We start from the raw sequence: 57,671 nt of genomic DNA on the forward strand, positions 1-57,671 counted from the left end.
TGCAACTACGATGACAACTACTACGGGGATCAGATTTGTCAGGAGGACCAACCGGTTCCGCCAACGTCATCCTGAGTTCTCTCCTACCATACTGTGGTCTCCCCGAGTCATTCTGAGGCCTCACCCAGTCATTCTGAGGAGCCCTGGCGACGAAGGATCTCCCGAAGCGACCGCCAAGATCAGAGATTCTTCGCCGCTGCGCGACTCAGAATGACAAGGGTGGCAGAATTTTCGTCCCCTGCTTGTCCCCAATCAAGCTTTCTTATTTATTAATCCACTCTTCGGATATATTCTTGAGATTGATTGTCATTAACATACATCATTGATTCAGACAGGTAGCTCCCCCACCATGAATTCCCTTTGGTCCCTCAAGGCTGGCGACACCGCCAAAATCGTAAATTTTAGTGACGAGTTGCCCGCAAGCTACCAATCCAGATTGACCGAGCTGGGCTTTCACCCAGGCAATGAAGTCAACTGCCACCACTCACCGGGCATGGGCGCTCCCAAGGTCTACCGGGTAAGCAACACCTTCTACTCACTGGATGACAAAATCGCCGGGCAAATCGCCATCGAACGGTCAGAATAACCCCCTGAGCCCCTCTGAAGTCTAAGCATTATGAGCAAAATCATTCTCGTCGGCAGCCCCAACTCCGGCAAAAGCCTGCTGTTTAACCGCCTCACCGGGTTGCAACACAAAGTGGGCAACTTCCCCGGCATCACGGTGGATGTCAGCTCCGGCAACCTCTCAACCAATCCGGAAATCAATCTGGTGGATTTCCCTGGAACCTATTCGCTGCAATCCATTTCCGGTGAAGAGCAGGTTGCGGTCGACCAGTTCTATCGCGCCCTGACCGACCCCGATGTTGCCGGCGTGGCCTGTGTACTGGATATCACCCGTCTGGAAAAGAGCCTGTTTCTGGCTTCACAAATGGTGCGCGAATGCGCCCGGCATCAGAAACCGCTGGTGATTCTGGCCAATATGTACGACGTCCTGCAGAAACACGGCATGCAGATTGATCTGGATGGTTTATCAGACGAACTGGGCGCTCCGGTTATTGCCCTCTCAGCCCGCTCCGGTCTGGGCATCAACAAACTGCATGAATGGATGGCCAGCGCCAAAGAGCGGCTTTGTGAAGCGATCGAATTCGATCACGCCCAGGCTCCCAACCCCAAATACGCCGACACCCCGGATGAAATCCTGCGCGGCAACAGCTACCAGCTGAGCACCAAGTACAGCCCCAAAGGCGATCTGCTGGTGAAATCACAGGCCCGCCTCGACAGCTTCTTTTTACACTCGGTGACCGGCGGCATTTCGTTTTTTGTGATCATGTACCTGCTGTTCCAATCCATTTTTACCTGGTCCGGCCCGGCCATGGATGCGGTGGAGGGGGCACTGGCCGCAGCGGCGGGGTGGATCGTCCCCCTGATCCCCAATCAAATTGCCGCGGATTTTGTGGCCGACGCCCTGTTCAGTGGCGTCGGTGCGTTTCTGGTGTTTGTACCTCAGATTTTTATTCTGACCTTTATTATCGGCCTGCTGGAAGACTCCGGTTATATGGCCCGCGCCGCGCTGATCTGCCACAAACCGCTGCGTCTGTTCGGTCTGACCGGCAAGAGCTTTATTCCACTGTTGTCCGGCGTGGCCTGCGCCATTCCCGGCATCTACGCATCGCGCGCGGTCGACTCGCCCAAGAAGCGCCGCCTGACCTATATGGCCGTACCGTTGATGCCCTGTTCGGCGCGCCTGCCGGTGTATCTGGTGTTGATTGCCGCGTTTCTGCCACAGACCACCGCACTGGGCGGCCTCATTGGCTGGCAGGGGCTGGCCATGACGCTGGTGTATCTGTTCGGCCTGATGTTTGCCCTGCTGGTGACGGGTCTTATCTCCCGCTTCAGCAAGGAAAAGTTTGACGACCTGCCGTTTATTCTGGAGATGCCACCCTACCGATTGCCGGGTCTGAAACCGCTGCTGCGTCACTCCTGGAACCGCAGCAAGCACTTTGTCACCAAGGCCGGTGGCGTGATCTTTATGGTCACCGCGGCGGTCTGGTTTCTGGGCTACTTTCCCAATCAAGGCGAAGACCTGACCAGTTCCTGGCTGGCGCAGATCGGCCAGTTTATGGAGCCGGTGTTCGAACCTCTGGGGCTCGACTGGCGCTACGGCGTAGCCATTATTTCGTCGTTGCTGGCGAGGGAAGTGTTTGTCGGGGTACTGGGCACCATGTTCGGCATTGAAGGCGCCGAAGAAAACATGGTGTCGCTGGTGGACACCATTCAGGCCAGCAACCTGCCATTGGGTTCGGGACTGGCCCTGCTGGTATTCTTCTCCATCGCCCTGATGTGCATTTCCACCATGGCGATTCTGCGCAAAGAGAGCAATTCCAACAGTCTGGTGGTAAAGATGTTTATTGGCTACGGTCTCGCCGCTTATGCCATCGCCCTCGGGGTTTTCCAGCTGGCACAACTGCTGAGCTAAACCCGGCTGACTGCTGCTAACCGGGGGCAATCAATGGTAGGATTGCCCCTCAACCAGCAGGAAGTAAATCATGTCTCAAAGCTTTGAAGTCCAGGGAGAAATCCACTCCATTGGCGACACCACCGAATACGGCAGCAACGGTTTTACCAAGCGTGAATTTGTTATTAAAGCCACTGGCGAAGGGGAAAACCCCGCCTACCCCAACTATCTGGCTTTCGAGCTGATCAAGGACAAGTGCGGCATCATGGACGCCTACAATCTGGGCGACGAAATCAAGGTGCACTTCAATTTGTCCGGTCGCCTCTGGTCACCCCCGGGCAAACCGGAAAAATGCTTTAACAGCCTGCAGGCCTGGCGCATTGAATCGGCCAGTCAGGCCCCGGCTTACGATCAGGGCATGCCGGATTTTAATCAGGCGCCACCATCGTCCATGTACGAAGATGACGACGTGCCTTTTTGATTTAACGAATCAAAGCCCGACCAGGCGCTCCTGTGAGCGCCTGGATTGATCCTGCACAACCACTAATTTTCTGCCCCCATCAACAACGCACCATCGTAATCCAGCGCATCCACCAGCAACAGTTGCGACTCATTCAGCGGCAGCGCCAGCGTCCGACAGAACGATTGGCTGGTGCGATCGCGGTACAACTCGGAACACACCATCACATCTTCGCTGCCGGCATTCTGCGTCAGCAGCTCCACAAAGAAAGGCCGGTGCGACCAGCTGTAGCCCACATAGGCATGATCGATGTGCAACTGATCCGCACCCACTTCAAAGTTCGGGCTGGTCTGTTGCCCGAAGCGGTCGCACAGATAAAACCGGATCACACCGGATTCGGATAATGCTGCGGCATCGACCTGTACGTCCGAATCACTGCCTATGGTCTCAGCCAGCTGGCGTGTCAGGCCTTGCAGACTTTCAAAGCGCTTTTGCTTGAGCTCACTGACACGGAGCTTGCGCGTCAGATAGGATTGATTCAGCTGGCGACACAGATCAACGGAGTCCTCTGCGGCAATGGTTTGTTCCATGGCCTGATAAAACAACCAGCCCTGACAGAACTCGGCGCCGCACTCCAGGGCAAAGTGATACTCCTCCTCGGTTTCAATGCCTTCACAGACAATCATACAGCCACTGCGCTGCGCCATATTGGCAAACGACAACAGAAAATCCGACGTCAGCACATCGCCATTGGCGCGCTTGAACAAATGCATATCCAATTTAATGATATCGGGATTGATCGCCAGCAGGCGCTCGATTTGCGAGGCGCCATTGCCAAAATCATCAATGGCAACGCGCACACCGGCGGCCTGATATCGGGCCACCACGGTTTTCAATTTATCGAGATTGCCACTGAGCTCATTGATTTCAATCACGACCCGCGCCGGATCAATCCCCACCTGCTCAATCATATCCAGAGTGGGTATCACATCCTCAATACCAAGCTGATCGATCCAACTCGGGGAAACATTGAACGACAGAATACCGGCTTCAGGGTTGCTGGCGAAATATTGCAGAGCCTGCAAACGCACATGGCGATCCCAACACAAGCGATCGCTGGCGGAATAATCGGCGCAATCAAAAATATGACCCGCCGATACCATCTTTTCACCCTGCCTGATTCGAGCCAGCGCTTCATAGCCCGCAATTTTCCCGGAGGGCGCGTGGACAATGGGCTGAAAATAAGGAACCAGACAATCGGGATCGATCATTCCAGAGCTTTGCTCGCTGAGCGAAACCAGAGCGCTCTGAACCAGATCAAAATTCCAATCATTGTTAAACATTGGGGGCTCCCCCCCAGACATCTTTGGTCGCCCGCAGCATCACCACTGGCACTGACAAACGGTGGGCGCTATCACCCATGACTTCACACACAACAAAACCTCTGTGACAGCAGAGGCATTTACCCCTGCAAAACATACAACCCGCCCATATAGGCAAAGTCCGCGCCAGCCATACCAAAACCTTAGTTTTCACCCTGAGAAGGCGCTTCAGCCCCTTAAACCATCAATCCGCGCACCAAAACGGGCACACAAAAACAACCATGCACCAAAAAGATGCATCAATCTGTTGGCGCGATTTTCCATAGCGAAAGTCTCGCTGGGGCAATGCGCCGCCCCCGCCTCACAGCTACGATAGTTACAATGACAATAACTACGGATACGTTGAATGCGCTTTTATCTGCTGGCCGCTGCGGCCATTTTCTCCCACGCCACCCTTGCTGATACCCTGCAAGCCGGCGAACTGATGTTTACCGATCAGCAAGGCAAGCCTCTGGCCCAGGTAATGGTCACCCAGACCCCAACCCAGATCCCCGAGGCCGACCTGTCCGATGACGGCTATGCCCCACACGGTGTCACCAATCGATCCGCTACGACCCTGACCCGTTTCAGCGATGCCGAGGGTAAAATCCATTTTGAGCACACCGAGGGACAGTTCAGCTATCGCGCCCGGGCCCAGGGCTTTCGCGATATCTATTTCGACAGCCCGGAAGGTGAGAAGACTCTGATCCCTATGAGTGAACAGGAATACATCGCCAGCTACCCCTCCAATGTCTGGTTATCGCAGCTGCAGTTCGGTGGCGACGAAACCCTGAAAAAATCTTTCCAGCTGAACTGCGCTTTCTGCCACCAGCAGGCGTCACCCTTTATGCGCAACGAGCGCACCCCGGAGCAGTGGGTCAGTGTGATCGAGCGCATGAACACCTACGGCGCTCGCCTGCCCAACGACGAGCATCAACGCGTGGCCGAACTGCTGCAACAGGAATACCGCGAGTTGCGCGACAACCCTCAGACCGTGCCCGAGCCGAAGCGCTGGCAAGCCCACTTGTCTGACATCGAAATGACCGAGTGGCCCATCGGCGATGGCTTTTCTCAAATGCATGACTTCCTGCTGCACCCCAACGGTTACGTCTACGTCGGCGACAATCTGTTTGATCGCATCTACGAGATAGATCCGGACACTGGGGATTACACCGTCTATAAAGTGCCCCATTACGAAGACGCCAAAGTCGGCGGCATTCTCGGCAACCGTTTTCAGGTATTCCCGAAAATGTACAACTACATGGGTGTGCACTCGTTTGCCTACTCCAAAAAAGACGGCAATATTTTTATTACCCCGTCCATGCAGCAGGCACTGCTTGAGTTCGACGTCAGCAAAAAAGAATTCATCATTCACGACATGCCCAGAGGCTTTTACCCACACACCATCCGCACCGATGACAACGACGACGTCTGGTTCACCATGGCCCTGTCGTCTCAGGTGGCCCGGTTTAATCGCAGCAGCGGCGAATTCAAAATGTACGACCTGCCGGCGCGCAGCCTGAAAGAGTGGGCCATCCTGAAAATGCTGCCGGCGATCTTCAGCATGGATCCGGAGAATCGACCTACCCCGTCACCGGATAACGAGTCCTCCGGTTTGCCCATGCCTTACGGTATTGATGTTGCGCCGGATGGCGGTGTCTGGGTGGCGCGACTCTACGCCAATGACATTGCCCATATTGATCCCGATACCGACGAGATCACCATGATCAAATTCCCTTACAACGGTCCGCGTCGCTTGCGCACCGACGCCGACGGCAATGTCTGGATTGTGGCGTTTCAGGATTCTCTGCTGGTGAAGTACGACCCGGCCGCCAAACAATTTACCGACTACGAATTGCCCGTGGTCAATGAACTGCCCTATGCCCTTAACGTCGATCGCCAGCGTGGCACAGTGTGGGTTAACGGCAACCAGTCCGACACCATTCTGGGTTTTGATATCGCCAGCGAAAGCTGGAAGGTTTACCCCATGCCACGGCAGCGCTTCTTTACCCGCGACATTGAAATTGCCGAAGAAGATGGGGCCATTTACACCAGTAACTCGCACTTCCCGACCTGGCAAACCGAAGGTGGCACCCCGACACTGTTAAGGATTACACCGCGTGATTAAATTACGAATGGCTGTGGTCATGATCGCAGCAGCCGTCATGCAAACCGGGTGCGCTGAGCCGTCTCATATGGCTGCCGGACAAATTGCCCCAGAGCCGGCTTCAGGCTGGCAACATTATGGCGGCGATGAGGGCGGCAAGCATTATTCCAGCGCCGGACAAATCACCCGGGCCAATGTCGATCAACTGGAAGTGGCCTGGGAGTTTCGCAGTGGCGACCAGGAAACCCACGCCGATTTGATGCACCAAACTTCGGCACAAGCCACGCCGCTACTGTTACCTGAAGCGGCGGGTGAATCACTGGTTTATTGCACGCCCTTTAATCGCATCATCGCGCTTGATCCGGGCAGCGGTGAACAACGCTGGAGCTTTGATCCTAAAATCGATACTGGGGGCGACCGCACCTTTCGCTGCCGCGGATTGTCCTACTACGAAGAAACGCGTGTACCGGCAGGTGAAGCGTGCCGCCATCGCCTGTTTACCAGCACCCACGATCGCCAGCTGATTGCCGTGGATGCCCTCACCGGCAATACCTGCTCCGGCTTTGGCAACAACGGCCGAATTGCGCTCTATGGTTCGGAAGAACCCGCCGGCCATGTCGCCAACTCTTCTGCGCCGGTCGCCGCCAATGGCGTGGTCGTCACCGGCTCCACCATCATTGATTTTGCCTACAGCAAAACCCCGCGCGGCACCGTACTCGCCTTTGACACCCTCGATGGCTCAGCGGTCTGGCAATGGGACCCTCTGGGCGACCCTGAAACAGAAGCCGGCCATAAAGAAAGTGGCAGCGCCAATGTCTGGGCGCCCATTTCTGTGGATACCGATAACAATCTGGTGTTTTTACCCACCAGCGCGCCCTCGCCGGATTACTACGGTGGCAACCGCGATGGCAACAATAATCACGCCAACAGTGTGGTCGCCCTTAATTTAACCAGCGGCGAACTGGTCTGGTCGTTTCAGCATGTGCGCCACGATCTCTGGGATTACGACACGCCAGCGCAACCCATTTTATTTGACTGGAATAAAGACGGTGAAACCATTCCCGCGCTGGCCCAGCTGACCAAGCAAAGCTATGTGTTTATTCTCAACCGTCTGACCGGAGAATCCCTGTGGGAAATTACCGAGCACCCGGTACCCCCATCACAAATTCCGGGCGAACAGGCCGCGGCAACCCAGCCCAAGCCCATCGCACCACCGCAGTTACTGGATCCTTTTTTGATGCCGCAACACGCCTGGGGATTAACGCCATGGGATCGCAACCACTGCGCCAAACAACTGGCCGCACTGGATAATCTGGGTGTGTTTACTCCCTTGAGTGAAAAACTCACACTGCTGTTTCCCGGCAGCCTCGGTGGCCCCAACTGGGGCGGCGGCGCCTTGCTGGCCGATCAGGACACGCTGCTGGTCAACGTCAATAACATGCCCTTTACCGCACGTTTGATTGCCACCGGCGACAGCGAACAGGGCGGCGAGCGGGATCATCCCACCGCCGGTGAACGCATGCGTTTGAAAATGAACGGCACCCCTTATGACGTCGATCTGGGTGCCCTGGTGTCACCGCTGGGCATTCCCTGCAACGAACCGCCCTGGGGCAAACTGGTGGCCGTCAGTCTGACCGGCGGCAAGATTCTGTGGGAAAAACCGCTGGGCTCGGTGCATGAAATGGGTCCCATCAAAGCGCCCTTCCACATTGATTGGGGCACCCCCAATCTGGGCGGTGGCATAGCCACAGCCGGCGGCCTGTTTTTTATCGGTGCCACCATGGATCGACAGATTCGCGCCTTTGATGTCACCACCGGCGATGTGCTGTGGCGCCACACCCTGCCCATTGACGCCACCGCCACCCCCATGACCTATGTATACAAAGGCAAGCAATACGTGGTGATCAACGCTGGCGGGCACGCCATGTTTAACCGCGGCCAAAGTGATTACCTGATGGCGTTCGCCCTGCCAGAACAATAACGACGAGACGTTTGATGAAATTTTTAAAAATAGTTTGTGCGGCTATCGCAATACTGTTGATAGCGGCCGGCGGTTGGCTGGCACTGCAGGACAAACCCCTGAAAAAAATTGAAACCCTGGCACTGCAACACGCCGACACCCTGCACCTTGGAGTACTCGGCGAAAAGCTGTTTGACCAGCACTGCGCCGGTTGCCATGACAACCCACAGATGCACGCCCCCAGTCGTGAAGCCCTGTCGGGGTTTTCTCTCGACACCGTGGCAGTCGCCATGAAATTCGGCAAGATGCAGCCCATGGCCTCACACCTGAGTGATATCGAACAGGGGCTGATTGCCATTTACCTGTCCGGCTCGGAATCCGCCGAATTCGACTGGATGGATAACAACGCCTGCCAACACCCGGATGCCGTCGCGGGTGAAAGCTTTGTCAGTAACTGGGGACTGGGTGAAGGCAATCGTCGTCATCTGCCGCCCGATCTGACCCGCATCAATCGCGACAATGTGGGCTCATTGGAACTCGCCTGGGCACTGGCCTTCCCCAAGGTCACCGACATGCGCTCCCAGCCAGTGGTGCTCGGTAACACCCTCTATTTTGGTGATAAAAGCGGCCGTCTGTATGCGATCGATCGAACCGCAGGTTGTGTCCATCGCCACACCAAAGTCGCCAGTGGCATTCGCTCGGCCATCACTCTGGCAGAGGACGCCGCCGGGAAACCGCTGTTGGTTTTTGCCGATTCCATGGCTGTGGTGTACGCCGTCAATCCGAGCAACTTCGAGATTGAATGGCGCGCCGATATGCGTCTGTTCAGCACCTCCACCATCACCGGCTCCATCAGCTTCCACCAGGATAAATTGTTTGTTCCCATCTCGTCCTATGAAGTAGCCGCTGCCGGCAACCCGCAACACGTTTGCTGTAAATCCCATGGCGGTGTCATAGCACTGGACATTGAAAACGGTGAGCGCCTGTGGGAATGGCACGCCACCCAGGATGCTGTCGAGCAGGGCATCACCACCGATGGCAAAACCCTGTTTGGCCCTTCTGGCGCGTCGGTGTGGAGCACACCCACCATCGACGCCGAGCGCAACCGTCTCTATATCGGTACCGGAGAAAATCTGACCCACCCGGCCACCGAGACCTCCGATGCGGTAGTGGCACTGGATCTGGACAGCGGCAAACAACTCTGGGTCTTTCAGGCCACCGCCAACGATGTCTGGAACGCCGCCTGCCTCAATGGCGGCAGCAACTGCCCGGAAAACGCCGGCGGTGATTTCGATATTGGCGCCTCCATTATTCACGCCCAGTTGAACGATGGCACCGAGCTGTTACTGGCAGGACAAAAATCCGGCGATGCCATGGCACTGGACATGGACGGCAAGCTGCTGTGGAAAACCCGCGTCAGCAACGCCGCCATCGGCCCCAATCAACATCAGACCACCACTAATGGCGGCATTCACTGGGGCATGGCACTGTCGGGGGAATACCTGCTGGTACCGGCCGCCGATCCCGAGCGTCAGCGCCCCGAGTACACGCCCCGCCCCGGCATTCACGCACTCAATGTGCGCACCGGTGAGCCCATCTGGTTTCAGGGGGTAGAGCGCGGTTGCTATCTGGCCGACGAAGACAAGCCCTTGGTGGGTCTGCAAAATATGCGGTCCGGAAAAAACCGGCCACTGGCAGAGCAATACCAGTGCTCCTTCTATTACGGCTTATCGGCTTCAGCCACCGCCACCGACGAGGTGGTGTTCAGCGGTGGTCTCAATGGCGTACTGCGCGCCTACGATATTCAAAGCGGCAAGATTTTATGGCAAACCGAAACCGCCGTACCCTTTGATACCGTCAATGGCATCGACGGCCACGGTGGCGCCATTGATGTGGATGGTCAGGTATTGGCCGGCGACTGGCTCTATGTGCAATCGGGCTATGCCATGTTTGGGCAGTTGCCCGGCAATGTGCTGCTGGGATATCGGTTGTCAGACCAATAACACGGATACATATTATTTCTACAGGTGGCCGGCACTGACGCCGCCACCTGTTATCCCGCCTCCCGCTTGACGTATCCGCGCTTCTTTACCGCTTCATCACCTTCCTCTTAATCCTCGCCCCCATTTACCGCAGGGTCCAAAACCCACTCTGCACCCTCGCCCCCAAATAACTACGAATTCATTTGATAATCATTATCAGTTGCATTACTATCCGCGCCCTAACGATTAAAACCTCGGCCCCACAATAAAGTCCACCGCCACAGAGCAAGCGCCGAATCCAAACACCATAAGGAGAGCATTTCATGTTCAAGCAACGTACTCTGGCTGCAGCCATCGCTCTGGCAACTTCCGCCTTCGCTCTGGCTGACAATCACATCGAAGAAGTGACCATCATTGGCTCACCTGAAGATGCCCGTCAGGTTGCCGGCTCAGGCGCCGTGGTAGGCAGTGAACAAATCAATATCGAGTCACTGGTTGATATCAACCAGGCTCTTAAAACCGTTCCCGGTATTTACATTCGCGAAGAAGACGGTGCCGGCCTGCGCCCTAACATTGGCATCCGCGGCGCCACCTCCGAGCGCAGCAGCAAGGTAACCCTGATGGAAGACGGCGTTATGATTGCACCGGCTCCCTACACCGCACCCGATGCTTACTACTTCCCGACAGCCATGCGCATGTCCAACATCGAAGTGCTGAAAGGTGCCCCACTGCTTCGCTATGGCCCGCAAACCACCGGCGGCGTCATCAACATGGTTACCACCCCGATCCCCGCTGAAAATGGCGGTGAAGTTGAGCTGATCGTCGATGAGCGTGGTTCCACCGACATCCATGCTCACTACGGTGCCAACTCCGGCCAGTGGAGCTGGCTGGTTGAAACCGTCCAGCGCGACGCGGAAGGTTTCAAAGACATTGACCGCAGCAGCCAAGATACCGGCTTTGATATCGAAGATTACATGGTCAAGGTGGGCTGGCAGTCTGCCGGCGAAGGTCCGAAACAAAACCTGTTGTTGAAACTGCAATACTCCGAAGAAACCTCTGACGAAACCTATCTGGGCCTGACCGACGCCGACTTTAAAGCCGACGAAGATCGCCGTTACGGTCTGTCCGAGCTGGATCAGATGAACAACCGTCACGAGCACCTCTCCCTGACGCACAACATTGAACTGAGCGATACGGTTTCCATGCAAACCATTGCCTACTTCAACGAGTACAAGCGCGACTGGTTCAAACTCAGTGGTGGCGGTTCCTACGTTGATGCGGCCAATGCCGGTGATGCCAATGCCCAGGGCATTCTGGACGGCACCATTGACGAAGCCGGTCTGGACTACAAGCACAACAACCGTGTGTACAAATCCCGCGGTCTGGATGTCAACTTTGATATCGACTTGGGCAATCACCAAGTCGCGGTTGGCGGCCGCCTGCACGACGATGAAATGGATCGCTACCAGCCCGTTGAAGTCTATGATCAGGTTAATGGCGAGCTGGTATACGTCAGCACCACCGCACCGACTGGCAGCAACAACCGCGAAGAAGAAACCGAGGCTTACACCCTGTGGCTGACCGACAGCTGGCAAGCCACCGAAACCCTGAATGTGAACATGGCCCTGCGCTATGAACGCGTTGACAGCAGTCGTGTACAGTGGGACAACCCGGAGCGCACCGTGGTGGATTCCACTCGCTCCAGCAAAACCGAAGAACTGCTGCCCGGCGTGTCCTTCACCTACGACCTGAATAACCAGTGGCAGCTTCTGGCCGGCGTTCATAAAGGTTTCTCACCACTGGGTGGCGGCGCCAAAGAAACCGAAGACCCTGAGACCAGCATCAATTACGAAGCCGGAGCCCGCTTCAGTCAGGACGCCTGGTTTGTGGAAGCCATCGCTTTCTACAGCGACTTCTCCGACAAAGCCGAGAATTGTTCCGTAGGCAGCCCCTGTAGTAATGGCGACACCTCCGGCAGCTTCACCACCGGTGAGGCGGTTATTCAGGGTGTAGAACTGCAAGCCAGCACCTCTTTCATGGCCGGCGACTTTACCGTACCCGTGGATTTGGCCTACACCTACACCGACGCCGAAGCCACTCAGAACAGCGCCGACAACACCACCGTACTGGATGGCGACACGCTGAAAGATGTACCTGAGCACACGGCAAGCCTGCGCGTTGGTCTGGAGCACGGCAATGGCTGGAACAATTACGCTGTAGCAAAATACATCAGCGAAACCTGTGTTGAAGCCGGCTGCAACCGCACCAACGACCCGTTCGGCGAAACCGACTCCCTTTTCGTCGTAGACTTTATCAGTCGCTACACGTTGAACAGCGATGCAACCGTTTTCCTGAAAGTGGAAAACCTGCTGGACCAACAGGAAATTGTTTCCCGTACCCCAGACGGTGCTCGCCCCAACAAAGCACGCACTGCGTCTGTTGGTATCAACTACAAGTTCTAAGAGATCTTACCAACCAGTCGCCTGATACCAGGCGCTGGTTGTGCCTCAACGGACAAAAAAATACCCGCAATCTGCGGGTATTTTTTTATGAGTCTTAAAATTTTGGCCGTCAAATCAGGCAAAGGTTATGCGGCAAAATCATCACCACCACTTCATCGCCTTCCACCAAACGCTGATCCACCGTCTTCACCGCTATCAACGACAGCCCTCCCAGAGAACAGCGCACATAGGTGTGATCACCGGTCATAATCAGCTCCTCGACAACCGCGGCGGCACCGGCACTTTTTTCCACCTGTACGTATTGTGGACGAACCAACAGCTCCTGCCCCGTTGCCACCACCATGGATTCGTCCATCAACACAGCGCCGTTATCGCGCTGCACCAGCAACCACTCGCAGGAGAACTGATTAAGCTCACCGAGTAACTTGCCCACGGTGCCATTAACGGGGTTCAGATAAACGTTCTCGACCCGATCAAACTGTGCCACCGCACCGTCGGCCATCACCGCAATTTTATCGGCAAAGGCAAAGGCCTCGGTTTTGTTGTGGGTGACAAAAATGGTGGAGATTTTTTTCTGCTTTAAAATCTGGCGAATATCGCGCATCAACTCAAAGCGAATCTGATGATCGATATTGGAGAAGGGTTCGTCCATCAACAACACCTGGGGTTTCGCGGCCAGAGTACGGGCAATGGCCACGCGCTGTTGCTGGCCACCGGAGAGCTCATGGGGGTAGCTGCCCAGTTTGTCCTCAAGCCCCACCAGTTGCAGCAACTCGCGCGCCTCAGCCACAGCAGACTTGGGCAGCGAAAAGGCGACGTTGTCCAGCACGGTCAGATGGGGAAACAGGGCGTAATCCTGAAAGATCATACCCACCTGACGCTTCTCCGGCGGCCAGAAAACCTTTGGGCTGTTTACCACCGAGCCATTAACCCGGATAAACCCGGAATCAATCGGCAGCAAGCCGGCCACGGCTTTTAACAACGTGCTCTTGCCGCAGCCACTTTTGCCAAACAGGCAAACGATTTCACCGTCGTTGTCACCGTCACCCACGTTCAGATTAAAGTCTTTCAACACCGACTCAGAGCGATAGGAGCAATAGAGGTTTTCAATTTTCAAGCGCATACAATCAATATCCCATCACAACTACGAACGGTTGCGAGCCATAACCATTACCGGCAACAAACCCATTAACACAATAAAAATTGCCCCCAGAGACGCCAACTCCAACTGCTCATCCGACACATACTGATACACATAGGTTGCCAGAGTATCGTAATTAAACGGGCGCAAAATCAAAGACGCGGGCAACTCCTTCATGCACTCAATCAACACCAGCAGAGCCGCTGTCAGCATGGGCATTTTCAACAGAGGCAGGTGCACGCGATAAAAAGTTTGCCAGGCATTCTGCCCCAACAGGCGGCTGGATAAATCCAGCGATTCGGGCAATCTGGAAAAACCCGCTTCTATGGCGCCGTTGGCAATGGCCATAAACCGGATGATAAAGGCAAAGCCAATAGCAAACACGGTACCGCTGAAAATCAGACCGGGTCGCTCCAGCGAAAACGACTGCGCCCAACGGTTAACCCCGTGATCCAGCGCCGTCAGAGCGATCAGCACACCGATGGCCAACACCGTTCCCGGAATCGCGTAACCACTGGAAGAAAGCTTCACCGGCACCTGCTGCCAGACACTGCTGTGCAGGCGCTGATTGTAGGTAAACAGCAGTGCCATCAGCAAACAGATCAGGGCCACACTGCCCGACAGCGTCAGGCTGTTCCAGCTGTATTCAAACAACTCTTCACTCCAGGCCTCAGAGAAATAACTGAAAGCAAAATCCAGCAACGTGACAAACGGAAACAAAAAGCCGGCAACGAACAGGCTCGCGCAAAATAACCAGGCCAGCACCCGACCTTTAATACTCATCTTCAAACGCAAAACCGATCCGGCATTCTTGCCCGCCAGCTGCACCTGACCGCGACGGCTGACTCGTTCCAGAATCACCAATGCCATAATCCCCAGCAACATAAACACCGAGAGCCGCGCCGCGGCTTCCAGACTGTTCAACCCCAGCCAGGTGTCATACACCGCGGTGGTCAGGGTGCTGACAGCGAAATAATGAGCCACGGCAAAGTCGGCCAGGGTTTCCATCGCAACCAGACTGACGCCAATCACAATGGCCGGCCGGGCCAGCGGCAGGGCGACGCGCCAGAAGCTCTGCCAGGGCGAGGCACCCAACAATCTGGCGGCGTTAACCAGCTGCGCTTCTTGCTGGGCAAAGGTATTGCGAACGATCAGATAGATGTAGGGAAACAAACCCAGTGCCAGCACCAGTGCAGCACCGGAAATGGAGCGCACTTCCCAGAAGCTGTAGTCCTGTGGCGATGTCCAGCCAAATACCCCGCGCAATGCTCGCTGCACGGGTCCGGCGTAATCGAGGAAATCGGTGTAAATATAGGCCACCACATAACCGGGCATGGCCAGCGGCAACAGCAGCATCCAGGAAAAGTAGCGGCGCCCCGGGAACTCGCAATTGGCCACCCACCAAGCCGCCGGCAGGGCAAACAGCAACGCAAACACAATCGTCAGGGAAACCAGTTTGAGGGAGTTGCCGACATAATCCCAAAGCACCGTATCGAGCAGATGCTGAAAGGTCTCATCAGCCGGCTGTAAACTGCTGATGATCAAAGCCAACAGGGGCAGGGAAAGCAAGAGCGCCAACAGCCAGCTGGGTATCAACCAGTTTTTGGCGGGTTTTGCGAACATTCAGAACTTCCCCAGACAAAAAAGGGGCATTCTACCTAATAATGAGAATGATTTTTGATCTTTTTATACGGAGCTCAGGGCCATCCCCGCGACCGCGGCAATGGCCTGTGAGCCATAACAGCCATTACAGGTCGAACTTGACCTCATCGAGCAGCTTCAAAGCCGCCGGACGATTTCTGGCAATGGTCTCAAGCGCCAGGTCATCGGCCTCAAACGTGCCCCAGGAATCCACCAGTTCGGAATTTTTCACACCGGGTTTTACCGGGTATTCCATATTCACCGAGGCGTAAATTTCCTGTGCCTGATCGCCGCTCAGGTACTCCATCAGCCGTACCGCATTGGTCTTGTTGGGGGCGTACTTGGTCAGCACCATGCCACTGACATTAACGTGGGCGCCACGATCCTTCTGATTGGGGAAATTGATGTTGACGGCATCGGCCCAGGGCTTCTGCTCTTCGTTGTTGAGCATCTTGCCGAAGTAGTAGCTGTTACCCAGCGCCACGGAGCACAGGCCTTCCTTGATGGCTTTTACCTGCGCCCGGTCATTGCCCTGTGGGCGGCGGGCCAGATTGGCTTTAACACCCTGCAGCCACTCTCTTGCGCCCGCTTCGCCGTGATGGGCTATCAGGGAAGCCACCAGAGCCACGTTGTAGGGGTGTTTGCCACTGCGGGTACAAATCTGACCCTTGTACTTTTCATCGGTGAGATCTTCGAAGGCAATACCGGACAGATCCCCCAGAGTTTTGGCCGAATAGATATTGCGAACCCTCAGCGTCAGGGCAAACCAGTGATTTTCCGGATCGCGATACTGGGCGGGAATATTGGCGTTGATGACATCGCTGCTCAGAGCCTGTGACAGCCCCTTGTCGGAGAATTCCACTACCCGACTGATGTCCGTGGCCAGAACCACATCCGCCGGACTGAACTCGCCTTCTCGCTGCAAACGCTCTACCAGTCCCTTCTTGGCGTAGACGATATTGGCCTTGATACCTGTCTCGGCAGTAAAGGCCTCCAACACCGGCTCGATCAGATAGGCCTGACGATAGGAGTAAATATTCACTTCCTCTGCAGCATTAACTACAAAGGAGCTTAGACACAATATTCCAGTTACCAACAATTTCTTCATCTTGAATCACTCGTTCCTTTTAATAACGACCAGCGGACCTCGAAACAGCCCTTGCGTACGCCATACAGTGACAGCAGGCAGCACCATACCCGCAAACCCGCAATAACGCAATTGAGAATTAATTGCATTTATATGACACAGCAATCCGTCCGGCGTTTTCTGATTTTTGCCATATACTTGAACAGATAAAAACAAACACCCAATACAGAGACTGATACAGAATGCTCAAACCGGCCCTCCCCGATTCAGAAGTCGAGCGACTGGCGACCCTGGAAAGCCTCAATATTCTCGATACCGCCGCCGAAGAGCGGTTCGACCGAATCACCCGGGTCGCCAGCAAAATGTTTCAGGTGCCGACGGTACTGGTCAGTCTCATAGACAGTCACCGGCAGTGGTTTAAATCCCGGGTTGGCTGCGACGTTACCGAGACGCCAAGGGAGATCTCTCTTTGCGGTCATGCCATCCTCAGTGACGACACCTACATCATTCCCGATGCCTCCAAAGACCCTCGTTTTGCCGACAACCCATTGGTGACTGGCCCATTCCAATTGCGGTTTTATGCCGGCCAACCCCTGAAAGCCAACAATGGGGAAAAAATGGGCACCCTGTGCCTGCTCGATACCCAACCCCGGCAATTGCAAGACAGCGACATTATGGCGCTGCAGAGCCTGGCCCAAATGGTGGAGGCTGAAATCAACGCCATACAAATCGCCACCATGGATGAGCTTACCGGCATCTCCAACCGCCGCGGCTTCGAACTGCTGGCAGAGCAATGCCTGCAACTGTGCCGACGCAAAAAATTTACGGTCAGTTTTGCCTATATCGATCTGGATGAATTCAAACCAATCAATGACCGCCATGGCCACAAGGAAGGAGACCGGGCCTTGACCCTGTTTGCCCAAAACCTGCAACAGGCACTGCGGCAATCCGACCTGATCGCCCGGGTTGGCGGTGATGAATTTGTTGCCCTGATGCCCGACTGCGAATTAACCCAGGCAAAGGAGACCATTGCTCGTTTGCGCGCCGCCATTGATGAACATTGTCGCGCAGATTCCCTGCCCTACCATATTTTATTTTCAGCGGGCATCATTCAGTACGATCCTGTTCTGCACCCCACGATCCCCGCCCTCATCGATGCCGCCGATAAAGCCATGTACCAAGTCAAGGAACCACGCTGATTCAAGTGATATGGCTGTAACACACAGCGACAACTATATTGAACAAACCGATAGGTCAAACACTCTCAGTCGAGACACTCTTACGTTTGCAATTGACAAGGTCATACTGCCTCCATGAAGAACCCTTCCGATTCATCTTCAAAATCCATCCGGCAAATCAATCCCGCACTGGAGGTGGATCAACTCATCAGCATTCTCGATGAGCTTGGGGCCTATGTATACATCAAGGATCTGGACTATCGCTATCTCTATGCCAATCGATTGGTATGCGATCTCTTTGGCCAAGATCTGACGGATGTTATTGGCAAGGATGATCACGCTTTTTTTAATGATGAAACTGCTTTTGAGCTGCGAGAAAAAGTCGACAGGCCGGTGATCGAAGGCGAGCAAACCATCGAAAGACTGGAAGTCAATCACAGCAAAGGGGAAGTGGAACCCCGTTACTATTGGGTAACCAAGAGCCCGCTCTATAATCAGGCCGGAGAACTTCAGGGCCTGTTTGGAATTTCCACGGATATTTCAGAAACCAAGCGCACCGAAGCGGAACTGAAAGAGAAACAGCTTTTTCTATCCACCATATTAAATAACATCGGCGCCTGTGTTTACGTCAAGGATCGCGATTTAAACTTCCTTTATATCAATCCGCAAACCGAAGAGCTGTTTGAACAAACCCTGTCGCAAATTGAAAGCAAGCCCAGCATAGATGTGATCGGCGAAGAGCAAACGGCCCACTTCGCCACGACCGATCTTCAGGTTTTTGCTACTGGCAAAACAGTGACCTGCAAGGAATCGTTTGTGACCAAAACCGGTATACGCCATTACTGGTCGGTAAAGGTACCGTTGTTTGATGACAAGGGTGAGGTGGATCGCCTGCTGGGTATGTCAACCGACATCACTTCTCAGGTGTTGTCAGAAGAAAGAGCTCAAAAAGCTAACGCCGAATTACAGCAGCGTCTGGAAGAAATTTCAAAGCTCAAGGACCAACTCAAGGAACAGGCCGCCCACGATCCCCTGACCGGTCTTTATAATCGTCGTTATATGGACGACTTTATCAGCCATGAGCTGGCCCGATCCGAACGGGCCAATCTCAAACTGGCCATGATCGTTCTGGATATTGATTTTTTTAAAAAGGTGAACGATCGGTTTGGCCACAAAGCCGGTGATCAGGTACTGATAAATGTCGCCGACATTCTGTCTCACAACTGTCGACATGGTGATGTGGTTTGTCGCTACGGCGGTGAAGAATTTCTGGTACTACTGACTAACATCAGTGAGCCAATGGCTCTGGAGAAAGCCGAAGAGATTCGCCAAAAAGTGGCTCAACTGCGCACCACAATCGACGACATCGAGATCACTACCACGGTCTCTGCCGGTGTCGCCTGCTATCCCGACGACTCGACCGACAACAACGAATTATTTTTATTGGCCGATGCCGCACTCTATGAAGCCAAGGGCCGCGGCAGAAACTGCGTGGTATCGGCCAGAGAACTCAAATCATAGCAACCCCATCGCGTCATAAGCGACATCAAGCTGACAGTGCTTGCCGGGATACCGGCAAGCTCCATCCGGTCTGCTGCCACACGCCCAGCAGAATCAGCAAGACACTCGCCATCAGAGACGCATAGAGCTGCAGGTCTGTGTCGTTATCCATAGGCTGCTGCTCTACTTTTTCCAACTTCTGACCTTCAACCTGCTGCGCCGCGGCTTGGGTTGGCTGAGCCATTTCCGGCAGTGATTCCACTGGCGGCTGCAATGTCATATTCAAACCAAACCCCTGAGCCTTGGCATCGACATAGTCTTTAAACGCTTCGTTGTCGATAAACACATCGTAGCGATTGGCCAGTTCGATGTAGCGCTCGGTCATGGCCTTGACGGTGTCGTCGTCTGCCGCCCAGTAATCCTTGCGTACCGCCTCGAGCATGCGTTCCAGAAACTGGGCCTGAGCGGTGGGGTGAACCTGTTCAAACCACTCGTTGATGCCCATGTCGTAGCTGTCTTGCACATACACTTCGAAGAACTGCTGCCATTGTTCGTCGTGCACATACTCCGGCGCCATCACTTCCCATCCCCAGAAATTATTCATGCGATCGAGAATCGCCGTAGCGCCGGCATAACCTTCGTTTTGCATCTGTTCAATCCAGCGCGGATGGAAATAACGCGAGCGCAATTCTTTGGCCAGAAAGCGCTCCATGGTTTCGGCTTTTTCGGCACCGGCTTTGCGTAAATTGGAGACAAACATTTCCGGAGTCTGTCCGTCGATCTGCCGCACCGCCTGCGCAATACCACCAAAATACTGGAAGGGATCGTCGTTGGTTAACAGGGCATAGAGATTCGACGAACGGGAGAAAATCACCCCATCGGTACCGGACAACACCTGTTTGTAGAGATCGACGTTCTCGACTTTTTCACTCCAGCGTTTGGCGTCCTTACCAAACCAGAAGCCCATGCGATTCATATAGACATCGGTCATTTTGCTGTCGTCTCCCCAGCTGCCGGAGTCGAGTGTAGCCGAAGCCAGACCGGTGCCGTAGTTGCCGGTTTCGTTGGAAAAGATGCGCACGGTGGAGAAATAATCCGCATCGGCTTCACTCACGCCCTCGGCCAATAAACCGGCTTTGATTGTCTGGGCGTTGTCATACAAAGAATTATTGTCTTCTTTTAACTTGGCCACTTCGTCAATCGCCTTGGCCATCCACAAGATTACATTGGGAAAAGCGTCGCGGTACAAGCCGGTTGCCGTCAGCGCCACATCCACACGGGGGCGCTTTAACTCAGAGTAGGGAATGATTTCCGTACCGATCACCTGACCGCTCGGTGCCCACTTGGGACGCACGCCCATGGTTCTCAATACCTGCGCTTCGAGCACACCCTGATGGCGCATGGTTTCCAGTGACCACAGGGAGAACGCCAACTTATCCGGGTAACGACCATGCTTTTCATAATGCGCAGCGATATTGTCTTCCGCCAGTTTGCTGCCCACTTCCCAGGCCGCTTTACTTGGAACACGCGCCGGATCAAAACCGATCAGGTTGCAGCCGGTTGGCGCCGCATCCGGATTGCGAATGGGATCGTTGCCATTACAGGGGCGAATAAATTCGCCATCCAGTGCCCGCAGCAAATTGGGTAACTCTTCAGTACCCTGGAAGTTGTCCCAATATTTTTTCGCCTTAGCCAAATCTTCACCAAGCTCTTCTTCTACAACTTCACCCTGTTTCAAAAAACGGGACAGGGTTTGGTAGCCCGGCAGAGCTTCCAATTTCACCGCATCATTCTGATCCATCTTCTGATCGGCAGGAATGGTCCAGCCCTGATCATTTTCCAATTTAACGGCGCGATCTTTAAACTCGTCACCCAGCATCTGGGCAATGGTGGTGTAGAGATGATCTTGAGGTGGCACATCACCAAAGGTATGCAAGCCCAGAGGCTGACTCATGCTTGCCAGCGATTGCAGATAATCCTGAATGTCAGGAATCAGCTCGGCAAAGTTGTCTCTGGCCTGCTCTTCATCTACACCAAAATCCGTCAACATTTTGTGCGTTTGCATCAGGGCAATGGCTTTATCGCGACTCTTCTCTTTGACCGCACCTTCATCCAGCTGGGTATAGTCGGCCAGCAATTCCTGCAACTCCGCCAGCTCGCGATAGGTTCCCGCCGCGGCAAAACCCGGAGTCAGATGGCTGATCATGGTGGCGCGCCCACGACGTTTGGCCTGCATCGCCTCGCCGACGTTATCAATAATGTAGGGGTAGACCACCGGAATATTGCCCACCGCCAGATTGCTGGGGTCGTAAGCCCAAAGACCGCGCTCTTTACCCGGCAGCCACTCCTGTGAGCCGTGAGTACCCAAATGGATAATGGCATCGGCACCCCAGCTTTCACGTACGTACAAATAGGCGGCCAGATAAAAGTGATTAATGGCGGCCTTCATGCTGTGGTACAGCTCCGACTGTTCTTCAGCCGTATCCCCCCGTCCCGGCTGTGGCAGCATAATCAGGTTGCCACTTTGCATGCGCGGAATCACAAAGACTTTCTCACCCTTGTAATCCACCAGCATGGCATTCTCTTCGGGTTTACCCCAGCGATCGAGAATGGGTTGCTGAACCGCCTGCGGCAATTGCTCAAACCACGCCTGATAGACCGACAGTGGCAGATAATCGGCCATGCCTTGCTGCACCAGCGGTGAAGCATCTTCAGAACGATAGAAAGGACGCAGCAGCTTGCCCGCACCATCGATGTACCACTGCTCGTCTTCCACGGTAACCGGGTAACCGGCCTGATTCAGGGCGCGGGAAATCCGCTCCAGCGATTGCGGTACGTTCAAAAATGCGGCACCAATATTTTTTTCACCCGGTGGGTAATTCCACATCATCAACGCCAGTTTCTTTTCGGCTTTGGGGATATGTTTCAGTCGCGCGTGATTGACAGCGCGATCGGCCAGCGCTTGCAGTTGCTCATCAATGGCCACCTTGCGACCACCGTCGCCCTTGGCTGCGAGAATGGTGGCATCGATAACACCGCTGGATTCCGGCATCACCAGAAAGAACGGCGTCATGGTCCCCGAAACCCCGGCGTGATCTTTCAGGAAGGCATCACGATCGCCATCGAGGTAGTTGATGGCATGGATCACGGGCACATTCAATTCGGTGAATTCCTGCAAGCGCTTATCCACATAGTGGATTGAGCGATAACCCACGATCAGATCGACCCAACTCTTGCCATTTTGCATTAACAGGTCGGTGTAGTTCTGATTTTTCTCGACGCCCTCAAAGAAAAAAGCCAGAGCTTTGGCGCCACGCTGCTCGATGGCCGCCAGCAATTGGTCCACTACACTGGCATCTTCCAATTCAATCACGGAGCGATGCATGGCAACAGCCACAACCGGCTGCGCCGCTGCGGGAGCCAGCCAGGCCATCATGGTCTCGGCACTGGCGGTGACCCGCTCGGGGTAATCGGGGTGGTACAAACCGATATTGGGCAGCACTGTCGGCGCCGCAAACTCAACATCGGCGGCGCTCTTTAATTGCAGAATATCAGCGGCCATATAAGCCATCATATTGCGATAGTTTTCTCTACCGCCGCTGCGGTAATAGTCGATCACCGACTGCGCCTGCTCGCGACTGACATTGACTTGAGTGTTCGCGTCCACCGCCTGACGCACAGAAATAATTTTGGCATTATGCTGGCGGAAAATTTCCACAAACGGTCCGAATGCTTTTTGGCTCTGCTCGGCATTGATCATGTCCAGCAACACCAGATCGAAGCGCTGCAGCAGTTGTTGCCAGTGCTCGGTCTTCAAACCGCGCCCGGACTGGGTCGCCAGACTCATGCCAAAATTTTCAGCCGGGGAGCGCAACATTTCAACGCGCAGCGGACTGCCATGGCCCATCGACACCAACAGAATATTTTTCTCTGCGCCAGCATCGGGCTCCGCCAGCTTGACCGGCATCGCGTGCCGATCCGATTGCGCTGACACACTCACAGACACCAACATCATCAAGGCCAAAAACAGGCCTATAAAAGAATTTACGGATTGCATAAAGAACTCAGAAAATTGGAGGTAAATTACTCAGGAACATAAACGATGGAACCGTCGGCCATCTTGTAGGCTACCCCGGCCTTGACGCCGTCACCGGAACCCACCTCGCCGCTGCTCTTGTAGGTCTCGATGGTCTTGCCCTGTTTGACGATCATTTCCATATTGGGCTCACCGGCGTTTTTGATGATGGTGACGTTTTCTTCCAGAAAGGGATTCATTGGGTTCTGGGCAATGGCGATCAACAGAGCCGCGACCAACACCAGAAACACATCCACCAGATTAACTACCGACAACGCCGGATTGATGCCTTCGTCCTCATCAAGCAACTTCACGGAGTTCTACCTCGCTGCACTTTTCCTGACGCTCGACACTGGCTGAAATGGCCACCAGTTCGGCGGCCAGCCAGCGCTTCTTAACACTGGCAATCCAGAAGGTAATGGAGGCAATCACCAGACCGAAAATAACCGCCGAGAAGGCCACAATCAGGTTTTCACTGATCCCCTGAATATTGCCATCGGCCAGGGATTTAAGCGCGGGCCCCATCGGCACCATGGTGGCGATCAACCCCAGCATCGGCGCCAAACGACTCACGGTGCGAACACCCTCCATCTCTTCCAGCGCTGCCACATCCAGCTCATCGCGACTGACTTCTGCGTTGGCGCGTTTAAGGGAAACCAACGGATAACCTCTGAGGTCACCGGACTCGTTATGATTCAGCGCATTGCGATAGTGGGTTTTATTTTTACGTCGCTGCCAGGCCTGACAGGCAAAGGCGCCGCTGGCCATCAAACTGTAGCCGAACAGAATCGCCAACAGGATCAAAACCGGCGCCATAAAAAAGTCCGATATTTGATACATTAATTCTTCAAGATTTCTAATCATGGTGTTTCACTTCTGATGGTTTTTAATAATTCAGTTAGAGGTATTCATCACAATATGGGCGGCCGACAAATCGTGTTTTTGCAACCAGGCAAACAATTTCAGGGTTTTTTCCAGTGATGCATTTTTGTCACCGGAGATAATGATTTCCGGTTGCTTGTCCGCACTTTTCAGCGCCTGGATTTTTTGTAAGAGAGCTGATTCAAAACCGTGCCAGCCACTGTATTCGGTATCCGCCAGCCCCCATTTATCATTCTCCTTAAACAAGGTGACAGAGACCTGCTGGTCCACCATCAGACTCTGCGCCTGACCCTCACTATCGGCAGGCAGCGACACCTCCAGGGCCTCGGGGACGGTATTGGCCGTCAACAACAAGAACACCAGCAGAATAAAAATCACATCCAGCAACGCCGTCATATCCGGAAATGCGGACACACCGGAAGATGCCGCGCCATTTTGCGAACCGGCAATCATGCCAATTGACCTTCAGGCTGATTTTGGAAAACGGCGGGCTTAATAATGTTTTGATCATTTTGTGCGAACTCTTCCAGCTCCAGCGACAAAGAGCATTCATTGAGGACCTGCGCCATAATCTCAACACGATGATCGCCCCAAATGGAAAATACCTGACTGGCAACCAGCGCCGGAATGGCAATCGCCATACCCAGCGCGGTGGTGACCATGGCTTCCCACATGCCATCGGCTAATAAGGCTGGCGTGACCGGGCCCGTCACATGGGCAACATTCTGAAACATGCTGATAATACCCAGTACCGTACCCAACAACCCCAACAGCGGCGCAACAGCACCCAGCAAAGTCAGCCAGCGCGTATGTGCCTGTAATTTGCGACGCTGCTGCTGCAACCAAACACTGACTATTTCATCGCGCAGCGCTTTGGATTGATCACGATGCTGATTCAACAATTGCAAACCGGCCATCAGGCCGCTGGCTTTTTTTATGCCTGCCAAATCACCACGCTTAAACAGCTCTTTTCCCTGGTCAGCGTTACCAAACCGATACAACAGCGCCACCAGCAAACGCTCAGCAATAATAGCCAACGTCAACACCGAGCAGATCAGCAACGGATAAATAACCGGTCCCGCCGACAACATATGTACTTTTAACAGCTCCATATCTCACTCTTTACTTAAATCCCGCCAACCCTAGCGGTTAATCTGAAACGCCACAGGCACTTCGACCCAGGCCATGACCGGCACATCGTCCACCAGTGCCGCTTTAAATTCCCAACCTTCAACCGCACGCAATGCCGAGTTATCCAACAGTGGATAGCCACTGGAGCGCACCAATTTCACTTGTTGGGTCTTACCTTCCTTATTAACCAACGCCTGAACCAGAGCCTCTCCTTGTTGACGCTTGCGCAAACTCAACTTGGGATAAACCGGCGGCGATGGTCTGCTACGAAAACCCGCCTGCTTCACTACCGGCAAGGATTCCAAACCCGTCACATCCGTCTTTTTCTCTTGCGCCGAAGCCTTTGCCTGCAACTGCGGAGTTGGCTCTTGAGCAACATCTTCTGGTTGTTTTTCAACAACTTGTTCCGGTTGCTTGCCCTCTACTTGAATAACCTTATTTTCAAGCTCTGGTTTTTCAGGTCTGGCTGGATCCGGTAGCGCCTCGACCTTCCTGTCGAAATTTTTTTCTGGCGGCTTGATGGGCGCAGCCTTTGGTTCTGGAGCAGCCTCAATAGTCACCATCGACAGCGCCATGGAAACAGGCAACTGTTGACTACCCCCGCTGATTTCCAGCGGTTTGACTTGATCATTACTTGCCAGCCACAGGTAGTGCATCGCCGCCGACAACAGCAACAGCATTAACCGCCAACTCATGGGTTATCCCGTCTCAAAAAACTGGCGCCATCCTATTACGAATAATTCCTATTTGCAAATACGAATCTTTATCATTATTATTTTTGCGATTGAAACATGGCGATCGGCTTGTTGAGCGATCGCCCTATAAAACAAAACCAAAGGAAGCAACCATCGTGAACAAGCACCAACGCTCGCCACTGTCCGCCGCCATTATCATGGCGCTGGCAGCCAACTCTTACGCTGACAGCCCTATCGGAAACCAGACCAAAGAGGCCGGCTATACCTTCTCGCTGGATAAAGTGACGGTTGCCGCCACACTGACCGAGCAGAAGATTGAGGATGTGGCCAATACCGTCACGGTCATTGATCAGGAAGCCATGAACAGAGCCAGCGCCACCGACATTCGCGACATGCTGCGCTATGAGCCCGGTGTTGAAGTAGGCTCCTCCGGCCGCTTTGGCCTGGATGGCTTTAATATCCGCGGCATGGATGGCAATCAGGTCAAGATCGTGGTGGATGGCGTTGATCAGAGCAAAGCCTTTAACCCCGGCGGCGATTTTCAGCAGGTCAATCGCAACCTGTTTGACATTGATGCCATGAAGCAGGTCGACATCGTCAAGGGTCCGGCCTCGAGCCTGTATGGCAGTAACGCCATTGGCGGTGTGGTGTCTTTCACTACCAAGGATCCCTACGATTATCTTTCCGCCAGCGGCGATGATTCCTACGGCTCACTGAAGACCCAGTACACCAGTGAAAACGAAGGTACCCACACCACCGCCACGCTGGCCAACCGTAGCGGCCAACTGGAAAGCCTGCTGGTTTACACCCACCGCGATTACAAGGAAACCGACAATCAGGGCAGCGTTGGTGGTGAAGGCGAGTCGCGCACCAAGGCCAATCCGCTCGACAGCCGCAGCGACAACATTCTGGCCAAGCTGCAATACCAGATTAACGACGCCCACCGGGTGGGTCTGACCTTTGAGCAGAATACAATAGACACCGACATCAATAACCTGCGTGGCAACTACGTTAATGATTTCAGTGTCTTCTTTGGTAACCCCGCCGGCACCGACGGGATTGCCTATTCCGACAACCGCTCGGAAGATGCTTACGAGCGCACCCGCATCGGCTTCGAGCATGAATGGCAGGCCGGACTGTCGGCATTTGACAGCCTATCCTGGTCCTACAACCAGCAGGAAACCATCAGCGAGCACAATACCTTCGACTCGATTGTGCCCTTTGGCTGGGGCGCTTTTATGGTGTCCGGTGACGGCCCTCGGGAAAATAACTACAGCAACGAAGAAGACAGCAAGCAGCTGACAGCCCAGTTTGTAAAAGCCATCAACAACCACACCATCACCTACGGTTTTAACTGGGAAAATACCGATGCTGTTAACGAGACCGGCCGGGTTTACACCAATGGCAGCTCAGCCCCGGAAACCAACCGTTACTACCCCAAGGTTGAAAGCGAGTCGCGCGGCATTTTTATTCAGGATCAGATCAGCCTACTCAATGGCAGCCTGACCCTGACTCCCGCAGTGCGTTACGATGAGTTTGAAGCCAAACCCAAAGCCGATGCCATCTTTGACGAACAGTTCGACAAGCACGACAGCGATAAAATTTCCGGTCGACTTGGGGCAGTCTATAAGCTCAATCAGGACTGGGCCGTCTTCGGTCAATACGCTCAGGGCTTTAAAACTCCGGACCTTGGCGATATGTATTACGCCCGCAACGGCGGCGACTATCTGAGTCTGTCGAATCCGGATTTGAAACCGGAAGAAAGTGATTCGTTTGAAGTCGGCGTGCGCTTCCAGTCCGAGGTTGCCAGCGTCGAAGTTTCAGCTTTCTACAACGACTACAAGAACTTTATCGATACTGTCGAACTGGGCACCCAATACGATTACAACGGTGACGGTGACCTGCTCGACGGCCCGGGTGTGGATGACTTTTCCAATGGCGTCACGCAACGGGTGAACATTTCCGAAGCCACCATCAAAGGCATCGAGTTGCGTTCTTCTGTCTGGCTCGATGAAACCCTCGGCGCACCATCTGGTACGTCTCTGACCGCGAGCATTGCTTACGCCGACGGCGAAGGCAAAAGTGATCAGGAGGGTACCGAGCCGCTCAACAGCATCGCGCCATTAAAAGCCGTATTCGGTCTGGATTATCAGGCACCGAATGGCACCTGGGGATCCACCCTCAGCTGGACGCTGGTTGACGGCAAAGACTCCAGTGACCTGCCGGACATCTCTACCGATACCAACCCCGATGTGGTTCAGTTTGCCACCCCCGGTTATGGTTTGGTGGACCTGACGGCGTTTTATAAACCCATGGAGCAACTGACCATCAGCGGCGGCATTTATAATCTGGGAGATAAAAAATACTGGGTGCATGAAGACGTCCGTGGCGTAGGGGTCGGTGGTCTCGATGGTGCCGAGGATTATATTGATCGTTACACCCAACCGGGTCGCAACTTCTCAGTGAGCGCTGTGTACAGTTTTTAATTCTTGTGATTATCAGCGTACTTTCAACGGCAGCCTTTTATGGCTGCCGTTTTTGGTTCTGTCGTAAAGAGTTGTTCTGTGTTTGTTTCGTTTCGGGATCCATGGCTATTGCTTGTTGCCGAAAAGCAGGACAAGATCAGGTCCGCCATAAGACAGCTGCCATCCCCCAACACTTGAAGCCACATCGCCCCCCTATGAATCAAAGCAAACTCCACAGACTTCTGGGCCTGATCATGATGCTGCCACTGCTTGCCTGGGCAGCCACCGGCGTCATCTTCCTGACCAAACCCGATTATGACCAAGCCTATGAGAGATTACCGGTTAAGACCTACCCCATGGAATCCAAAGTGCAGTTTATTCCGGGTGAGAAATGGCAAGAGATTAAATTGGTACGATCGGTTCTGGGATTGCATCTGCTGGCTAAAAACAACGAAGGTTTCAGGCAATACGATCCCGTCACCCGTCTACCCGCAGCGGCACCCACCACACAGCAAGTCAGCGCCTTGATCGGAGATGCGCTGCACTCTAACCCGGAGCGTTATGGGACGATTGAACGGGTAGATGGTTTCACTGCTTACACCAGTACGGGCGTTGTCATCACGCTAAACTGGAATACTCTGAGTCTCAACCAACGTGGCCGGGATCGGGAGGTCATTGAAACCCTGTATCACATTCATTATTTGCAATGGACCCAATGGGAGGGTGTCAATCTGGCTCTGGGTATCCTCGGACTTATTGGTCTGCTATCTCTGACTCTGCTGGGTCTGAGCACTTACCTTGCCAGGGGACGGAGCAGCGCTTAGCACACCCAATCTTTTATTGACCGCTACTTTTAATCGTTATTTTTGACATTTACTTAAGGCAAAAAAAACCGGATCTGCATTCGCCGATCCGGTATTAAGGTGGGCTATCAGAGGACTGATCCGGTGAAATGTCACGCTAGTGAGGCGTAACACGCCAAATCGTCAGGTCGCTGCCAAACTGTCGAAGTCAGCGGCGACTTGCAATCAATATTAATGATAACGATTCGCATTTGCAATAGTTTTTTAAGCTTTTATCGAGCTTTTGTCGTCCTGAGGGCAACCACCCGGGACTTCTTACTGCGAGATGCAGATTTCGAAAGCTTACCTCCCCCCTTCTGACACTCAGCATCGCGAATCATCTCTCTGAGTAGGGTAGACCCTGGTAATCCTATTATGACATTCATTCTCTGCTCCACTTGACCGAGTCGGAAGTTCGCCGCCGAAGCCTTACATGCGAACGATAATAATTATCATTTATACCAAATACAGCCATCATTGCAACAACAATCTGCCATTAAATCGGCGGGCTTGATTTGCCTCAAGCTCTCGCCAGTCTGAGAGGCAGAGTAATACCCAACCAAGACCCAATAAGCCCATATCAGGTACAGATAACACATTTACGACACGTCTAGGCACATACCACCCTGATAGGCTGCCCTATAGTGCTCATCGTTAAATAACCAACCACAAGTAGGGAAACCATTATGAGCATTATTGAAACTGTAAATAGCAAAGTCGAAGCCATGATCAACGACACCAAAACCGAAATTGATACCGCCAAGGTGAGAGCGCATCTGGCGCAAATGAATGCATCTGATAACGCGGAAGAATTGATTTCAGAAGCTGAGAGTTCGATTGCAGCCACCAAATCAGCACTGAACAACAAAATTTCTGAAGCCAAGGACAAGATCAATTCAATTGCAGAACACATTGAACTGGGACAAATGGAACTGGAAGAAAACCTTAAAGAAGCCACCGACTCCGCCAAAACCAAAGTGGATGAAGTGGAAGTTCAGGCGGCCTTGGGCAAAATGGAATTAAAAGAGCAGATTAACAAAACTCTAAACTGATCAGAGCTGCCGCTCTATCCCACCAACCGTTAATCCGCCCTGGAGTCTTTGGGCGGATTAACCGATCAACATATCGTAAATCGCCGGCAAGATGGAAATCACCAGCAACAGCGCCATGGAGATATTGAACACGCGCTGATGAGCCGCAGACTTAAGCACCCCTTTCAGCCACACACCAAAACACATCCACAAACCGACACAGGGCAGAGCCACGATCAGAAAAGCCAGAGACACCATCAGAGTGATCTGATTAATGTCACTGCCCACCGAGGAATAAGTGGAAACAGCACCGGTGGCCATAATCCAGGCCTTGGGGTTGACCCACTGAAACAGCGCGGCCTGAATAAACGTAAAGGGTTTGCTTCGCTTGCCATCCAGTGCTGTCGGAGCACTGTTGGCAATCAACCAGGCAAGATAGAGCAGGTAAAGAATGCCCGCCACTTTGATGACGGTGTGTAGAACCGGAACCAGCTCAAACACCACACCCAGGCCGAAACCGATGACAATTACCATCACCGGAAAGCCAAGGCAGATCCCCCAGAAGTGGGGCAAACTTTTGCGCACACCATGATTGAGACCGGAGCTCATGATCATAATGTTATTCGGCCCCGGGGTGACCGTTGCCGAAAACGCAAACAGTAATATCGCTAAAAATAATTCCATAAACCAAAAAGCCGGTGACACTGAGTGCACCGGCAACCATTAAAAATGCAGAAAAATAACAGAGTGTAGCGCAACCGAATCCGCTACGACTGTGACCAGCCCTTTTCGACAGACAACTCATGCAGACGTTCCATGGTGTCGTCTTTGTCCTGCCACAACTCTGATACCCACAACTGGAATGACTTACGGAACTCTTCATCCTCGGAGTAATTTTTACCGAGAAATTCAGCGGGGATGTCCTTCTGCTCCACCCGGACAATCACGTTGTTCACCTTGCCAGACAGAAAATCCATAAAGCCGGGCTGTTGGTTATCCGGGTAGTGAATGGTGATATCCACCAGACTGTCCATCGAATCCCCCATGGCGCCGAGCACAAAACCCATGCCACCGGCTTTGGGTTTTAACAGGTGACGATAGGGTGAGTCCTGTTGTTGATGCTTGGCCGGAGTAAATCGCGTTCCCTCCAGAAAATTAAACACGGCAACGGGAGTGTATTGAAACTTCTCACAGGATTTGCGGGTACTTTCAAAGTCCTTGCCGCGCATTTCCGGATGCTTTGCCAAATACTCCTTGGTGTAACGCTTCATAAACGGGAAATCCAGTGCCCACCAGCACAAGCCCATGATCGGCACCCAGATCAATTCCTGTTTCAGGAAAAACTTGAGCATGGGAATACGACGATTCAGCAAATGCTGCAGGATAAAGATGTCCGCCCATGACTGATGATTGGAGGTGACAAAATACCAGTGTTTTTTATCCAGCTTTTCGACCCCTTCAACATCCCATTGCAAAGGCTGTGTCAGCCACATCCAGAATGAGTTAACGCTCATCCAGTTCTCGGCAATGGCGATGGCCACCTTGGTACAGAATGTCTGCCAGGCGAATACCGGCAGCAGTATCCGCAGTAGCGTTACCAGAAACAGAAACGGCGCATGAAACAGAATATTGGCCAGCAAAATGGTGAAAGCCAGCAGGGCACGCAAGGGCGCGGGGAGAAAAGAAAACATTTATAACCTAGCAATTTGAGATTGATTCGCTGCGCTCACAATGACGATAATGGATTAATGTCATCCTGAGGAGCCGCGAAGGATCTTTATCGTAAAACCTTGGCAATGGTCGCCATCAGCGAATCCGGGTGGAACGGCTTCACCAGCCAACCGGTTGCACCTGCTGCACGCCCCTCAGCTTTTTTATCCGCTGAGGCTTCGGTTGTCAGCAACAGAATGGGTACCGTTTTACACAGGGAGTCACTGCGCAGTGACTTGGTCAGGGCTAGACCATCCATGCCCGGCATATTGACGTCGGTAATCACCAGATCGAATGCACTGCGCTTGGCTTGAGCCAGCGCCGCATTGCCGTCTGCCGCCTCCGTGACATTGTGCCCTTTCGACTTGAGGGTAAAAGCCACCATCTGGCGCATGGAAGAAGAATCATCAACGATCAGGATATTGGCCATTCCTAACTCACACCTTTCATCAGTCATTACACAAGAGGATAAAATATCCCATCAGCTGCAAATTATCATCTGCTTTTGTTGCTGACGGATAACAATATAAAAAAGCCCCGCTGTGAACAATTCAAAGCAGGGCTTTTGGGTCATTGGCCTCGGTCACCCCGGGCCAGCGAACGATCAGCTGTCAAACGGATGACGCAGTACAATGGTTTCTACACGATCCGGACCGGTGGAAACAATATCAACCGGCGCGCCGGTCAGCTCTTCCAGACGCTTGATGTAGGCCTTGGCATTTTCTGGCAACTCATCCCAATTCTGCACACCAAAGGTGTTTTCGCTCCAGCCGGCCATTTCTTCGTAGATGGGCTCAATACCTTCCCAACCCTCGGCATCGTAAGGCACTTCAATCTGCTGGCCTTCGGCGTTCTGGTAACCCACACAGATTTTAACGGTTTCCAGACCGTCCAGTACATCCAGTTTGGTCAGACACATACCGGAAATACTGTTGATGCGAATCGCATGGCGCACGGCAACGGCATCGAACCAGCCGGTGCGACGCTGACGGCCGGTGGTAGCACCGAACTCGTGACCTTTTTCACCCAAATGCTGACCCACTTCGCAAGACAGTTCGGTCGGGAAAGGACCACCGCCAACACGGGTGGTGTAGGCCTTGGTAATACCCAGAACATAATCCAGATACAGCGGGCCAAAGCCGGAACCGGTAGCGGTACCGCCAGCGGTGGTATTGGAAGAAGTCACAAACGGGTAGGTACCGTGGTCGATGTCCAGCAGCGAACCCTGGGCACCTTCGAACAGAATGCTTTCACCGGACTCACGGGCCTCGTGCAGATTGGCCGTCACATCAGCCACCATAGGCTTCAGCTCTTCACCCCAGGCCAGAGCATCTTTCAGCACCGCATCGTAATCCAGAGCATCGGCTTTGTAATATTCGGTCAGAGCAAAGTTGTGATAGGCCATCACGTCTTTCAGCTTTTCAGCAAAACGCTCGGGGTGCATCAGATCGCCCAGACGCAGACCGCGACGCGCGACCTTATCTTCATAGGCGGGACCAATGCCACGGCCGGTAGTACCAATCTTGGCGTTGCCGCGAGCCGCTTCACGGGCGTGATCCAGTGCCACGTGATAAGGCAGGATCAGAGGGCAGGAAGGTGACAGACGCAGGCGCTCGCGCACCGGTACATCATTGGCTTCCAGCTCAGCCATTTCTTTCAGCAAAGCATCCGGAGCCAGTACCACGCCGTTACCAATCATGCAGGTAACGCCTTCACGCAGAATACCGGACGGAATCAGGTGCAATACGGTTTTCTTGCCTTCGATCACCAGTGTGTGACCGGCGTTGTGACCACCCTGAAAGCGCGCCACCAGAGAAACCTGATCGGTCAGCAGATCAACGATCTTGCCCTTGCCTTCATCACCCCACTGGGTACCCAGTACAACAACATTCTTGCCCATGGCTTTAATAACTCTCTCTTGAAAGGAATCTAGCTTTACAACAGCTAAATAAGATTACAAAAAACGCTTACAAATCGACGACCAGATACTGGCCGTCCTTCAACACCAGCTGTCGATCACAGCGGATGGTAATATCTTTCACTTCCTGACCGGCAAAACCGGTCACTACTTTTTCACCCGCCTTGCGCAGCTCGGTAATGGCATTCCACTGTTCCGGATCCGGGCTGAAATGCGCAAAGATCGCGCTCTGCTGTTGCTGTTCGTGACTCAGCAATTGGTCCAGTGCAGTGACGTCGACCGAGAAACCGGTGGCCGGACGACCATTACCAAACACACCGCCCACGTGGTCATAGCGACCACCGTTAGCCAGTGCCGTGCCATAACCCGGCGCAAAGGCCGCAAACACCAACCCGGTGTGATAGCGGGCGCCACGCAGTTCAGCCAGATCAAAATACAGATCCGCCTGCGGGTAACGCTGTTCCAGCACCTCGGCAACCGCATCCAACTCATCCAGCGCCTTGGCGACACTGACCGGAGCGCCCCACAAGGCATCGCGCGCTCTGGCCAACACCGTGCGGTCACCTGCCAGCAGCGGCAGCACTTTCAACATGGCCGCGGCATCTTCGTTCACGCTCAACTGATCCGCCCAGGCATTCAGCTCGGTAACTGCCTTGCTCTGGAGCAAATCAAAAAATTCTTTTTCCTGGGAATCATTGAGGCCTGCAGCCTCCACCAGGCCGCGGTAAATCGCCACGTGGCCGAGATCCATGTTGAGTTTTTCCAGCCCCACTTCCTGCAGGGAGGACAACAACAGGGACATCACCTCAACGTCGGCGCCCAGACCTTCCTCACCATAGAGCTCAACCCCTGCCTGCAGCGGCGAGCGGGTACCCAGCGGCGACTTGGGCTTGGTGTAGAGCACATGACTGGCGTAACACAGGCGCGACACTCCGTCGCGACGCAGGCTGTGGGCGTCAATGCGGGCGGTCTGCGGGGTAATGTCCGCGCGAATGCCCATGGTGCGGCCGGTCAACTGATCCATCACTTTGAAGGTCAGCAGGTCAATATCCTGACCGAGACCAATCAAAAGCGAATCGGTGTACTCGACCATGGGCGGGATGATCATCTCATAGCCCCAGCGACCATAGAGATCGAGCAGGCTGCGACGCATGGATTCTATCCGCGCGGCCTTTTCCGGCAAAATATCCTCGACGCCATCCGGCAACAACCAACGTTCCGCGTAGGTCATATTTCTTGAAACCCTATAAATACTTTACTTCAGCAGGTACAACAGGCCTGCACCCAGCAACATGCTGCACAGCCCCATAGAACGCAGATGGGAGTCTTTCACCAAAGCCAACTGGGCCACCAGATTGCGCCAGCGGTTGGGATAGAGAAACGGCATGATGCCTTCCAATACCAGCATCAAACAAAAAGCCTTTCCCAGTTCTTCCCACATACACCCTCTATTTCCAACACCGCCGCTAACGACGTCCTGCTTCTCACGGCATACCGTTCGTCCTGAACATAAAAAAACCGGACTCAGATGAGCCCGGCTTGATGAATTATACCCTTTTTGCTGGTCAGAGAACAATCAATCCTGACCCGTTGTGGGGTTAATATCGACTTACTTACGACCTTTGCTGTCGTTCAGATAACGGAAGAAGTCGCTATCGGGGTCCACCAGCAAAATATCGTCCTTGCCTTTAAAGGTTTCTTTATAGGCATTGAGACTGCGAACAAAGGTATAGAACTCTGGATCCTTGTTGTAGGCCGCCGCGTAGATGGCCGCTGCCTTGGCATCACCTTCACCTCGAATCAGCTCGGATTCACGGTAGGCCTCAGCTTCCAGAATGGTGCGCTGACGATCGGCGTCGGCGCGAATCACTTCCGCCTGCTCCTTACCTTTGGAACGGTGCTCGCGGGCTTCACGCTCACGCTCGGAAGTCATCCGGTTAAATACCGACTCGCTCACCTGATCCGGCAGATCGATGCGTTTAACCCGCACATCCACAACCTCGATACCCAGCTCGGTGTTGGCGAAATTGTTTAACGCCACCGTCAAATCAATCATCAGCTGATCACGCTCACCGCTGACCACCTCGTGCAGGGAACGCTTGGCGAACTGGTTACGCAAACCTTCGTTGATGCGCTGGGCCAACAGACGCTCGGCGCGGCTCTCTTCACCGTTGGTGGCGGTGTAGTAAGTACCTACATCCTTGATGCGCCACTTGGCAAAGGAATCCACGATCATGCCTTTTTTCTCAACAGTGAGAAAACGCTCAGGGCGGGCATCCAACGTCAGGATACGGGAATCAAACTTGCGAACCTCATGCACCAGCGGCAGCTTCCACTGCAAACCGGGTTGCAGATCGTTATCAACCACCTTACCGAACTTGAGCATCACGCCACGCTCGGTCTCTTTCACAATAAACAACGTGTTACCAATAATCGCCAGAGCAATTACGACGCTGATCAGAATGCTGAACATTTTATTATTCATGATTAACGAAGCTCCCTGCGGCGAGTGTTATTAATGGCTTCACGACGCAACTGGTCGGTTACGCGGTTACTGATTTCACGTACCACATCCGGTGAAATCTGCTGCGTAGCCATGGGGGCAGAAGAAGAGTTCACAATCTTGTCCAGCGGCAGGTAAAGCATATTATTGCCACCTTCCACGTCGATCATCACCTTGGAACTGTTGGCCATCACGTTTTGAACCGCATCCAGATACAGGCGATCACGGGTAACCTGCGGCGCCTTCTTGTACTCGGTCAGCAATTGCTCAAAGCGTTTTGCCTCACCTTCGGCCTGGGCCACCACCTGCTCACGGTAGGCACTGGCCTCTTCGATCACACGTTGAGCCTTACCACGGGCTTCAGGGATGATGCCGTTGGCGTAGGCCTCAGCCTCATTCTTCAGGCGCTCTTCATCTTCCCGCGCCTTGTTCACGTCATCGAACGCCGCTTGTACTTCGCGAGGCGGGTTGGTGTCTTCCACGTTGGCGGTTTCGACCTGAATACCGGTCTGATAGCCATTAAGGTAATCCTGCAGACGGGTCTGAACTTCCTGTGCCAGCAATTCACGACCTTCGGTCAGCACTTCGTGCATGGTGGTTGAACCCACCACATGACGCAGCGCACTCTCGGTGGCCTGAGTCAGACTGCGCTCCGGATCACGCACCTGCAGTACAAAGTCCGAGGCGTCATTGATGCGGTACTGAACCGACATATTGACCTCAAGGATGTTCAAATCCTCGGTCAGCATCAGGCCACGGGAGCTGTGCAACCGCACCCGGGTGACATTGACTTTGGTGACCGAATCGATCAGCGGTGGATTCCAGTGCAGACCGGGGCCCACGGTTTCCTTGTAAACGCCCAGACGCAACACCACACCACGCTCCTGTTCGTTCAACTGGTAAATGCCCATCAGGAAATAGGCCACGATCACAACCACGGCGACCAGACCAATGGAGGCACCACTGAAACCGGAACCACCAGAGCCACCCCCGGAGGAATTACCACCGAAAATGCCGTTGATTTTGTCCTGCAGCTTCTTCAGGGCTTCATCCAGGTCAGGCGGGCCATCGTTATTGCCACCCTTGCCCCCCCAGGGATCCTGATTGTTTCCACCAGGCTCATTCCAGGCCATAGTCTATCTCCGTTGATATTATTAATTTTTCACGCCAATCGGTCAGGACCAGCAAAGAGTCGATTCTAGCAAAGCCACTGCGTTTGCACACAGAGGCTTACAATAATTTATTTGCAGAGGCCATCCCGAACACATGTTAAGGATCTCCCCTGAAGAGATTCTTCCTCTCTTCGATCGTCACAATGACACAGGAAGAATCATTCCCAGTCTTCTTTCCCGGCCAGATTATCCATTACTTCTACCCAGTTTAATTGCTCCAGCGGAATCTGCTCATCACTGAGTATCTTTAATAACTCGGGGCGAGGAATCGCTAATTCAATGTGGCAGTCGCCATTATCCTGATAATTTTCCGAGACAATGGCGTTGGCCTGATACAATCTGGCGCGCAGGCGACTCTCGTGAGGCTGGATACACAACGTATTGTTGATGCGATCCTCACCCAGAATCTCAGCCACGGCCTCAAACAACAGGTCAATGCCTGTTCCCGCCTGAGCCGACAGCCACACCGCCACCGGTTGACCAGTGTCATCGCGATCAATGCGCGGCACAAAGTCTTCGATCAGGTCGATCTTGTTGTAGATACGCAGTTGCGGCAAATCGGATGCACCGATTTCTTCCAGCACTTCCTCCACCTGTTCGATATTGCGAGCCCGCTCTTCGGCTGGCGCATCGATCACATGCAACAACAAGTCGGCATTGGACGCCTCTTCCAGGGTCGCGCGAAAGGCCTGAACCAGACGGTGAGGCAGATGACTGATAAAGCCCACAGTATCGGCCAGCACCGTGGTGCCTATCACCGGTAACTCGATGCGGCGCATGGTGGGATCCAGCGTCGCAAACAATTGATTCTCGGCGTAGACGCCCGCCTCGGTGATGCAATTGAACAGGGTCGATTTACCGGCGTTGGTGTAGCCCACCAGCGATACCGTGGGCACCGAAGCGCGCTGGCGCGAACGACGTCCCTGATCACGCTGTTTACGAACCTTGTCCAGACGTTTTTCAATCAGACTGATGCGTCCACGCAACAAACGGCGGTCGGTTTCCAGCTGGGTCTCACCCGGCCCCCTCAGACCGATACCACCCTTCTGGCGCTCCAGATGGGTCCAGCCGCGAATCAGACGAGTCGACATATGACGCAACTGCGCCAGTTCCACCTGCAACTTACCCTCGTGGGTGCGGGCGCGTTGGGCAAAGATATCCAGAATCAGTCCGGTGCGGTCCAGCACCCGGCATTCCAATTCGGCCTCCAGATTGCGTTCCTGAGAGGGCGACAGATTGTGATTGAAGATAACCAGCTTGGCCTCGTGCAATTGCACGGCCTGCTTCAACTCTTCGAGCTTACCCGTACCAATAAACAGGCGGGCATTGGGAGTGGCGCGGCTGCCGGTAATAAATTCTACGGGGTCGCCACCGGCGGAGAGCACCAGCTCTTCAAATTCTCGGGGGTCATCGGGGTCGGTACTTTGAGGGAAGTCCAGATGCACCAGTACCGCCAGTTCACCAGATTCGGGACGTTCAAAAAACAACTTTACACCAAGATAGCCCTGACACATTGGTCGCCCAGAGGGCGTCGGGCAATAGAATAAAAGAAGGAACAACGGCAGACGGCGTGTCTGCCTGAGCCATCTGCCGCGCCCCAAAAGACGCGGCCGAGGTCAAGCCGTTTATCAGGCTTCGCCCATCTCACCGCCGTCGGCGGCTTGCGGGTTCATCATTGGCACGCGAACCGGGCGCGATGGCACAACGGTGGAAATGGCGTGCTTATAAACCATCTGGCTGACGGTATTTTTCAGCAATACCACAAACTGATCGAAAGACTCGACCTGACCTTGCAGCTTGATGCCATTAACCAGATAGATGGAAACAGGGATACGCTCTTTGCGCAGAACGTTGAGGTAAGGGTCTTGCAGGCTATGTCCTTTTGACATAATTGTTCTCCTAAGAAGTCAAAGCACAACTCGTGCTATGGCGCCAAAAACCGGTATTGTTGTTCTCGCATCCGGCGGCGCTAGTAAATGTAACATAACTGACAAATGCGCCCGAAACAGGCGCATGTGCATTATAGGACTAATTCACCGGAAAAAGTTCAATAATTCATCAGCCATTGACACTTTTTTGCGAATCTTACCGTCCTCAGAGTCAATATAGACGAAATTGGCGTTCTGCCACCCCCGCAACCAGGTAATTTGGCGCTTGGCCAACTGGCGGGTGGCGGCAATGCCTTTATCCCGCATCTCCTCTCGGGAACATTGACCCGCCAAATATTCCCAGACCTGACGATACCCCACTGCGCGAATGGCCGGCAGATCCGGATTCAAGTCACCGCGAGCCATCAGGCCTTGCACTTCTTCAATAAAGCCATTGTCCAGCATCAGATCAAAGCGCTGTTCGATACGGGCGTGTAACACGCTGCGATCCCTCGGCAGCAGAGCCACCTGACGCACGTCATAATCCTGATTCAAGTGGTACTGTGATTGCTCTGCCCGCAACTGGGTCATGGTTTTGCCGCTGCTGCGATACACCTCCAACGCCCGACTCAAACGCTGGGAATGATTGGGGTGGATTGCCGCTGCCATCTGCGGGTCCACAAGACGCAATTGCTCATGCACGTAGGGCCAGCCATGGACACTGGCCTCGGCCTCAATCTCGGCGCGAACTGCGGCATCCGCCGCCGGCATATCCGCCATCCCCTCGAGCAAGGCCTTGAAATACATCATGGTGCCGCCCACCAGCAGCGGGATAGCACCGGCCTGATGAATATCGCGGATCTCGCGCAGAGCATCCTCGCGAAACTCTGCGGCCGAATAAGGGGTCGCCGGATCACAGATATCCAGCAGTCGGTGCGGCGCCAGGGCCAGCTCATCGACAGAAGGTTTGGCCGATCCAATATCCAGACCTTTATATACCAGCGCCGAGTCGACACTGATCAACTCCACCGGCAGGTGCTGGCGCATGGCCATGGCGAGATCGGTTTTCCCCGAAGCGGTCGGCCCCATCAGAAACAGCACCTTGGGCTTATCAGACGCCATGATTACTGCCCGCGCAAAAACAGTTTGTCCAGCTCATCGAGCGTTTGCAGTGTCCAGGTAGGACGACCGTGATTGCACTGGCCGCTGCGCTCGGTGGCTTCCATATCACGCAACAGGGCGTTCATTTCCGGAATAGTAAGCCGGCGATTGGCCCGCACCGAACCATGGCAGGCCATGGTCGCCAGCAGCTCATTGATGTGATTGTCGATGCGCTGACTCATGCCGTACTCCACCAGATCGGCCAGCACATAGCGCACCAGCTGCTCCACCTTGGCGTTATTGAGCAGCACCGGCACCTGCCGAATCAGCAGACTTTCCGGCCCGGCCCGCTGCAATTCAAACCCCAGCGAGCGAAACAATTCGTCGTGATGTTCGGCACAATCGGCCTCTTTCTGACTGACGGCAACCGTTTCCGGAACCAGCATCGGCTGCGCCTTTAAGCCTTCTTCGGCCACCGCCTGCTTCATGCGCTCATAGGTAATCCGCTCATGGGCCGCATGCATATCGACAACGATCAAGCCCTCGGCATTTTCCGCAAGAATGTAAATGCCTTTTAACTGGGCAATGGCGTAGCCCAGCGGCGGAATCTCTTCATTGTTCTGCTCCAGTTCCGCCAGACTCGGAACAGCCGCCTGCGAACCCGGTGAAGCAAAACCGTTGTCGCTACGACCGTACAACTGCTGATAGGCCGGGGCCTGATCGGCAATGGAAAAATTGGCCGGCGCGGGAGCCTCAGCTCGCTGCTGAAAACTCATATTGCCCTGTGGCCCGAACTCACCCGCCGCCACACCGGACGTCGCCGGTGCCGGCGAGTGACTGAAATCCTGCCCCTGTGGCAATTGATCGTCTGGCCGCACTTCGGCCAGCGCATGATGCAAACTGCGGAAAATAAAATCGTGCACCACCCGGCCATCCCGGAAACGCACTTCGTGCTTGGTGGGGTGAACGTTGACGTCCACCACCGCGGGATCCAACTCGAGGTACAACACATAGGCCGGATGGCGGCCATGAAACAGCACATCCTGATAGGCCTGACGGATGGCGTGAGTGACCAGCTTGTCCTTGATGGCACGGCCGTTGACGTAGAAGTGCTGCAAATCCGCCTGACTGCGGGAAAAGGTTGGCAGTGCTACCCACCCCCACAATTTCAGTCCGGTGCGTTCCACATTGATGTGCACCGCATTTTCCATAAACGCCGGGCCACAGATCTGGGCGACACGTCGCTCCTGTTCGATCTGGGTTTGCGCGGCACGCCAGTTGTGAATCACCCGGCCATTGTGACGCAGGGAAAAACCCACATCGAAACGGGACATGGCCAGCTTCTTGATGATGTCTTCGATGCGATTGAATTCGGTTTTTTCGGTGCGCAAAAATTTGCGGCGCGCCGGCGTATTAAAAAACAGATCCCGCACTTCCACCGTGGTGCCCTGAGGATGCCCCGCCGGAGTCACTTCGGCCTGCATATCCCGCCCCTCGGCTTTAACACTCCAGGCCGAACCGGCCTCGCCGGTGTTGCTGGTCAGGGTCAGGCGGGCCACGGAGCTGATACTCGCCAGCGCCTCGCCGCGAAACCCCAGCGTGCCAACCGCTTCCAGATCATCCAGATGATAAATTTTGCTGGTGGCGTGACGACTCAACGCCAGCGGCAGATCGTCTTTATCGATGCCCTTGCCGTTGTCGCGCACCCGCATCAATTTGATGCCGCCATTTTCTATGTCCACATCCAACCGATCGGCGCCGGCATCGAGACTGTTTTCCAGCACTTCCTTAATTACGGATGCGGGCCGCTCAACAACTTCGCCGGCCGCAATCTGGTTAGCCAGACGCGGGGATAACAATTTGATTTTTGACATAAATACTTTTTACCAACATTCATCACCGCGCCGTATCGCGCGATGAGAAAATCATCAAGACGCGGGAATTTTTAATCTCTGGCCAACCCGGATCACCGAACCGGACAGACTGTTCTCGGAGCGAAGCTGATTGACACTGACGTTGTAGCGCTGCGCTATGCCACTGAGGGTGTCGCCCCGGGCAATCACATGCTCACGCACACCCCCGCCATTTTTCTTCCAGGCCACATAGCTGCCCGCCGGCGGGTATTGATTGAAATAGCCCTTAACCCCTTTGAAAATGGCCTTTGCCATATTCTTGCGGTAGTAGCTGCTGCTCAATTTTTTGGCTTCATCGGGATTGGAGATAAAGCCCGTTTCCACCAGAATGCTGGGTACATCCGGCGATTTCAGTACCGCAAATCCCGCCTGTTCCACCTGGGGCTTATGCAGCTTGGCAATGGAATCCATGGATTTCAAAACCCGGCCACCGACATCCAGACTGGAACTCAGGGTTGCAGTCATGGACAGATCCACCAGCACCCCGGCCAACACCTGATCCTTATCCTCCAGGCTGACATTGCCAACACCCCCAATCAAATCCGCCTCGTTTTCTTTTTGCGCCAGAAAACGGGCCGTCTCTGACGTGGCGCCGCGGCGTGACAGGGCAAACACCGAGGCCCCTTTGGCGCGCTTATCCTTGAAGGCATCGGCGTGAATCGAGACAAACAAATCGGCGCGGTTCTCGCGAGCAATATTGCGGCGTTTGCGCAACGGAATATAGTAATCGCCGGTGCGCACCAGCACCGCGCGATAGCCCGGCTCGCCATCGATCAGTTTCGCCAGCTCTTTACTGATGGCCAACACCACATGTTTTTCCAGCGGCCGCGTCTTACCCATTTTCGGCCCCAACGCACCGGGATCTTCACCGCCGTGACCGGCATCAATAGCAATAACAATGTCGCGCAATTTGGCACTGGATTGAGTGGTTGCCTGCTCAACGGTTTTTACCACGGCCCGGCTCTGGTCAAACAAATCCACCACCAGACGATCCAGTTTGTCACCGTGTTTTTTCAGGGAAAAGCTTTTGGGTCTGACCGACTGCTTTAAATCGAGTACAACCCGCAGATCCGTGCCATTGCGCGCGGCACTGCGTATGCGCTTGATGGGTGTTTCCGACAAATCCATCGACGCCAGACTGGCCTGCATATCCGCCTTGGCAATATCAATCACCAGACGGTCCGGGTTGCCGAGGGTAAATATTTTGTGAGAAGCCGGGCCACTGAGATCAAACACCAGTCGGGTATTATCCGGCGCTCGCCACAAACGCACGTTCTTGACCGACGCCGCCAGCGCGTTGCCGGCGACCATGATCAACACCAGCGTAACAAGCACACTGCACCGGAAATGCATTTTGGGAAATGCCCCCATAATTTTCGCCAATTATTATTCTGTTAATTCAATTGTTCGGTACTTTTTCAGTACTTGCTCGATACTTTTTTAGTACTTTTTTAGCACTACAGACACTGCAATAATTGCTGTCCCAGATCGGTCTGGGCGGTTACCGACACCTTACGTCCCGGCGCACTGACACTCAGGTTAACCAGCAAATCCGCCTGCGGCAAATAGCCCTCTCCCCGATTGGGCCATTCCACCAGACATAAGTTCCCGGCATCAAAGTAATCCCGTATGCCCATGTACTCCAACTCTTCGGGCTCACCCAGGCGATAGAGATCAAAGTGGTAAACCCACGCATCCTGAGCCAGTTCGTAGGGCTCTACCAGCGTATAGGTCGGACTCTTGACCGCCCCCTCGTGACCGTAAGCACGCAGCACCCCTCGGGTCGTGGTGGTCTTGCCGGCACCGAGATCGCCCAGCATAAAAATCACGCCCCCCTGCCCCTGAGCGCGACAGGCCTCACCCAGATTACGACCAAAGGCAACGGTCTGCTCTTCGTCGGCCAGATAAAACTCTTTGCTCATGACTCGCCTACGCTGTTGAGCAGAGTGCGCACATAAGGCATCAGGTCCGCCGCCAACAAGCCTTGCTGCCCCTCTTCCTCGGCAGCCATATCCGCCGCCACACCGTGCAGACAAACGCCCAACCGCGCAGCGACTTCAGGCGTCAGACCCTGAGCCAGCAAACCGCCAATAATGCCACTGAGGACATCGCCCATGCCACCACTGGCCATACCGGGATTGCCCACCGCGGCTACCGCGATCCGACCATCCTCGCCCACAACCAGAGAGCCGGAGCCTTTTAATACCACCGCGCCACCGAATTTCTGTTGCAGCGCCGTGGCGGCCTGAAAACGATCGGCCTGAATCTCGGCGGTCGAGACACCCAACAGACGCGCCGCTTCACCCGGATGCGGTGTCAGCACCCAATTGTCGCGTTTGACACCGGCCAGCAAGCGCCCCTCGGCCAACAAATTGAGGGCATCGGCATCGAGTACCATGGGCAAGCCGGTTTGCGCCGCCTGTTGTAACAACTGTTCCGACCAGGGTGTTTTACCCAGTCCCGGCCCCACCACCAGAACGGAAGGGCGCTCCAGCAACGGCTCCAGACTTTGGCCGGAGGTGACACCGATGGCCATCAGTTCGGGACGACGCGCCACCAGTGCCGGAATATGTTCCGGTCGGGTAGCGACACTGGTCAGGCCGGCACCCACTCTGGCACAGGCCTCACCGGCCATGGCCGCAGCACCGGCGTAACCCAGCTCGCCGCCAATAATCATGGCGTGGCCGAAATCGCCCTTGTGGCTATCTTCGTTGCGCTCTGGCAAATGTTCCAGCAACTCCGCCAGATTCAGACGTTGAGCCGCCGGCTGCTGAGGCTCATACACAGCCTCGGGCACACCCAGATCATCAAACAGCAGCTGCCCACAACAACCGCGGCCACTGCCCGTCAGCAAACCCTGCTTGAGGCCGATAAAACTGACCGTCAAATCTGCCTTGACCGCCACACCGAGTCTGGCACCGGTATCGGCACAGAGACCCGAGGGAATATCCACCGCCACCACCGGCAGACCGGAGTGGTTGATGGCGTTGATGGCACTGACATAATCGCCACGCACCTCACCGCTCAAGCCGGTACCCAGCAACGCATCCACCAACACACCATCAAGACGCTGACCTTCGGCAAAGGGCTGGGCGATGGCGCCCTCGCGACAGGCAAATTGGTAGGCCGTGCGGGCATCGCCCTGCAACCCCTCGGGGTCGGCCACATAAAAAACATCCACCGGGATGCGCTTCTGTGCCGCCAGCCCCGCGATGATGTAACCATCACCGGAGTTGTTGCCTGAGCCACACAACACGGTGATGTGCTCAACATCAGACCACCGCTGCAACAGCGCCTCAAACGTGGCGCGGCCGGCCTGCTTCATCAGGCGAATCCCGGCAACACCATGATCCTCGATAGCGCAGCGATCCAGTTCACGCACCTGCTCGGCTCGATAAAGATCCTGGGGCAAAGCACTCGCCAAGCTGTCTCCGGTACGGGGTTCAGCGGCGGCGAATTCAAAGGTGGAAAGACTCATAAAATATTCTCTAATACGCGATCAAAGGCGCTATCATTGCAGTTCGAATGAATTATACCCTCGGGAAACCATGACAAACACCCTGCAACAGCTAGCACTGGATATAAAAGACTGGGCTACCGAGCTGGGATTCCAACAGGTTGGCATCACCGACACCGATCTGGCACCGGAAGAGCCGCGCCTGCAAGAGTGGCTCAGCAATGGCTATCAGGCGGACATGGGCTGGATGGCCGACCATGGCAACAAACGCACCCGCCCCCACGAATTACTGCCCGGCACCTGTCGCGTTATCTCTGTGCGCATGAACTACCTGCCCGAGGGCTCTGAGCCCATTGAGATACTGAAAAGCTCCGACAGAGCCTATATTGCCCGCTACGCCCTGGGGCGCGACTACCACAAGCTGATCCGCAAACGACTGTCGCAACTGGCCAAACGCATCGAACAGGCTGTCGCCGCAATGGAACCGACTCTGACCGCCAACCAACGCCCCTTTGTCGACAGCGCGCCAGTACTGGAGCGACCACTGGCCGCCAAAGCGGGACTTGGCTGGATTGGCAAGCACACCCTGCTGCTGAATGAAGAAGCGGGCAGCTGGTTTTTTCTCGGCGAGATACTGACCAACGTCCCCCTGCCGCTGACCGCCACACCGGTAGCCAATCAGTGCGGCGACTGTCAGGCCTGCCTGAAAGTCTGCCCCACCGACGCTTTTCCCAAACCCTACCAACTGGATGCGCGCCGCTGCATTTCGTTTTTAACCATCGAAAACAAGGGCGCCATTCCGCTGGAGTTTCGCGAGCCCATGGGCAACCGGGTATTCGGCTGTGACGACTGTCAGGCCATCTGCCCCTGGAATAAACAGGCCCCCAACACCAATGAAATGGATTTCTCACCACGCCACCAACTCGACTGCGAAGAACTGATCGAATTGTTTCTGTGGCAGGAAGAGGAGTTCATGAAGAAAACCGAAGGCTCGCCCATTCGTCGCATTGGCTATGAAGGTTGGCTGCGCAACCTGTCAGTAGGTCTGGGCAACGCCACCGATCAGGCACCGGACGTTCGCGAACGCATCATCACGGCACTGCAACAGAAAAGGCCCGACACCAGTGAACTGGTGCAAGAACACATCGACTGGGCGCTGCTGCAACAGACGAACCCCAATCACCGCCGTAAACGCAAAATCAAAAACACAAGCACAAACCAGCCATGAGCAATCCCAACACCGAGCGTCAGGCCTTTGGTCTGACCATTCTCAAAAACACGCACAAAGACATTCGCCGCCTGCGCAAGGACACAGGCAACGCCACCCTGCACGGCAATAAATTCTGGAAGTCCACCTACGTACTGATGGATTATTTGCAGGAATGTCCACCGGACAGGGACATCAAAATTCTGGAAATAGGCTGCGGCTGGGGACTCGGTGGCATCTATTGCGCCAAGCATTTTAATGCCCACGTCACCTCACTGGACGCAGACCCCTCAGTGTTCCCCTTTTTACGACATCACGCCGAATTGAATGGCGTCCATGTCACCACCTGGCAAAAGCGCTTTGAAAAAATCACCAAGCAGGAGCTGGCGGAATTCGATCTGATCATCGGTGCCGACATCTGCTTCTGGGATGAGCTCACCCCCATCGTCCGCAACCTGATCAAACGCGCACTGCAGGCCGGCGTGCCCCGGGTGGTTCTGACCGATCCGGGGCGACCCACCTTCCGTGAAGTGGGCGAGTATTTTTGCGAGCGTTACGACGCGGTCTACAGCGACTGGGATGTGCCCAGCCCACACAATGTCTGGGGGTTGATTCTGGATATCTACAATCCATAGAGCCGGTTACCCGCCAGACCTATTCAACACCTGAAATTCGTCGGCGAGATCGTCCGCAACATCAAACCGGCCGGTGGCCCGCAACAGAAATTCAACAATTTCGGCGGTGCACAAACCATTAACCTTTTGATTGCGACGCAACCGAAAACTCGACGACACATTCTCCGGCAAACTGTATTTTTTCAAATGGTGAAGATAGGGGCTGCGATTATAAATCTTGCGCGCTTCCTGCCAGGTACTGTCGATGACAATAAACGTTTCAATCCCGTCAACCTGATCCGCCCATACCGACTCAGTGGAATCTTTTAATGCATCGGTTTTGGGATACAGCAACACAGCATCATCGGACAGGGACAACAATCGGGGATCGGGACCCACACGGTCCCAGACAATGCGTTCACAAACATCCGGGCACACTTGCAAAGCCAGTTGGCCAGTGTTGGTTTTTTTGGACACTTCGCGGGCGTGGGTAAGCAGATATATTTTCATGCGGCCATTATAGAAAAATGGCCGCAGCCATGGGCATTTATTTTCCGGAGTACAACTCCAACACACTGGAAAAATCTTTGCCGCCCTTGTCTTCACCGCCACTGTTTTTATGCAGATTAAACAGATTGCGCGCAGCAGCACCCATCGGGGTAGACGACTTACTGGCCGCAGAAGCCTCCATCGCCAAACCGAGATCCTTCAGCATCAGATCCACCATAAAGCCACCCTGATAATTATTAGAAGCCGGCACGTCCTCCATCACGCCGGGCACCGGATTGTACTTTTCCAGCGACCAGTTGCAGCCGGAGCTTTTCAGCATAATATCCGACAGTGCCTTTGGATCCAGACCATTATCGATGCCCAGCTGCAGGGCTTCGGCGGTACCGGTCATATGAATGGCCAGCAGCATGTTGTTGCAGATCTTGGCCACCTGCCCGGCACCCACATCACCGGCGCGAAAAATATTGGCACCCATCGGGCTCAATACCTCTTTGGCGGTTTCAAAGTTGGCCTCGGTACCGCCCACCATAAACGCCAGAGTGCCCGCGGCCGCCGCAGCGACACCGCCAGACACCGGCGCATCCACAAAGGCAATGCCACGATTATCGGCTTCCGCGCCGACACGGCGGGAATTGGCTGGCGCCACGGTGGAACAATCCAGCACCAGTGCGGTTTTTGGAATGGCCTCTAACAGGGCATCACCATCGATATACACACTCTCGACAATGGCGCCATTGGGCAGCATCGACACCACAAAATCCACGTCGGCAACCGCCTCTTTCGAGCAAGTCACAGGAATACAGCCAGCCGCTTCGGCGGCCTTCAGATTGGCCTCCATCAAATCGAACGCTTTCACTGTAAAACCGGCTTTCACCAAATTGGCCGCCATGCCGCCGCCCATATTACCCAAACCGATAAAGGCTACTGACTTGCTCATACAACTCTCCAAATATTATTTCTTAAATTTCTGCCAGGGGATGCTTATCCCATGGTTCAACAAAGTAGGCTGCCACCTGCTCAGGGGTTACATCGTCTACCTTGGCAGGCGTCCACTGCGGGTTGCGGTCTTTGTCGATCAATAACGCACGCACGCCCTCTTTAAAATGACCAAAGCGGGCACTGTTGGCGGACATGGTCAGCTCCAGACGAAACACATCGGCCAGCGACAAATGCTTGGTGCGATTCAACTGTTCCTGCACCAGATAAGGCGTGATTGGGCAGCCGTTTTTCAGACCGGCAGCCGCCTTGCTCAGCCATTTGTCGTCACCTTCGTAGCCGGTGATCATGGCAAACAACTCCGGAATACTGTCGGCATCGGTGAGCGCCTGGATCTGATCAAAATGCCCCTGCACATTACCTGCGGGCTGATTGGCAACAGTGTCTTTTTCAAAACTGTGCAGCAGCTTGGAAACTTCTGCATGGGCATCAAGAGAGGCATCAAGTGAGCCATCGCCGAATGACAAACCACACAAGCCATCAATCACCGCGGCTTTCTGGTCGTGAGAAACAAAGCGATCGGCCAGACCGACAAACTTGGCATCGGCGCCATTAAAGGAAGCGCCGGTCAAACCCAGAAACAAACCGGTGCGCCCCGGTGCACGATTGAGAAACCAGCTGCCGCCCACATCCGGGTACAGACCAATGGTAACTTCGGGCATGGCCATGCGCGTGTTCTCGGTTACCACGCGATGACTGGCACCGGACATCAAACCGAGCCCGCCGCCCATCACAATGCCGTTACCCCAAACCACAATCGGCTTGGAATAAACGTGAATGTGATGATCGAGAATGTACTCGCGGGTAAAGAAATCGATGGCGCCATTGTTGGGCAGCTCTTCACCATAAGCCGCAGAGCCAGCGTGCAGGGCCACCACATCGCCACCGGCGCAAAAAGATTTGTCGCCCGCGCCCTGCAAGAACACACAGGCAACGCTGTCGTCGTTTTCCCAGGCGGTAAACTTTTCCTGCAACAGGTCAATCATTTCCAGTGACAGGGAGTTCAGCGAACGCTCGGCATTCAAGGTTGCGATGGCCACTTTTTTGCCACCGGCCGCAGCGCGCTCTTCAAATAAAACGGAAGCTTGTTCGGTCATATTATTGTCTCAGACAGTGTCATTGCGAGGAGTACCGCGACGAGCAATCTCACAACATAAGGCGTATGCTTCACGAGATTTCTCGCCGCGGCACGACTCGAAATGACAACATTAATTAATCAGGCATTCTTCCAATCGGCTTTACGCTTTTCTAAAAACGCACTGACACCTTCTTTCTGATCCTGGGTATCCCACAGCTTCACAAACATCTCGCGCTCCTTGGCGTAGGCGGAAGTGATGTCACCGCTGCGGGCAGCCATAATCAACTCTTTACAGAAGCGCACGGAAGTCGGGGATTGCGCCTCAACCTTGGCCGCTAATTCCAGCGCCCTGTCCAGCACACTGCCGGTCGGCACCACTTCAGACACCAGACCAATCTGCTCGGCCTTGTCCGCCTTGAGGCGCTCGCCCAGAAGGATCATGCGCTTGGCCCACTGCTCACCCACCAGCCAGGACAACTGCTGCGAACCCAGACCACAGGGCAGCAAACCCACCGCCGCTTCCGGCAGCGCCATCTGCGCCTGCTCTTCGCAAATGCGCACATCGCACGACAGCGCCACTTCCAGACCACCGCCCATGGCGTAACCGGTAATCGCCGCAATGGAAACGCCCTGATAATTGGACAGCGCGGTAAAGGCTTCACCAAACGCCAGAGAAAATTCGAAGGACAAGCCCTTGTCGTCGTGATTGAAACGGTTCAGATCGGCACCGGCACTGAAGAATTTTTCACTGTCGCTGGTGAGGATCAGGGCGTAGTTTTCTTTGTCGTCATTCAGTTCGTTAACAAGCTGCTCAAGGTAGCGCAGGCTCTCCGGCGTCCAGGTATTGGCCGGCGGGTTGTTAAAGGTGATGATCGCGGTGCGGCCGCGCTTTTCCAATTTCAGTAAATCGCTCATTGCTGTTCCTTCTTTGTTCTTTTATCTGTTTTTCATGAGATTCTTCGCTTCGCTCAGAATGACACACTCCAATAATGTCATCCTGCATCAAGTGGGGGATCTCTTAATTGGTCTTCTCAACGCAAAATATCCGTAGCACCGTCTTCCAATACGCGGCGCGCGGTAATCATGCGCATAATTTCATTGGTACCTTCAAGAATCTGATGCACTCGGGCATCGCGCATATAGCGCTCAATGGGGTACTCCTTGATGTAACCGTAACCGCCATGCAACTGAATGGCACTGTTGCACACCTCAAAACCGATGTCGGTGGCAAAGCGCTTGGCCATGGCACAGTAGGTGGTTTTTTCCGGATCGTTGCTGTCGAGTTTGCTCGCCGCCAGACGAATCATCTGCCGTGCGGCAATCAACTCGGTGACCATATCCGCCAGCTTGAATTGCAGCGCCTGAAAACTGGCAATGGATTTGCCGAACTGTTTGCGCTCGTGCATGTAAGCCTGAGTGTGATTGATGCACGCCTGAGCCGCGCCAATGGAACAGGTGGCAATATTGATGCGACCACCGTCGAGCCCCTTCATCGCAATCTTGAAGCCTTCACCCTCGGAGCCCAGCAGGTTGCCGGCCGGAATGCGCACATCCTCAAAGGCAATCGCACGTGTCGGCTGCGAGTTCCAGCCCATCTTGTCTTCGTTCTTACCGTATTCAATACCCGGCAGATCCGCCGGCACCGCAAAGGCACTGATGCCACGGGCACCCTCATCCTGGGAGCCCGTGCGCGCCATCAACACCAGCACATCGGTGCTGCCCGCGCCACTGATGAACATCTTGCCGCCATTGATGACGTACTCATCGCCCTCTTTTTTCGCGGTGGTACGCAGCCCCGCCGCGTCACTGCCGGCGCCGGGCTCTGTCAGGCAGTAGGAAGCCAGCTTCTGCCCGGTGGTCAAATCACCACACCACTGAGCCTTGATGGCATCGGATCCCCAACTGGCGATCATCCAGGTGGCCATGTTGTGAATCGAGATAAAAGCCGCGGTAGAAGTACAGCCGGAGGCCAGCTCCTCAAGAATGATGGCCGTATCCAGTCGGGACAGACCCATGCCTCCGGCCTCTTCCGGGCAGTACATACCCATAAAGCCCAGCTCACCGGCGGCCTTAAAGACATCAACCGGGAAGATCTTATTCTCGTCCCATTCCGCAGCCTTGGGCGCCATCTCACCTTGGGCAAAGGCGCGCGCAGCCTCCTGAAACGCCAGCTGCTCTTCGTTCAAGTTGAAATCCATAATCCAGTCTCTTCTTCTATATTTAGCTCAATCGATCCATTAAACACCAAAGTCGCAAGCCGTGTGGATTGACGATATTGCCTTTATAATGGACGATCTTGCGGCAATAAAAACAAGCCCAAACCACCTCAAAAGACAAATAATTCATTATAAATCAATAAACTACAATGCAACTAACGTCTAACTGGCCACTACCGACTGAAGGAATTCGCTTTCTTACGCCGCAATCTCTGTGCGATCAGCTGGCCGCCAACCCGCTGGCCGCCAACCTCTATCCGGTGGCCATGGGCTATTACCCCAAAGCCTCTCAGCATCAGATGGTGCGCAACCAGCACCAGAATTACCTGTTGATTTACTGCACCGACGGCCGCGGCACCTTAACTATAGATGGAAAGCACCAGCGCATCCGCGCCGGCGATCTGATTTTACTGCCCAAGGGACAGGCCCACAGCTACGCCTCCCACAGCCGCTACCCGTGGAGCATCTACTGGCTGCATTTTGATGGCCTGGCGGCCGACGTCTTTTGTGAGCATCTGGATTTTAACGGCCCCATTCAATCCGTGGGATTGCAACCCCGACTGGTTGCCGGGTTCGAAGCCCTGTTCAGCTTGCGCAACAGCGGCTACAACCTGGCCTCGTTTATCCACGGCAGTCTGGAGATGCAACAGGGCATCAGCTACATCGCCCTGCAAGTCCGACAGCAGCGTTCCAAAAGCGGCAAGCAAATTGATTTGGACGCCGCCCGATCCTTTATGAACCAGCACCTGCACGGCCAGCTCAATCTGGAGACTCTGGCAGCCCACAGCAAGCTGTCGAAGTACCATTTCTCCAAACGCTTTAAAGCACTCACCGGCCACTCGCCCATCCAGTATTTTATCAACCTGAAAATGCAGCACGCCTGCTACCTGTTGGACGTCAGCACCCAATCGGTAAAACAGGTGGCCGCCGCACTGGGTTATGACGACGCCTACTACTTTTCCCGGCTGTTTAAAAAGGTGATTGGCCTTTCGCCGGATCAATACCGCAAGAGTAAGCATCGGTAGTGTTTATGCTCATGGCATTCAATGCCATAAACAACGATTCATCAATCGACTCAAGCAACCCAAAAAACCGCCCGTTGCCGGACTATTTAGCAAACAAATAAGGGTGAGCACTTGCTAGCGCCACACTACAGGGTTGTGCGCCCCAATCATTATCGCTATTGTTGATGCAAATTCAGGATATCAGGACAGGAAGTCTTATTTCTTTTGGCGGACGGCTCTAGCCCGCTAGCTTCTCGTCGTTTTATTCCAATCAATTAGAAATAGGCCTCCAGGTAATACGACTCATGGGGGACCAATAAGCGTTATGCAAAAAGCCATGTTTGAAGCTGCCACTAAAAGTAAAATAAAAAAGGCTTCTACTGCTACAGGCCGTAGTACAAAATCAATCACTTGCCCAAAATGTGAATATGCACGATTGAAAAGTGATAGCGCCCCAGAATGGCAATGTCCAAACTGCCATATTGCATACAATAAATTTGGCTCCGAAGAAAAGAAGAGAAATAAAGCATTAAGATTTAATCGCTATGATTTGAAGGATAAACTCAAGTCTTTAACAGATACTTCTACGATCATGGGGGCGATAGGGGTTTTAGCTTTTACTTCTGGCTTACCATCGGAAGCATGTATTTGTAATGGGGTTAGCATTCCTGCCGAACCCAGCAATCCATTGCTATTGGGTTTGGGAGCCTTTATTACAATTTTCTCAATAGGGTTCTACTTCAAAAACAGAAAGAGAATCAAAGAGGAACATGCATAACGAATCAGTGTTGTGCGTTCCGGTACTTCGCACCTCCGCCGGACAAACAAACCTCGGCGTTACAAGGCTCAATAAGTATGGCTGTATACAATACCGCATCAGATTCTGCTAACACTGCTGTAAGAGCTTTTCTTACGAAAGTCGGTGAGCATTATCTTGGCCATTCATTTAACACCGGAAGCGGCAAAGGAAAAGCTCTTTGGCTTTCTATTCGCGATGATGACTTTAATGGATGTTGCGCCTATTGCGGAGAAAAGCACGAGAAACTACAAATTGAGCATGTGTTGATGTTCAACCGCACGGAATTTGGCTTGCATCATCCTGGCAACATTATTCCGTGCTGCAAGGAGTGTAATAAAAGAGAGCGCCGGCATGATAAAACTTATTGCAACTGGGAGCAGCACCTAACCAGGGTATGTGAGAGTAGAGGCGAATCAAGCCAGATCGAACCGAGAAAACAAAAGATATTGGATAATTTCAAAAAGCATAAATACCCAGAACTCAATATCAACGAAGAACATGCCATTAGAGTTATAGCCAATAGTTTGTATGAAAACATAAAAACAGAATCTGATAAGTCTTTAGATTTATACAAACAATTAGACAAGGCATTTGTGCAATGATTAAAGGTTCATGCCTCTGTGGCAATGTGAAATATCAATACACTGGCACGATTGAAGAGGTGGCTATTTGTCACTGTGATCAATGCAAAAGAGCTCAGGGAACACCCTTCGCAACAAATTCGCCTATTAAAAAGAGCTTGTTTTCATTTCAGAGCGGAGAGAATAGTCTTAAAGCGTTCTTTTCCAGTGAAAAGAAGAAGCGTGTATTTTGCGGGAACTGCGGCAGCCCTTTATACAGTCAACGCCTAGATATGCCTGAAGTTATTCGATTACGGTTGGGCACTGTGACTGAAGGCAATATCCCCAAACCACATTATGAAATATATGGCGAGTCAAAATCCGATTGGTATTGTGAAGATAATGCCCGCCAGATCTTTATTCAAAACAAAGCATAATAAGTTGGCTTGCCCGCAAACCCCGATGTGATTCGATCCTAGGGGCTCGCGCATAGGGTAAACGTGATTGATAGCTGACGGTTCACGCGCTATGAATTGGGAAAAAGGAATTGCTATATGACGGATGAAAGAAGCATTGAAAATATCAAAAAGGTTGAATTCTTTTTTGATTTAGGCAGCCCGTATAGCTACTTTGCTGCTACTCAGATTGAGGGTATCGAAAGCAGGCATGATGTTGTTTTCGAATGGCGCCCCATGCTATTGGGTGGGTTATTTAAGAATGTGAAGAATGCGTCCCCTTTTTACGTTGAATCGGCAAATAAGAAGAAGTATTTATTACACGATTTACAAGCGTGGGCAGCATACTATGGTGTTTCGTTCAGTCTACCAAATAACTTCCCACCAAATAGCTTAACTGCAATGCGTGGCGCAGTGATCGCAGCGGAGCTTGGTTTGGTGAAGCCATACGTGATGCAAGCTTACCATGCTTACTTTTCGGATAATGTCGATATTTCTGAGGTTGAGATTGTCGAAATGCTGGCTTCTAATATAGGCATTCCTCGTTCAACATTTCAGCAAATGTTATCGGATCGCGAGATTAAGCAGAGACTGATAGTGAATACCGAAGAGGCCGCTGGTCGAGGAGCTTTTGGTGCTCCAACATTTTTTTATAATGGGGAAATGTTTTTTGGCAACGATCGATTGTGTTTATTAGAGAGTGCCATTGTTAAAAACGCTTAACCATACGCTGCAGACGGGCATTTTGCTCCGCTGATCTGTAACTGACATCCTTAAACGCCAAGGCACAACCATGAACCCCAACACACAATTACTGCAAACCTTCTACACCAGCTTCCAGAAGCTGGACGGTGAGGGCATGGCCGAGTGTTACCACCCCGATGTGCATTTTTCTGATCCGGTATTTCCGGATTTAACCGGTGATAACGCCGCTGCCATGTGGAAGATGCTGTGCGCGCAAGCGCGGGATTTTGAATTGCATTTTCACAGCATTGAGGCCGATGACCACAAAGGCCGTGCCTGCTGGGAGGCCAGGTACTGTTTTTCGGCAACGGGGCGAAAAGTTCACAACAAGGTGACGGCTGAGTTTGAATTTCAGGACGGCAAAATCATTAAGCACACCGATGACTTCAGCTTTTGGAAGTGGAGCGCCATGGCGCTGGGTCCGGCCGGACTGATACTGGGCTGGAGCTCGCTGTTGAAAAACAAGGTGCAAAAACAAGCGGCCAAAGGGCTCGGCCTTTACAGCCAACAATAATAACTGACACGCTAACGTTGGCCGGCACACACACGCCGGTACTCACCCGGTGAACAGCCTTCCACCGACCGGAAGCTACGACGAAAATTCGCCACATCCTGATACCCCAGCGCACCGGCAATGGCCTCAACACTGAGGCTGGTTTCACGCAAATACTCTCGGGCCCGTTCCAGCACCACCGCTACCTTTAATTCCCGAAAGGTGTGCCCCTCCTGCTGCAGGCGACGATTCAGGGTGCGCTCGGACACATGCAATCGCCCGGCAACAAACGCCAGCCCCGGCAAAGGCGTGTCGCAACTGCGCAGCAGCGATTTCACGTGGTAACTGTAAGAGGATTGGTTTTGCTCACCGAGCTCTTCAATCTGTTGTGAAAGCAACTGCAGGGCCTGCTCCCAGACCTCGCGGTTGTAGAACGGCGAGTGCCGATCCAGATATTGCTTGGGCACCACCACCGCAATCGATTCCTCACCGAACAGCACCGGCGAGGCAAACCACTGCTGATAGAGGTCGGCGTATGCGGGAGGCTGGTGCCGCACCATATACACTCCGTCGTGCATTTTGAAGCCAAGCACCATCTGCAAATAGTTCTGCATCATAAACAGCACCGACTCGGCGTGAAATCGCTCGGTGACGCTGATCTTGTCAGAGAATTCAAATGACAGCCTCAACCCCTGATGACTGGAGAACACCTCGCCCTTGGCGTAGCTGGCGTGCAACCGGGTAAAGGCGTTGATGATCTGAAACCCCTCGCGAATGGAGGGCGCGGCAGCCGCCGCCGACCCCACGGTGCCCAGAGTTAACACCCCGGCGCGGGTACCGATGATTTTGCCGATGTGGTCATCACACAACCTGTCGGCATTGAGCAACAGCTTCTGAA

50 protein-coding genes and 1 pseudogene (1 of these 51 cut by a window edge) are annotated in these 57,671 nt (G+C 53.8%); 20 read left to right on the top strand and 31 right to left on the bottom strand.

Annotated features, from left to right (window positions below; translation table 11 throughout):
* The first annotated feature begins 349 nt into the window (after positions 1 to 349).
* From ACPXV9_RS01235 to ACPXV9_RS01245, 3 genes are all read left to right on the top strand, one after another.
* Positions 350 to 586, top strand: a complete 237-nt coding sequence (locus tag ACPXV9_RS01235; RefSeq protein WP_423893884.1) for a FeoA family protein — start codon at positions 350 to 352, stop codon at positions 584 to 586.
* 30 nt (positions 587 to 616) lie between these two features.
* On the top strand, positions 617 to 2,476 hold the full coding sequence (feoB, locus tag ACPXV9_RS01240) for a ferrous iron transporter B (RefSeq protein WP_423893886.1): 1,860 nt from the start codon (positions 617 to 619) through the stop codon (positions 2,474 to 2,476).
* Between the two features lie 70 nt (positions 2,477 to 2,546).
* A complete protein-coding gene (locus ACPXV9_RS01245) occupies positions 2,547 to 2,936 on the top strand; it encodes a DUF3127 domain-containing protein (protein WP_423893888.1) in 390 nt (129 codons plus the stop codon).
* A 62-nt stretch (positions 2,937 to 2,998) separates the two neighbouring features.
* On the opposite strand, the gene ACPXV9_RS01250 is transcribed toward ACPXV9_RS01245, so the two are convergent.
* On the bottom strand, positions 2,999 to 4,258 hold the full coding sequence (locus ACPXV9_RS01250) for an EAL domain-containing protein (protein ID WP_423893890.1): 1,260 nt from the start codon (positions 4,256 to 4,258) through the stop codon (positions 2,999 to 3,001).
* A 385-nt stretch (positions 4,259 to 4,643) separates the two neighbouring features.
* Between ACPXV9_RS01250 and ACPXV9_RS01255 the strand changes: the two genes are divergently transcribed.
* From ACPXV9_RS01255 to ACPXV9_RS01270, 4 genes are all read left to right on the top strand, one after another.
* The gene (locus ACPXV9_RS01255; RefSeq protein WP_423893891.1) at positions 4,644 to 6,404 is read left to right on the top strand and encodes a lyase; all 1,761 of its coding nucleotides are present in this window, start codon (positions 4,644 to 4,646) and stop codon (positions 6,402 to 6,404) included.
* Positions 6,397 to 8,364 carry a pyrroloquinoline quinone-dependent dehydrogenase gene (locus ACPXV9_RS01260; RefSeq protein WP_423893892.1) on the top strand — a complete coding sequence of 656 codons (1,968 nt, stop codon included), beginning with the start codon at positions 6,397 to 6,399 and terminating at the stop codon, positions 8,362 to 8,364. Before ACPXV9_RS01255 ends, ACPXV9_RS01260 begins: the two co-directional genes overlap by 8 nt.
* A gap of 14 nt (positions 8,365 to 8,378) precedes the next feature.
* Positions 8,379 to 10,346, top strand: a complete 1,968-nt coding sequence (locus tag ACPXV9_RS01265; RefSeq protein WP_423893894.1) for a PQQ-binding-like beta-propeller repeat protein — start codon at positions 8,379 to 8,381, stop codon at positions 10,344 to 10,346.
* A 302-nt stretch (positions 10,347 to 10,648) separates the two neighbouring features.
* The gene (locus ACPXV9_RS01270; RefSeq protein WP_423893896.1) at positions 10,649 to 12,787 is read left to right on the top strand and encodes a TonB-dependent receptor family protein; all 2,139 of its coding nucleotides are present in this window, start codon (positions 10,649 to 10,651) and stop codon (positions 12,785 to 12,787) included.
* Positions 12,788 to 12,896: 109 nt separating this feature from the next.
* Here the strand turns inward: ACPXV9_RS01270 and ACPXV9_RS01275 are convergent, their stop codons facing one another.
* The 3 genes from ACPXV9_RS01275 to ACPXV9_RS01285 form a co-directional block, all read right to left on the bottom strand.
* Positions 12,897 to 13,910 (bottom strand): ABC transporter ATP-binding protein, encoded by a 1,014-nt coding sequence (locus tag ACPXV9_RS01275; RefSeq protein WP_423893897.1) that lies wholly within the window; start codon positions 13,908 to 13,910, stop codon positions 12,897 to 12,899.
* 21 nt (positions 13,911 to 13,931) lie between these two features.
* Positions 13,932 to 15,551: an ABC transporter permease gene (locus ACPXV9_RS01280; protein WP_423893899.1), complete on the bottom strand. Its 1,620-nt coding sequence runs from the start codon at positions 15,549 to 15,551 to the stop codon at positions 13,932 to 13,934.
* Between the two features lie 124 nt (positions 15,552 to 15,675).
* The gene (locus tag ACPXV9_RS01285; protein ID WP_423893900.1) at positions 15,676 to 16,611 is read right to left on the bottom strand and encodes an extracellular solute-binding protein; all 936 of its coding nucleotides are present in this window, start codon (positions 16,609 to 16,611) and stop codon (positions 15,676 to 15,678) included.
* A 287-nt stretch (positions 16,612 to 16,898) separates the two neighbouring features.
* Between ACPXV9_RS01285 and ACPXV9_RS01290 the strand changes: the two genes are divergently transcribed.
* Both ACPXV9_RS01290 and ACPXV9_RS01295 read left to right on the top strand, forming a co-directional pair.
* Complete coding sequence (locus tag ACPXV9_RS01290; protein ID WP_423893902.1) at positions 16,899 to 17,855, top strand: sensor domain-containing diguanylate cyclase; 957 nt, start codon at positions 16,899 to 16,901, stop codon at positions 17,853 to 17,855.
* A gap of 114 nt (positions 17,856 to 17,969) precedes the next feature.
* The gene (locus tag ACPXV9_RS01295; protein WP_423893903.1) at positions 17,970 to 19,355 is read left to right on the top strand and encodes a sensor domain-containing diguanylate cyclase; all 1,386 of its coding nucleotides are present in this window, start codon (positions 17,970 to 17,972) and stop codon (positions 19,353 to 19,355) included.
* Positions 19,356 to 19,380: 25 nt separating this feature from the next.
* Here the strand turns inward: ACPXV9_RS01295 and cobN are convergent, their stop codons facing one another.
* The 6 genes and pseudogenes from cobN to ACPXV9_RS01325 all read right to left on the bottom strand — a co-directional run bounded on the left by cobN (position 19,381) and on the right by ACPXV9_RS01325 (position 26,117).
* Positions 19,381 to 23,391, bottom strand: coding sequence for a cobaltochelatase subunit CobN (gene cobN / locus ACPXV9_RS01300; RefSeq protein ID WP_423893905.1), 4,011 nt, complete (start codon positions 23,389 to 23,391; stop codon positions 19,381 to 19,383).
* A 26-nt stretch (positions 23,392 to 23,417) separates the two neighbouring features.
* Positions 23,418 to 23,723, bottom strand: coding sequence for a DUF2149 domain-containing protein (locus tag ACPXV9_RS01305; RefSeq protein WP_423893907.1), 306 nt, complete (start codon positions 23,721 to 23,723; stop codon positions 23,418 to 23,420).
* Entirely contained in the window at positions 23,710 to 24,273 is a 564-nt protein-coding gene (locus ACPXV9_RS01310) for a MotA/TolQ/ExbB proton channel family protein (protein ID WP_423893909.1), read from the bottom strand. The genes ACPXV9_RS01305 and ACPXV9_RS01310 overlap by 14 nt, the downstream gene beginning before the upstream one ends.
* A 30-nt stretch (positions 24,274 to 24,303) precedes the next feature.
* The gene (locus ACPXV9_RS01315) at positions 24,304 to 24,687 is read right to left on the bottom strand and encodes a biopolymer transporter ExbD (RefSeq protein ID WP_423894315.1); all 384 of its coding nucleotides are present in this window, start codon (positions 24,685 to 24,687) and stop codon (positions 24,304 to 24,306) included.
* Between the two features lie 182 nt (positions 24,688 to 24,869).
* A pseudogene (locus ACPXV9_RS01320) lies at positions 24,870 to 25,403 on the bottom strand (MotA/TolQ/ExbB proton channel family protein); the annotation flags it as partial.
* 30 nt (positions 25,404 to 25,433) lie between these two features.
* A complete protein-coding gene (locus ACPXV9_RS01325) occupies positions 25,434 to 26,117 on the bottom strand; it encodes an energy transducer TonB (protein ID WP_423893910.1) in 684 nt (227 codons plus the stop codon).
* A gap of 155 nt (positions 26,118 to 26,272) precedes the next feature.
* On the opposite strand from ACPXV9_RS01325, the gene ACPXV9_RS01330 reads away from it, so the two are divergent.
* The 3 genes from ACPXV9_RS01330 (at position 26,273) to ACPXV9_RS01340 (ending at position 30,476) form a co-directional block, all read left to right on the top strand.
* Positions 26,273 to 28,603: a TonB-dependent hemoglobin/transferrin/lactoferrin family receptor gene (locus ACPXV9_RS01330; RefSeq protein ID WP_423893912.1), complete on the top strand. Its 2,331-nt coding sequence runs from the start codon at positions 26,273 to 26,275 to the stop codon at positions 28,601 to 28,603.
* Between the two features lie 194 nt (positions 28,604 to 28,797).
* Entirely contained in the window at positions 28,798 to 29,406 is a 609-nt protein-coding gene (locus tag ACPXV9_RS01335) for a PepSY domain-containing protein (protein WP_423893913.1), read from the top strand.
* 704 nt (positions 29,407 to 30,110) lie between these two features.
* Positions 30,111 to 30,476, top strand: a complete 366-nt coding sequence (locus ACPXV9_RS01340) for a hypothetical protein (protein ID WP_423893914.1) — start codon at positions 30,111 to 30,113, stop codon at positions 30,474 to 30,476.
* Between the two features lie 57 nt (positions 30,477 to 30,533).
* Here ACPXV9_RS01340 and ACPXV9_RS01345 read toward each other — a convergent pair whose 3' ends face one another.
* From ACPXV9_RS01345 to ACPXV9_RS01415, 15 genes are all read right to left on the bottom strand, one after another.
* A complete protein-coding gene (locus tag ACPXV9_RS01345; RefSeq protein WP_423893916.1) occupies positions 30,534 to 31,139 on the bottom strand; it encodes a LysE family translocator in 606 nt (201 codons plus the stop codon).
* Between the two features lie 83 nt (positions 31,140 to 31,222).
* Positions 31,223 to 32,146 carry an acyltransferase gene (locus tag ACPXV9_RS01350; protein ID WP_423893918.1) on the bottom strand — a complete coding sequence of 308 codons (924 nt, stop codon included), beginning with the start codon at positions 32,144 to 32,146 and terminating at the stop codon, positions 31,223 to 31,225.
* An 86-nt stretch (positions 32,147 to 32,232) separates the two neighbouring features.
* Positions 32,233 to 32,595, bottom strand: a complete 363-nt coding sequence (locus tag ACPXV9_RS01355) for a response regulator (RefSeq protein ID WP_423893919.1) — start codon at positions 32,593 to 32,595, stop codon at positions 32,233 to 32,235.
* A 174-nt stretch (positions 32,596 to 32,769) separates the two neighbouring features.
* Positions 32,770 to 34,065 carry an adenylosuccinate synthase gene (locus ACPXV9_RS01360; RefSeq protein WP_423893921.1) on the bottom strand — a complete coding sequence of 432 codons (1,296 nt, stop codon included), beginning with the start codon at positions 34,063 to 34,065 and terminating at the stop codon, positions 32,770 to 32,772.
* A gap of 67 nt (positions 34,066 to 34,132) precedes the next feature.
* The gene (locus ACPXV9_RS01365; protein ID WP_423893923.1) at positions 34,133 to 35,314 is read right to left on the bottom strand and encodes an ATP phosphoribosyltransferase regulatory subunit; all 1,182 of its coding nucleotides are present in this window, start codon (positions 35,312 to 35,314) and stop codon (positions 34,133 to 34,135) included.
* A gap of 24 nt (positions 35,315 to 35,338) precedes the next feature.
* A complete protein-coding gene (locus tag ACPXV9_RS01370) occupies positions 35,339 to 35,524 on the bottom strand; it encodes a DUF2065 domain-containing protein (RefSeq protein ID WP_423893925.1) in 186 nt (61 codons plus the stop codon).
* 168 nt (positions 35,525 to 35,692) lie between these two features.
* Positions 35,693 to 36,568 carry a protease modulator HflC gene (gene hflC / locus ACPXV9_RS01375; RefSeq protein ID WP_423893927.1) on the bottom strand — a complete coding sequence of 292 codons (876 nt, stop codon included), beginning with the start codon at positions 36,566 to 36,568 and terminating at the stop codon, positions 35,693 to 35,695.
* Between the two features lie 2 nt (positions 36,569 to 36,570).
* On the bottom strand, positions 36,571 to 37,719 hold the full coding sequence (gene hflK / locus ACPXV9_RS01380) for an FtsH protease activity modulator HflK (protein WP_423893929.1): 1,149 nt from the start codon (positions 37,717 to 37,719) through the stop codon (positions 36,571 to 36,573).
* 197 nt (positions 37,720 to 37,916) lie between these two features.
* Complete coding sequence (gene hflX / locus ACPXV9_RS01385; RefSeq protein WP_423893930.1) at positions 37,917 to 39,245, bottom strand: ribosome rescue GTPase HflX; 1,329 nt, start codon at positions 39,243 to 39,245, stop codon at positions 37,917 to 37,919.
* A 141-nt stretch (positions 39,246 to 39,386) separates the two neighbouring features.
* Positions 39,387 to 39,647: an RNA chaperone Hfq gene (gene hfq, locus ACPXV9_RS01390; protein ID WP_423893932.1), complete on the bottom strand. Its 261-nt coding sequence runs from the start codon at positions 39,645 to 39,647 to the stop codon at positions 39,387 to 39,389.
* A gap of 144 nt (positions 39,648 to 39,791) precedes the next feature.
* Positions 39,792 to 40,748 (bottom strand): tRNA (adenosine(37)-N6)-dimethylallyltransferase MiaA, encoded by a 957-nt coding sequence (gene miaA / locus ACPXV9_RS01395; RefSeq protein ID WP_423893934.1) that lies wholly within the window; start codon positions 40,746 to 40,748, stop codon positions 39,792 to 39,794.
* A gap of 2 nt (positions 40,749 to 40,750) precedes the next feature.
* Positions 40,751 to 42,601: a DNA mismatch repair endonuclease MutL gene (mutL, locus tag ACPXV9_RS01400; RefSeq protein WP_423893936.1), complete on the bottom strand. Its 1,851-nt coding sequence runs from the start codon at positions 42,599 to 42,601 to the stop codon at positions 40,751 to 40,753.
* 54 nt (positions 42,602 to 42,655) lie between these two features.
* A complete protein-coding gene (locus ACPXV9_RS01405) occupies positions 42,656 to 44,011 on the bottom strand; it encodes an N-acetylmuramoyl-L-alanine amidase (protein WP_423893938.1) in 1,356 nt (451 codons plus the stop codon).
* 86 nt (positions 44,012 to 44,097) lie between these two features.
* Entirely contained in the window at positions 44,098 to 44,562 is a 465-nt protein-coding gene (gene tsaE / locus ACPXV9_RS01410; RefSeq protein WP_423893940.1) for a tRNA (adenosine(37)-N6)-threonylcarbamoyltransferase complex ATPase subunit type 1 TsaE, read from the bottom strand.
* Entirely contained in the window at positions 44,559 to 46,118 is a 1,560-nt protein-coding gene (locus tag ACPXV9_RS01415) for an NAD(P)H-hydrate dehydratase (protein WP_423893942.1), read from the bottom strand. The genes tsaE and ACPXV9_RS01415 overlap by 4 nt, the downstream gene beginning before the upstream one ends.
* A 70-nt stretch (positions 46,119 to 46,188) precedes the next feature.
* Between ACPXV9_RS01415 and queG the strand changes: the two genes are divergently transcribed.
* Complete coding sequence (queG, locus tag ACPXV9_RS01420) at positions 46,189 to 47,325, top strand: tRNA epoxyqueuosine(34) reductase QueG (RefSeq protein WP_423893944.1); 1,137 nt, start codon at positions 46,189 to 46,191, stop codon at positions 47,323 to 47,325.
* Complete coding sequence (locus ACPXV9_RS01425) at positions 47,322 to 47,939, top strand: class I SAM-dependent methyltransferase (protein WP_423893946.1); 618 nt, start codon at positions 47,322 to 47,324, stop codon at positions 47,937 to 47,939. The genes queG and ACPXV9_RS01425 overlap by 4 nt, the downstream gene beginning before the upstream one ends.
* Before the next feature lie 6 nt (positions 47,940 to 47,945).
* Here ACPXV9_RS01425 and ACPXV9_RS01430 read toward each other — a convergent pair whose 3' ends face one another.
* The 5 genes from ACPXV9_RS01430 to ACPXV9_RS01450 form a co-directional block, all read right to left on the bottom strand.
* A complete protein-coding gene (locus ACPXV9_RS01430) occupies positions 47,946 to 48,569 on the bottom strand; it encodes a DTW domain-containing protein (RefSeq protein WP_423893948.1) in 624 nt (207 codons plus the stop codon).
* Entirely contained in the window at positions 48,466 to 49,365 is a 900-nt protein-coding gene (gene mmsB / locus ACPXV9_RS01435; protein ID WP_423893949.1) for a 3-hydroxyisobutyrate dehydrogenase, read from the bottom strand. Before mmsB ends, ACPXV9_RS01430 begins: the two co-directional genes overlap by 104 nt.
* A 22-nt stretch (positions 49,366 to 49,387) precedes the next feature.
* A complete protein-coding gene (locus ACPXV9_RS01440) occupies positions 49,388 to 50,521 on the bottom strand; it encodes an enoyl-CoA hydratase/isomerase family protein (RefSeq protein WP_423893951.1) in 1,134 nt (377 codons plus the stop codon).
* A gap of 119 nt (positions 50,522 to 50,640) precedes the next feature.
* On the bottom strand, positions 50,641 to 51,417 hold the full coding sequence (locus tag ACPXV9_RS01445; RefSeq protein ID WP_423893953.1) for an enoyl-CoA hydratase: 777 nt from the start codon (positions 51,415 to 51,417) through the stop codon (positions 50,641 to 50,643).
* A 116-nt stretch (positions 51,418 to 51,533) separates the two neighbouring features.
* Positions 51,534 to 52,700, bottom strand: a complete 1,167-nt coding sequence (locus ACPXV9_RS01450) for an acyl-CoA dehydrogenase family protein (RefSeq protein WP_423893955.1) — start codon at positions 52,698 to 52,700, stop codon at positions 51,534 to 51,536.
* Between the two features lie 167 nt (positions 52,701 to 52,867).
* Between ACPXV9_RS01450 and ACPXV9_RS01455 the strand changes: the two genes are divergently transcribed.
* From ACPXV9_RS01455 to ACPXV9_RS01480, 6 genes are all read left to right on the top strand, one after another.
* Complete coding sequence (locus tag ACPXV9_RS01455; RefSeq protein ID WP_423893957.1) at positions 52,868 to 53,743, top strand: helix-turn-helix domain-containing protein; 876 nt, start codon at positions 52,868 to 52,870, stop codon at positions 53,741 to 53,743.
* Between the two features lie 304 nt (positions 53,744 to 54,047).
* Positions 54,048 to 54,500: a hypothetical protein gene (locus ACPXV9_RS01460; protein ID WP_423893959.1), complete on the top strand. Its 453-nt coding sequence runs from the start codon at positions 54,048 to 54,050 to the stop codon at positions 54,498 to 54,500.
* 77 nt (positions 54,501 to 54,577) lie between these two features.
* A complete protein-coding gene (locus tag ACPXV9_RS01465) occupies positions 54,578 to 55,123 on the top strand; it encodes an HNH endonuclease (protein ID WP_423893960.1) in 546 nt (181 codons plus the stop codon).
* Positions 55,120 to 55,518: a GFA family protein gene (locus tag ACPXV9_RS01470; protein WP_423893961.1), complete on the top strand. Its 399-nt coding sequence runs from the start codon at positions 55,120 to 55,122 to the stop codon at positions 55,516 to 55,518. The genes ACPXV9_RS01465 and ACPXV9_RS01470 overlap by 4 nt, the downstream gene beginning before the upstream one ends.
* Positions 55,519 to 55,635: 117 nt before the next feature.
* The gene (locus ACPXV9_RS01475) at positions 55,636 to 56,259 is read left to right on the top strand and encodes a 2-hydroxychromene-2-carboxylate isomerase (protein ID WP_423893963.1); all 624 of its coding nucleotides are present in this window, start codon (positions 55,636 to 55,638) and stop codon (positions 56,257 to 56,259) included.
* Positions 56,260 to 56,329: 70 nt separating this feature from the next.
* The gene (locus ACPXV9_RS01480) at positions 56,330 to 56,794 is read left to right on the top strand and encodes a nuclear transport factor 2 family protein (protein ID WP_423893965.1); all 465 of its coding nucleotides are present in this window, start codon (positions 56,330 to 56,332) and stop codon (positions 56,792 to 56,794) included.
* Positions 56,795 to 56,805: 11 nt separating this feature from the next.
* Here the strand turns inward: ACPXV9_RS01480 and ACPXV9_RS01485 are convergent, their stop codons facing one another.
* Positions 56,806 to 57,671, bottom strand: the 3' portion of a protein-coding gene (locus tag ACPXV9_RS01485; protein WP_423893967.1) for a helix-turn-helix domain-containing protein. Its footprint extends 139 nt past the window's final position; only the last 866 of its 1,005 coding nucleotides appear in the window; its start codon lies off the right edge, out of view — the gene reads right to left on this strand; it ends in the stop codon at positions 56,806 to 56,808.

It is taken from the genome of Candidatus Pelagadaptatus aseana, from assembly GCF_040362265.1.
Lineage (GTDB): Bacteria > Pseudomonadota > Gammaproteobacteria > Pseudomonadales > Cellvibrionaceae > Pelagadaptatus > Pelagadaptatus aseana.

Coding starts and splice junctions, on each gene's coding strand:
- ACPXV9_RS01465 (WP_423893960.1), top strand. CDS start 54,578: ATGGCTGTATACAATACCGCATCAGATTCTGCTAACACTGCTGTAAGA.
- ACPXV9_RS01270 (WP_423893896.1), top strand. CDS start 10,649: ATGTTCAAGCAACGTACTCTGGCTGCAGCCATCGCTCTGGCAACTTCC.
- ACPXV9_RS01265 (WP_423893894.1), top strand. CDS start 8,379: ATGAAATTTTTAAAAATAGTTTGTGCGGCTATCGCAATACTGTTGATA.
- ACPXV9_RS01335 (WP_423893913.1), top strand. CDS start 28,798: ATGAATCAAAGCAAACTCCACAGACTTCTGGGCCTGATCATGATGCTG.
- ACPXV9_RS01290 (WP_423893902.1), top strand. CDS start 16,899: ATGCTCAAACCGGCCCTCCCCGATTCAGAAGTCGAGCGACTGGCGACC.
- ACPXV9_RS01460 (WP_423893959.1), top strand. CDS start 54,048: ATGCAAAAAGCCATGTTTGAAGCTGCCACTAAAAGTAAAATAAAAAAG.
- hflK (WP_423893929.1), bottom strand. CDS start 37,719: ATGGCCTGGAATGAGCCTGGTGGAAACAATCAGGATCCCTGGGGGGGC.
- tsaE (WP_423893940.1), bottom strand. CDS start 44,562: ATGAGCAAAGAGTTTTATCTGGCCGACGAAGAGCAGACCGTTGCCTTT.
- ACPXV9_RS01370 (WP_423893925.1), bottom strand. CDS start 35,524: ATGTGGGAAGAACTGGGAAAGGCTTTTTGTTTGATGCTGGTATTGGAA.
- feoB (WP_423893886.1), top strand. CDS start 617: ATGAGCAAAATCATTCTCGTCGGCAGCCCCAACTCCGGCAAAAGCCTG.
- ACPXV9_RS01250 (WP_423893890.1), bottom strand. CDS start 4,258: ATGTTTAACAATGATTGGAATTTTGATCTGGTTCAGAGCGCTCTGGTT.
- ACPXV9_RS01255 (WP_423893891.1), top strand. CDS start 4,644: ATGCGCTTTTATCTGCTGGCCGCTGCGGCCATTTTCTCCCACGCCACC.
- ACPXV9_RS01295 (WP_423893903.1), top strand. CDS start 17,970: ATGAAGAACCCTTCCGATTCATCTTCAAAATCCATCCGGCAAATCAAT.
- ACPXV9_RS01470 (WP_423893961.1), top strand. CDS start 55,120: ATGATTAAAGGTTCATGCCTCTGTGGCAATGTGAAATATCAATACACT.
- ACPXV9_RS01480 (WP_423893965.1), top strand. CDS start 56,330: ATGAACCCCAACACACAATTACTGCAAACCTTCTACACCAGCTTCCAG.
- ACPXV9_RS01310 (WP_423893909.1), bottom strand. CDS start 24,273: ATGATTAGAAATCTTGAAGAATTAATGTATCAAATATCGGACTTTTTT.
- ACPXV9_RS01340 (WP_423893914.1), top strand. CDS start 30,111: ATGAGCATTATTGAAACTGTAAATAGCAAAGTCGAAGCCATGATCAAC.
- ACPXV9_RS01405 (WP_423893938.1), bottom strand. CDS start 44,011: ATGGGGGCATTTCCCAAAATGCATTTCCGGTGCAGTGTGCTTGTTACG.
- ACPXV9_RS01280 (WP_423893899.1), bottom strand. CDS start 15,551: ATGTTCGCAAAACCCGCCAAAAACTGGTTGATACCCAGCTGGCTGTTG.
- ACPXV9_RS01365 (WP_423893923.1), bottom strand. CDS start 35,314: ATGACCTACGCGGAACGTTGGTTGTTGCCGGATGGCGTCGAGGATATT.
- cobN (WP_423893905.1), bottom strand. CDS start 23,391: ATGCAATCCGTAAATTCTTTTATAGGCCTGTTTTTGGCCTTGATGATG.
- ACPXV9_RS01345 (WP_423893916.1), bottom strand. CDS start 31,139: ATGGAATTATTTTTAGCGATATTACTGTTTGCGTTTTCGGCAACGGTC.
- ACPXV9_RS01355 (WP_423893919.1), bottom strand. CDS start 32,595: ATGGCCAATATCCTGATCGTTGATGATTCTTCTTCCATGCGCCAGATG.
- miaA (WP_423893934.1), bottom strand. CDS start 40,748: ATGGCGTCTGATAAGCCCAAGGTGCTGTTTCTGATGGGGCCGACCGCT.
- ACPXV9_RS01315 (WP_423894315.1), bottom strand. CDS start 24,687: ATGACGGCGTTGCTGGATGTGATTTTTATTCTGCTGGTGTTCTTGTTG.
- hfq (WP_423893932.1), bottom strand. CDS start 39,647: ATGTCAAAAGGACATAGCCTGCAAGACCCTTACCTCAACGTTCTGCGC.
- ACPXV9_RS01235 (WP_423893884.1), top strand. CDS start 350: ATGAATTCCCTTTGGTCCCTCAAGGCTGGCGACACCGCCAAAATCGTA.
- ACPXV9_RS01450 (WP_423893955.1), bottom strand. CDS start 52,700: ATGGATTTCAACTTGAACGAAGAGCAGCTGGCGTTTCAGGAGGCTGCG.
- mmsB (WP_423893949.1), bottom strand. CDS start 49,365: ATGAGCAAGTCAGTAGCCTTTATCGGTTTGGGTAATATGGGCGGCGGC.
- ACPXV9_RS01475 (WP_423893963.1), top strand. CDS start 55,636: ATGACGGATGAAAGAAGCATTGAAAATATCAAAAAGGTTGAATTCTTT.
- hflC (WP_423893927.1), bottom strand. CDS start 36,568: ATGAATAATAAAATGTTCAGCATTCTGATCAGCGTCGTAATTGCTCTG.
- ACPXV9_RS01325 (WP_423893910.1), bottom strand. CDS start 26,117: ATGAGTTGGCGGTTAATGCTGTTGCTGTTGTCGGCGGCGATGCACTAC.
- ACPXV9_RS01360 (WP_423893921.1), bottom strand. CDS start 34,065: ATGGGCAAGAATGTTGTTGTACTGGGTACCCAGTGGGGTGATGAAGGC.
- ACPXV9_RS01440 (WP_423893951.1), bottom strand. CDS start 50,521: ATGACCGAACAAGCTTCCGTTTTATTTGAAGAGCGCGCTGCGGCCGGT.
- ACPXV9_RS01425 (WP_423893946.1), top strand. CDS start 47,322: ATGAGCAATCCCAACACCGAGCGTCAGGCCTTTGGTCTGACCATTCTC.
- ACPXV9_RS01445 (WP_423893953.1), bottom strand. CDS start 51,417: ATGAGCGATTTACTGAAATTGGAAAAGCGCGGCCGCACCGCGATCATC.
- mutL (WP_423893936.1), bottom strand. CDS start 42,601: ATGTCAAAAATCAAATTGTTATCCCCGCGTCTGGCTAACCAGATTGCG.
- ACPXV9_RS01245 (WP_423893888.1), top strand. CDS start 2,547: ATGTCTCAAAGCTTTGAAGTCCAGGGAGAAATCCACTCCATTGGCGAC.
- queG (WP_423893944.1), top strand. CDS start 46,189: ATGACAAACACCCTGCAACAGCTAGCACTGGATATAAAAGACTGGGCT.
- ACPXV9_RS01455 (WP_423893957.1), top strand. CDS start 52,868: ATGCAACTAACGTCTAACTGGCCACTACCGACTGAAGGAATTCGCTTT.
- ACPXV9_RS01350 (WP_423893918.1), bottom strand. CDS start 32,146: ATGTTTTCTTTTCTCCCCGCGCCCTTGCGTGCCCTGCTGGCTTTCACC.
- ACPXV9_RS01415 (WP_423893942.1), bottom strand. CDS start 46,118: ATGAGTCTTTCCACCTTTGAATTCGCCGCCGCTGAACCCCGTACCGGA.
- ACPXV9_RS01275 (WP_423893897.1), bottom strand. CDS start 13,910: ATGCGCTTGAAAATTGAAAACCTCTATTGCTCCTATCGCTCTGAGTCG.